This window comes from Reticulibacter mediterranei (assembly GCF_016587455.1).
On sequence record NZ_BNJK01000001.1, the window covers coordinates 3,860,004 to 3,917,674 of the forward strand.

General features: G+C 53.0%; 52 protein-coding genes and 1 pseudogene (2 of these 53 cut by a window edge). 20 read left to right on the forward strand and 33 right to left on the reverse strand.

The features are described 5' to 3' along the window. Positions 1-44 carry the 3' end of a hypothetical protein gene (locus K3T83_RS16640; RefSeq protein ID WP_220204079.1) on the forward strand. It extends 280 nt beyond the left edge of the window, so only the last 44 of its 324 coding nucleotides appear in the window; its start codon lies beyond the left edge, outside the window; it ends in the stop codon at positions 42-44. A gap of 101 nt (positions 45-145) precedes the next feature. Here the strand turns inward: K3T83_RS16640 and K3T83_RS16645 are convergent, their stop codons facing one another. Beyond that, the gene (locus K3T83_RS16645) at positions 146-2,590 is read right to left on the reverse strand and encodes a transglycosylase domain-containing protein (protein ID WP_220204080.1); all 2,445 of its coding nucleotides are present in this window, start codon (positions 2,588-2,590) and stop codon (positions 146-148) included. After that, complete coding sequence (locus tag K3T83_RS16650; RefSeq protein ID WP_220204081.1) at positions 2,590-3,432, reverse strand: MerR family transcriptional regulator; 843 nt, start codon at positions 3,430-3,432, stop codon at positions 2,590-2,592. The genes K3T83_RS16645 and K3T83_RS16650 overlap by 1 nt, the downstream gene beginning before the upstream one ends. Before the next feature lie 500 nt (positions 3,433-3,932). Here K3T83_RS16650 and K3T83_RS16655 point away from each other — a divergent pair, with 500 nt between their 5' ends. From K3T83_RS16655 to K3T83_RS16670, 5 genes are all read left to right on the forward strand, one after another. Then, the gene (locus tag K3T83_RS16655) at positions 3,933-4,643 is read left to right on the forward strand and encodes a DUF4388 domain-containing protein (RefSeq protein WP_220204082.1); all 711 of its coding nucleotides are present in this window, start codon (positions 3,933-3,935) and stop codon (positions 4,641-4,643) included. Between the two features lie 125 nt (positions 4,644-4,768). Beyond that, positions 4,769-5,410, forward strand: a complete 642-nt coding sequence (locus K3T83_RS16660) for a hypothetical protein (protein ID WP_220204083.1) — start codon at positions 4,769-4,771, stop codon at positions 5,408-5,410. A 90-nt stretch (positions 5,411-5,500) separates the two neighbouring features. Further along, the gene (locus K3T83_RS57235) at positions 5,501-5,635 is read left to right on the forward strand and encodes a hypothetical protein (protein ID WP_268963466.1); all 135 of its coding nucleotides are present in this window, start codon (positions 5,501-5,503) and stop codon (positions 5,633-5,635) included. Between the two features lie 217 nt (positions 5,636-5,852). Next, the gene (locus K3T83_RS16665; protein WP_220204084.1) at positions 5,853-5,999 is read left to right on the forward strand and encodes a hypothetical protein; all 147 of its coding nucleotides are present in this window, start codon (positions 5,853-5,855) and stop codon (positions 5,997-5,999) included. Between the two features lie 48 nt (positions 6,000-6,047). After that, complete coding sequence (locus K3T83_RS16670) at positions 6,048-6,863, forward strand: TrmH family RNA methyltransferase (protein WP_220204085.1); 816 nt, start codon at positions 6,048-6,050, stop codon at positions 6,861-6,863. Between the two features lie 155 nt (positions 6,864-7,018). Here K3T83_RS16670 and K3T83_RS57900 read toward each other — a convergent pair. Both K3T83_RS57900 and K3T83_RS16675 read right to left on the reverse strand, forming a co-directional pair. Continuing rightward, positions 7,019-7,236: pseudogene (locus tag K3T83_RS57900) on the reverse strand (type II toxin-antitoxin system HicB family antitoxin). Then, complete coding sequence (locus K3T83_RS16675) at positions 7,233-8,147, reverse strand: efflux RND transporter periplasmic adaptor subunit (protein WP_220204086.1); 915 nt, start codon at positions 8,145-8,147, stop codon at positions 7,233-7,235. Before K3T83_RS16675 ends, K3T83_RS57900 begins: the two are co-directional and overlap by 4 nt. Before the next feature lie 444 nt (positions 8,148-8,591). Between K3T83_RS16675 and K3T83_RS16680 the strand changes: the two genes are divergently transcribed. Then, positions 8,592-9,860 carry a lactate racemase domain-containing protein gene (locus K3T83_RS16680; protein ID WP_220204087.1) on the forward strand — a complete coding sequence of 423 codons (1,269 nt, stop codon included), beginning with the start codon at positions 8,592-8,594 and terminating at the stop codon, positions 9,858-9,860. Between the two features lie 52 nt (positions 9,861-9,912). Here the strand turns inward: K3T83_RS16680 and K3T83_RS16685 are convergent, their stop codons facing one another. Continuing rightward, positions 9,913-10,767, reverse strand: coding sequence for a hypothetical protein (locus tag K3T83_RS16685; protein WP_220204088.1), 855 nt, complete (start codon positions 10,765-10,767; stop codon positions 9,913-9,915). 482 nt (positions 10,768-11,249) lie between these two features. On the opposite strand from K3T83_RS16685, the gene K3T83_RS16690 reads away from it, so the two are divergent. After that, positions 11,250-13,835, forward strand: a complete 2,586-nt coding sequence (locus tag K3T83_RS16690; RefSeq protein ID WP_220204089.1) for a metallophosphoesterase family protein — start codon at positions 11,250-11,252, stop codon at positions 13,833-13,835. A gap of 74 nt (positions 13,836-13,909) precedes the next feature. Then, positions 13,910-14,302 carry a calcium-binding protein gene (locus K3T83_RS16695; RefSeq protein WP_220204090.1) on the forward strand — a complete coding sequence of 131 codons (393 nt, stop codon included), beginning with the start codon at positions 13,910-13,912 and terminating at the stop codon, positions 14,300-14,302. 317 nt (positions 14,303-14,619) lie between these two features. Here K3T83_RS16695 and gyrB read toward each other — a convergent pair whose 3' ends face one another. The 3 genes from gyrB to K3T83_RS16710 all read right to left on the reverse strand — a co-directional run bounded on the left by gyrB (position 14,620) and on the right by K3T83_RS16710 (position 21,249). After that, a complete protein-coding gene (gyrB, locus tag K3T83_RS16700) occupies positions 14,620-16,635 on the reverse strand; it encodes a DNA topoisomerase (ATP-hydrolyzing) subunit B (protein ID WP_236064916.1) in 2,016 nt (671 codons plus the stop codon). Positions 16,636-17,204: 569 nt separating this feature from the next. After that, complete coding sequence (locus tag K3T83_RS16705; protein WP_220204091.1) at positions 17,205-17,798, reverse strand: zinc ribbon domain-containing protein; 594 nt, start codon at positions 17,796-17,798, stop codon at positions 17,205-17,207. A gap of 370 nt (positions 17,799-18,168) precedes the next feature. After that, the gene (locus K3T83_RS16710; RefSeq protein ID WP_220204092.1) at positions 18,169-21,249 is read right to left on the reverse strand and encodes an alpha-mannosidase; all 3,081 of its coding nucleotides are present in this window, start codon (positions 21,247-21,249) and stop codon (positions 18,169-18,171) included. Positions 21,250-21,588: 339 nt separating this feature from the next. Between K3T83_RS16710 and K3T83_RS16715 the strand changes: the two genes are divergently transcribed. After that, positions 21,589-22,632, forward strand: coding sequence for a glucosaminidase domain-containing protein (locus K3T83_RS16715; RefSeq protein WP_220204093.1), 1,044 nt, complete (start codon positions 21,589-21,591; stop codon positions 22,630-22,632). 78 nt (positions 22,633-22,710) lie between these two features. Here the strand turns inward: K3T83_RS16715 and K3T83_RS16720 are convergent, their stop codons facing one another. From K3T83_RS16720 to K3T83_RS16735, 4 genes are all read right to left on the reverse strand, one after another. Further along, positions 22,711-24,090, reverse strand: coding sequence for a helix-turn-helix transcriptional regulator (locus K3T83_RS16720; RefSeq protein WP_220204094.1), 1,380 nt, complete (start codon positions 24,088-24,090; stop codon positions 22,711-22,713). A gap of 25 nt (positions 24,091-24,115) precedes the next feature. Further along, positions 24,116-26,725, reverse strand: coding sequence for an ATP-dependent chaperone ClpB (gene clpB / locus K3T83_RS16725; RefSeq protein WP_220204095.1), 2,610 nt, complete (start codon positions 26,723-26,725; stop codon positions 24,116-24,118). A gap of 262 nt (positions 26,726-26,987) precedes the next feature. Continuing rightward, positions 26,988-27,173: a dihydrofolate reductase family protein gene (locus K3T83_RS57905; RefSeq protein WP_220204096.1), complete on the reverse strand. Its 186-nt coding sequence runs from the start codon at positions 27,171-27,173 to the stop codon at positions 26,988-26,990. Continuing rightward, a complete protein-coding gene (locus tag K3T83_RS16735; protein WP_220204097.1) occupies positions 27,170-28,033 on the reverse strand; it encodes an LLM class flavin-dependent oxidoreductase in 864 nt (287 codons plus the stop codon). Before K3T83_RS16735 ends, K3T83_RS57905 begins: the two co-directional genes overlap by 4 nt. Before the next feature lie 179 nt (positions 28,034-28,212). On the opposite strand from K3T83_RS16735, the gene K3T83_RS16740 reads away from it, so the two are divergent. After that, complete coding sequence (locus K3T83_RS16740; RefSeq protein WP_220204098.1) at positions 28,213-28,554, forward strand: ester cyclase; 342 nt, start codon at positions 28,213-28,215, stop codon at positions 28,552-28,554. A 37-nt stretch (positions 28,555-28,591) separates the two neighbouring features. On the opposite strand, the gene K3T83_RS16745 is transcribed toward K3T83_RS16740, so the two are convergent. From K3T83_RS16745 to K3T83_RS16765, 5 genes are all read right to left on the reverse strand, one after another. Further along, positions 28,592-28,834 carry a hypothetical protein gene (locus tag K3T83_RS16745; protein WP_220204099.1) on the reverse strand — a complete coding sequence of 81 codons (243 nt, stop codon included), beginning with the start codon at positions 28,832-28,834 and terminating at the stop codon, positions 28,592-28,594. A gap of 5 nt (positions 28,835-28,839) precedes the next feature. Continuing rightward, positions 28,840-29,121 carry a carboxymuconolactone decarboxylase family protein gene (locus K3T83_RS16750; protein WP_220204100.1) on the reverse strand — a complete coding sequence of 94 codons (282 nt, stop codon included), beginning with the start codon at positions 29,119-29,121 and terminating at the stop codon, positions 28,840-28,842. 18 nt (positions 29,122-29,139) lie between these two features. Then, positions 29,140-29,361 carry a carboxymuconolactone decarboxylase family protein gene (locus K3T83_RS16755; protein ID WP_220204101.1) on the reverse strand — a complete coding sequence of 74 codons (222 nt, stop codon included), beginning with the start codon at positions 29,359-29,361 and terminating at the stop codon, positions 29,140-29,142. 217 nt (positions 29,362-29,578) lie between these two features. Beyond that, positions 29,579-30,334 carry a DUF899 family protein gene (locus K3T83_RS16760; protein WP_220204102.1) on the reverse strand — a complete coding sequence of 252 codons (756 nt, stop codon included), beginning with the start codon at positions 30,332-30,334 and terminating at the stop codon, positions 29,579-29,581. Between the two features lie 129 nt (positions 30,335-30,463). Further along, positions 30,464-31,330, reverse strand: coding sequence for an EamA family transporter (locus tag K3T83_RS16765; protein ID WP_220204103.1), 867 nt, complete (start codon positions 31,328-31,330; stop codon positions 30,464-30,466). Between the two features lie 127 nt (positions 31,331-31,457). On the opposite strand from K3T83_RS16765, the gene K3T83_RS16770 reads away from it, so the two are divergent. After that, the gene (locus K3T83_RS16770; protein ID WP_220204104.1) at positions 31,458-32,501 is read left to right on the forward strand and encodes a MurR/RpiR family transcriptional regulator; all 1,044 of its coding nucleotides are present in this window, start codon (positions 31,458-31,460) and stop codon (positions 32,499-32,501) included. A gap of 4 nt (positions 32,502-32,505) precedes the next feature. Here K3T83_RS16770 and K3T83_RS16775 read toward each other — a convergent pair whose 3' ends face one another. Continuing rightward, complete coding sequence (locus tag K3T83_RS16775; RefSeq protein WP_220204105.1) at positions 32,506-33,060, reverse strand: dihydrofolate reductase family protein; 555 nt, start codon at positions 33,058-33,060, stop codon at positions 32,506-32,508. Between the two features lie 265 nt (positions 33,061-33,325). Between K3T83_RS16775 and K3T83_RS16780 the strand changes: the two genes are divergently transcribed. The 5 genes from K3T83_RS16780 to queA all read left to right on the forward strand — a co-directional run bounded on the left by K3T83_RS16780 (position 33,326) and on the right by queA (position 37,818). Next, positions 33,326-33,673 carry a DUF1801 domain-containing protein gene (locus tag K3T83_RS16780; RefSeq protein ID WP_220204106.1) on the forward strand — a complete coding sequence of 116 codons (348 nt, stop codon included), beginning with the start codon at positions 33,326-33,328 and terminating at the stop codon, positions 33,671-33,673. A 98-nt stretch (positions 33,674-33,771) separates the two neighbouring features. Continuing rightward, positions 33,772-34,935, forward strand: coding sequence for a 5-(carboxyamino)imidazole ribonucleotide synthase (gene purK / locus K3T83_RS16785; RefSeq protein WP_220204107.1), 1,164 nt, complete (start codon positions 33,772-33,774; stop codon positions 34,933-34,935). A gap of 6 nt (positions 34,936-34,941) precedes the next feature. Beyond that, complete coding sequence (locus K3T83_RS16790; RefSeq protein ID WP_220204108.1) at positions 34,942-35,547, forward strand: 5-(carboxyamino)imidazole ribonucleotide mutase; 606 nt, start codon at positions 34,942-34,944, stop codon at positions 35,545-35,547. Positions 35,548-35,683: 136 nt separating this feature from the next. Then, the gene (ruvB, locus tag K3T83_RS16795) at positions 35,684-36,715 is read left to right on the forward strand and encodes a Holliday junction branch migration DNA helicase RuvB (RefSeq protein WP_220204109.1); all 1,032 of its coding nucleotides are present in this window, start codon (positions 35,684-35,686) and stop codon (positions 36,713-36,715) included. Continuing rightward, entirely contained in the window at positions 36,700-37,818 is a 1,119-nt protein-coding gene (queA, locus tag K3T83_RS16800; RefSeq protein ID WP_236064918.1) for a tRNA preQ1(34) S-adenosylmethionine ribosyltransferase-isomerase QueA, read from the forward strand. Before ruvB ends, queA begins: the two co-directional genes overlap by 16 nt. A gap of 205 nt (positions 37,819-38,023) precedes the next feature. On the opposite strand, the gene K3T83_RS16805 is transcribed toward queA, so the two are convergent. Continuing rightward, a complete protein-coding gene (locus K3T83_RS16805; protein WP_220204110.1) occupies positions 38,024-38,476 on the reverse strand; it encodes a DUF3995 domain-containing protein in 453 nt (150 codons plus the stop codon). A 98-nt stretch (positions 38,477-38,574) separates the two neighbouring features. Further along, positions 38,575-39,207 (reverse strand): TetR/AcrR family transcriptional regulator, encoded by a 633-nt coding sequence (locus tag K3T83_RS16810; protein WP_220204111.1) that lies wholly within the window; start codon positions 39,205-39,207, stop codon positions 38,575-38,577. A gap of 202 nt (positions 39,208-39,409) precedes the next feature. On the opposite strand from K3T83_RS16810, the gene K3T83_RS16815 reads away from it, so the two are divergent. Further along, complete coding sequence (locus K3T83_RS16815) at positions 39,410-39,934, forward strand: hypothetical protein (protein ID WP_220204112.1); 525 nt, start codon at positions 39,410-39,412, stop codon at positions 39,932-39,934. Between the two features lie 40 nt (positions 39,935-39,974). On the opposite strand, the gene lon is transcribed toward K3T83_RS16815, so the two are convergent. The 3 genes from lon to K3T83_RS16830 form a co-directional block, all read right to left on the reverse strand. Continuing rightward, the gene (lon, locus tag K3T83_RS16820; protein ID WP_220208246.1) at positions 39,975-42,539 is read right to left on the reverse strand and encodes an endopeptidase La; all 2,565 of its coding nucleotides are present in this window, start codon (positions 42,537-42,539) and stop codon (positions 39,975-39,977) included. 288 nt (positions 42,540-42,827) lie between these two features. Beyond that, positions 42,828-43,295, reverse strand: a complete 468-nt coding sequence (locus K3T83_RS16825; RefSeq protein ID WP_220204113.1) for an Hsp20/alpha crystallin family protein — start codon at positions 43,293-43,295, stop codon at positions 42,828-42,830. 204 nt (positions 43,296-43,499) lie between these two features. Then, positions 43,500-43,709 carry a hypothetical protein gene (locus K3T83_RS16830; protein ID WP_220204114.1) on the reverse strand — a complete coding sequence of 70 codons (210 nt, stop codon included), beginning with the start codon at positions 43,707-43,709 and terminating at the stop codon, positions 43,500-43,502. A 325-nt stretch (positions 43,710-44,034) separates the two neighbouring features. On the opposite strand from K3T83_RS16830, the gene K3T83_RS16835 reads away from it, so the two are divergent. Further along, positions 44,035-44,472 (forward strand): hypothetical protein, encoded by a 438-nt coding sequence (locus tag K3T83_RS16835; RefSeq protein ID WP_220204115.1) that lies wholly within the window; start codon positions 44,035-44,037, stop codon positions 44,470-44,472. Between the two features lie 129 nt (positions 44,473-44,601). Here K3T83_RS16835 and K3T83_RS16840 read toward each other — a convergent pair whose 3' ends face one another. From K3T83_RS16840 to K3T83_RS16860, 5 genes are all read right to left on the reverse strand, one after another. Continuing rightward, complete coding sequence (locus K3T83_RS16840; protein WP_220204116.1) at positions 44,602-45,720, reverse strand: hypothetical protein; 1,119 nt, start codon at positions 45,718-45,720, stop codon at positions 44,602-44,604. Between the two features lie 365 nt (positions 45,721-46,085). After that, positions 46,086-46,535 (reverse strand): hypothetical protein, encoded by a 450-nt coding sequence (locus K3T83_RS16845; RefSeq protein ID WP_220204117.1) that lies wholly within the window; start codon positions 46,533-46,535, stop codon positions 46,086-46,088. A gap of 312 nt (positions 46,536-46,847) precedes the next feature. Continuing rightward, a complete protein-coding gene (locus K3T83_RS16850; RefSeq protein WP_220204118.1) occupies positions 46,848-48,047 on the reverse strand; it encodes a prenyltransferase in 1,200 nt (399 codons plus the stop codon). A gap of 220 nt (positions 48,048-48,267) precedes the next feature. Continuing rightward, positions 48,268-48,924 (reverse strand): translin family protein, encoded by a 657-nt coding sequence (locus tag K3T83_RS16855; protein ID WP_220204119.1) that lies wholly within the window; start codon positions 48,922-48,924, stop codon positions 48,268-48,270. A gap of 107 nt (positions 48,925-49,031) precedes the next feature. Next, positions 49,032-49,496: a hypothetical protein gene (locus tag K3T83_RS16860; RefSeq protein ID WP_220204120.1), complete on the reverse strand. Its 465-nt coding sequence runs from the start codon at positions 49,494-49,496 to the stop codon at positions 49,032-49,034. A 188-nt stretch (positions 49,497-49,684) separates the two neighbouring features. Between K3T83_RS16860 and K3T83_RS16865 the strand changes: the two genes are divergently transcribed. Continuing rightward, a complete protein-coding gene (locus K3T83_RS16865) occupies positions 49,685-51,667 on the forward strand; it encodes a patatin-like phospholipase family protein (protein ID WP_220204121.1) in 1,983 nt (660 codons plus the stop codon). 4 nt (positions 51,668-51,671) lie between these two features. On the opposite strand, the gene K3T83_RS16870 is transcribed toward K3T83_RS16865, so the two are convergent. The 5 genes from K3T83_RS16870 to K3T83_RS16890 form a co-directional block, all read right to left on the reverse strand. Next, a complete protein-coding gene (locus K3T83_RS16870; protein ID WP_220204122.1) occupies positions 51,672-52,469 on the reverse strand; it encodes an alpha/beta hydrolase in 798 nt (265 codons plus the stop codon). 235 nt (positions 52,470-52,704) lie between these two features. Continuing rightward, positions 52,705-53,724: a zinc-dependent alcohol dehydrogenase family protein gene (locus tag K3T83_RS16875; RefSeq protein WP_220204123.1), complete on the reverse strand. Its 1,020-nt coding sequence runs from the start codon at positions 53,722-53,724 to the stop codon at positions 52,705-52,707. A 16-nt stretch (positions 53,725-53,740) separates the two neighbouring features. Beyond that, positions 53,741-54,535, reverse strand: a complete 795-nt coding sequence (locus K3T83_RS16880) for an alpha/beta fold hydrolase (protein ID WP_220204124.1) — start codon at positions 54,533-54,535, stop codon at positions 53,741-53,743. Between the two features lie 381 nt (positions 54,536-54,916). Continuing rightward, positions 54,917-57,544: a winged helix-turn-helix domain-containing protein gene (locus K3T83_RS16885; protein ID WP_220204125.1), complete on the reverse strand. Its 2,628-nt coding sequence runs from the start codon at positions 57,542-57,544 to the stop codon at positions 54,917-54,919. Positions 57,545-57,582: 38 nt separating this feature from the next. Continuing rightward, on the reverse strand, positions 57,583-57,671 hold the end of the coding sequence (locus K3T83_RS16890; protein WP_220204126.1) for an SUI1 family translation initiation factor. The gene runs 271 nt beyond the window's last position; 89 of the gene's 360 nt are visible here — the last part of the coding sequence; its start codon lies beyond the right edge, outside the window — the gene reads right to left on this strand; its stop codon occupies positions 57,583-57,585.

The window sequence follows — 57,671 nt, forward strand, 5'->3', positions numbered from 1 at the left end:
ACAAGAAGACAACTTCCAAGCATGATTCCGACAAGCAAGAGTAAGAATAAACGATTATAGATATATCAACTAGCCAACAGGGGCAGTAAATAATTACTGCCCCTTTTTTGAAAAGGGGCAGAGCAGGAGCCGATGGTAGTAATAACTACCACCAGCCCGGATCTGAGAAGAACGGATTATTATTCCCATGAGACGAGGATGATGGTGGGGAAAACGCGAAACTGTAATTGTTGGGGCAATATGCATGGGCAGCGGAATGATTATCTTTGTTGTCATTATGCCCGGGTGAAGAATGTACGCTAGTTGGCGTTGGCTCAAGGCCTGGTATCGTGAAACCGCCCGGGGTGGGGGTGGACTGGATAAACGTAGGGGCCGTACCAGGCAGAAACCAATCGGTTGACTTCACGCCATCAGGATACGTCACCGTTTGCCGCTCCAGACCACCAGGATTGCTGAAATCATGCACGGGATGTCCCTGCTCGGCTACCAGCATCGAGTCGTGCCAGATTGGAGCAGCGCCCTGAACACCAGTCACATCGAACATGGGCGTGTTATTATCATTGCCAGCCCAGACGCCCATCACATAATCCGTTGTATAGCCAACCGTCCAGTTATCGCGGAAATCATTGGTTGTTCCCGTCTTGGCTGCGGCTGGGCGAACAGTCCCGCGATTGCCATCCCAGCAATCCGCCTGTGAGTTGGAGTACAGTTGCAGTGGGTTGCAGTCAAAGAATTCCGGGATGCGCGATTGATTGTCGCTCAATACATCGGTCATCATATACGCCAGTTGCGGATTGATCGCCTGCGTTCCCGGATTGCTCTGATGCTGAATTGTCTGGTTCGTACGGCTGATGACGACTTTTTCAACACCATAATACGGTACATGCACGCCACCATTGGCGAAGGTGCCATACGCAGAGGTGTGATCGATCAGTCGCACACCAATGCCACCCAGCACAAGCGAATAACCCGCATAGCCCTCGTAGCTGGCGATGCCCATTGTTTGTGCCATACTCATGGCGCTATCAATCCCGACATGCTGCAACACCTTCACAGCAGGAATATTGAGCGAATTTTGCAGAGCGCAACGCAGCGTCATATGCCCATGATACTTGTTATCGTAGTTTTTCGGGCTGAACGTTGGCGGATTGCCCCCGGGCAGTTTGATCGTCAGGGGTGCATCATCTATGGCCTGCGCAGGTGATATTCCCTGCTGGAAGGCGTCCACATAGACATATGGTTTAAAAGACGAGCCGGGCTGACGATAGCTTTGTGTCGCGACATCAAACTGACCATCGATGCTTTTATCGTTATAATCGATGCTTCCCAGTAGCGAGATAATCGCGCCGCTGTGATAGTCGATCAGCACTTCGGCTGCGTTGGTGACATGATGTGTATACTTCAGTTCCGCGATATGTGCCTGCGCGATCTTCTGAATCTTGTCCTGCAAAGCGATATCTAGCGTCGTATAGACCTTCATATCGGAGCGAGACAATTGATTGCGCTTCAGGTGAAATTGCTGTTCAAGCTCACCCAGCACAAAGTTGAAGAAATGGGGAGCACGATTCACCATGCTGGGGCGTTTGAAGAAATTGGGATGATGGGCCTCGCGCTCAGCATCAAGCGCCTGGACTCTCGTAATATAGCCCTGGCTGACCATACCATCTAGCACCGTCTGAAAGCGCTGCAAGGCCGCCTCTGGATGCTGAAAGGGATCATAGCCATAGGGATATTGTGGCAGACCGGCCAGCATCGCGGATTGTGCTATGCTCAGTTGTTTGGCTGCTGGTTTGCCTGGTTTATCCTGCAAGCCGAAATAGGCCGTAGCCGCGGCATCGATGCCGTACGCCTGCTGCCCATAATAGATGCTATTGAGGTACATTTCGAGGATATCGCTCTTGCTGTAGCGACGATTGAGTTCGGGGGTCAGCATTGCCTCAGACAACTTGCGCTCGATACTCGTCTGTTTGCCAACCACGAGATTTTTAATCAATTGTTGAGAGATCGTGCTACCACCCTCCACGACCCGTCCGCTGCGCAGATCATTGAGGGCGGCCTGAATGATGCGCGGGATATCAACGCCGGGATTGGTCCAGAAATTTTTATCTTCCGTCGCGATGGTCGCATTGATCAGGGCAGGGGCCACATCATCGAGGGACACAGCCGTATGTAGTCCCTGATCCGTTAATTGTCCAAGCAGGACGCCGTGACGATCATACATTTTGAGGTTATCAAGAGGCATCAGATCGTGCAGGGTCACAACGCGAGGAATATATTTCGTCTGTGTGTCCTGATAGAAGCGCAGGGCGGTATACGCGCCGGTTCCAGTGACGGAGAAAAAGACGAAGAATAAGGCGAAGAAAGTGCTGGCAATGGTCATCCAGAAGCGTTGCGAGACCATCCGATCGTGGGCACGAGCCTGACGAAGATTTCTACGCACGTGATGATAGAAGAGTATCTTTCGATAGTGACGACGCTGTAATGTACGCCTGACTGCATCAGTAGATGTGTAAGGAACCACTGCCTTTTCTTGCTGGGCAGGCGGCACCTGTCGTGATGGCAAGGGATGATGAGTATCCTCTTTTGGCATTATCGCCTCCTCCCCCCTTCGTTTCTAGCAGGTAGAAATCTTTTGAATGATATGACATCATAGGTGACTACATGGAGGATGGGTACACACTGACTCCATCCACACGAGCAATCATAACCTTCTACTATTATAAGACATGCTACTAGAAAACGTTTTACAGAATAAATTGTTTCAAGATCGTTGAGGGGGACGGAAGCTTCTTGCTCATGAGGAAAGCTATGGGCAGCTTCAATCAGAGCGGGTAAGATTTCGTTAGTGATGGCCTGGACTTGATAGAGGCTTTCGACCCAGGGGATATCCTGTTCGCGAGCGCCGCGCACCTCGGCAAGCTGCAAAATCCCTTCATCTACGAGAGTATGGAAGTAGAGAAAGGCACGCACAGCATCGGCGACCGAGACGTGTGAACGGCTGGTAATCGTGCCATATTCGGTGCCCAGTTCCATTGCTTCGCGCTGCAACGTCTCTTTATCGGTCTCGTTACTGAGGGCACGGCGTAAGAGATCGAGCAGGCGGCGTCCCAGGTGGCGATAGGCATCGCGAACGGTCTCATCGAAGTGTTGATACCAGGGCAAGGTACTGAGGGTGCCGTCAGTAAAAGCCAGGCGGACCCGTCCCAGCAAGCTCTGGATCAATACTTGAGCGGCTGGATCGGGTTTTGGTTCGGCCTCCTGTCGTAGACGAGCCTCTATATCAGCGCGACGGAAACGACGATGACCTCCGCTGGTGCGGCGCGATGGTAGCTCATGACGATCTGCCCACAAACGTACGGTTGCCGGGTGCATGCCCAACAGTTCTGCCGCCTCGCGTAAGCTTAACCACTCTTCCCCTGCCTGTGAAGACAATAGCACACCTCCTGAGAATTGTGGACCTGTCTGTTCATGTAACATAACAGGTTCAATGTGTAGTTGAACTGTATAGAATTCATAATAATTCAGTAAAGCAGACAAGTCAACTATCTCAACACATGAAACGAGCTTTCTGACCTCACCTATGCAGGAGATAGCATATTGTTATTATATCCAACATCAAGACAATTCTGGCCCTTATTGTATATCGATTATCCACGCTTGCTCCCTGTTTATGGGTCCGATACGATCTTAATAATACATGTTTACTCTTCTCGATTGTAGTAAAGCAGACAAAAGAGGAATAAGCTTGACAAAATGGTGGATATTCCTTATTCTTACCACTGACCTGATGCAGTTCTATACTCATTTGTGCCCATCTTTTACTGCACCTTCCAATACTTATTTTCAGGCACAACGAAAACATCATGCAACAGGTTCGATCTATGGCGCGCGCCAGACGATTAGCCCTGATATTAAAAGGTGGATGTTCACACATGCCAGAACCACGAGAAGCAACGACGGAACAGCTATCTTATGTGATTCACTCAATGTTACTGGCACATCAGACGGGAATACTCAAGGTAGAGCGCAGCTTCGGCAACATTATTGAAGAGGGAACTATCATCTTCATCAACGGGCAAGTTGTCCAGGCAGCAGCCAGCCAGTATCGGGGAGCGGAGGCAAGCATCGATCAACTTCGGGGCGTGGAGGCATTGAACCGGCTCAGCGAATGGGGATTTTGCCGCTTCATCTTTTTCCAGACTTCAGTCGAGGAGCTATCGCAGATCAGCCAGCGTTTACTTGCCAGTCCCCACACATCTCCTACCCCACCACCACAGCTATCACCAACACCCACACCGCACACTCCGCCTCCAAACTTCCGTCCCGGCAACGAGCGTAGAGCGGATACTCGACCACTCTCTTCCGTCACCCGACCGATCCCGATAGTAACGGGGCAGATGCCAGTAGTCAATACTCCTGCCCCGATGGGAATACCGTATCGGTTACAGGAAGGTCCGGCAGCGCTCCAGTACATTGAGCAAATGAAGCTCTCGCGCACCCATCGCCGCCTCTTTCTCCTTATCGATGGGAAACGCCCGGCCCCGGATCTGGCCCACCTCATGGGCAAAGCACCCGAAGAGGTCTACCGGTTGCTCTACGAGCTGGAGCGGGCAGGATTGATTAAACGAACGGAAACACGTTAAGGCATAACACGTTTACCTCTCCTTGTTGAGTCTCCTATCATACCAGCAAAGACGTGTTCTTTATGTCGGATAGCGATGGAGAGAAAGAAAAAGTAGTCCGTCAACAAGGAAGGGTTGGATGATATATGTCTGAAAAATCAAAGCACGAACGCTCAGAGCAGGAAGATCTAATGGCACGCGGTCCCGTGAGTCGTGGCGCTGAAAATGAAAGCGTGCCGATGAATGAGGATACGCTCGATCAGCAAGCAAAGGGGGGCCACGTTACAGATAGCACCGGCTCCGATCCGAAACATCCAGATTATAATAAGATGGTGCCTGAGCATCCAACGCAAACCGCCGTTGGTAGTGGCGGCCCGGACCCGAAGCGCGATCTAGGCACCGTTGGTGGAGGCACAATTCCCAGCAGCAGCAGCAAGCGGGAAAGCGGCAGAAATACAAGCAATAGCACGGTCGCGGCTGGTGGCACCTCGTCGAAACAGACGGTTGGTGGTGGTCTCCCTACTGATCGCGGCGGCCTCACCGATACTGGTGCAGCAGGACAATCCACCAATGATGTCGATCGCATAGATCGCCATGCACAGAGCAATATCGGCGGGCGCAATCCTGGTCAGCCGCAGACAGCAATGGGAGATCGGGATACAAAGCAAGACAATCGTGGCGGCAAAGGGACCAATGAGGATATCATCGATCCCATGACCTCGCGTATGCCTGAGAAGATGCAGCAACAAGATGATGTGAAACAGGACGATCAGAAAAAGCAATCATGACGCTTGACAGCACCTTCTCGTTCATGTTACTCTAATCGAGATGCTACTGAATAAGCATCATATCGATATGCAAAGCTCAAGGAAAAGAACATGTCTTTTAGTACGGCGCTGACAACCAGAAAGTCTCTCTTTCTGACCAGTCTCCGCAGTGGGCGGAAGCTTGGCGGGGCGCGTCCTGTCGCCCAATGCCGTACTATGCCCTTTTTCGGAGACAAAGGTTCTTGAGCTAAACGAGCCGCTCAAAACATTCTTCACAAGACAACAGCCGTTGGGCATCAGGATGGCTAATGCTCACGGCTTTTTTGTTTCCCCTGCATTCCAGCGTTTCTAGCACATCACTTTCTATAAAGCTGTAAAGGCCGTGCGGCATGGCGACATACCTGTGCCACACGGCCTTTACAGCTTTCTCACAGCACTCAGATTAACCCAAAGGAGGACAACGATGGCTCATTGTATTACTGGCAGAACGTTAAAAACTCATTTTGGAGCGCGTCCACCAACCACATATAAAGCTTTTATCATTTTCTACTTCAAAGATGGCACGAAAAACTACTGGATGTATGGACGCTGGTTATCCAATTCAAGTTGATTAGCGGTGTGCTCGCCTGTATGAGACGAGCGAGAAATAGAGGTTGTTATGCTGGACGTTTCCAATCTGACCCCTGCCGGATTGCACAATACCAGGGTGAAGCAGTACCTTGCGATAAAAAATAACACAAAATCCTATCCTGAGAAGCTGGTCTGTCTGGAGGGCATGCGAGCGCTATCGCTGGCGCTCAAGGCCAACTTACAGGTATGTGCGTTTTTCATCTGTCCCGAGCTACTACGGGGCGATACAGCCAAAGACATTGCCCAACAGATTATCGCCGATGGCACTTCTTCCTATCAGGTGAGCGAAAGAGTGCTGGGTCATATGACCAGTTGGAATGGACCCGATGGCCTGGCTGCTATTGTGCAACTGCCCGACTATAGCTGGCAACATCTTCAGCTTAGCGCATGTAATACGCTGCTGGTGTTAGATGGCTTACAAATACCGGGCAATATTGGCACCATTATTCGCTGTTCAGACGGAGCTGGAGCCGATGGGATTATCATCACCAATAGTAAGCAACGGCTCTCGCATCCCAAGCTGGTACGCGCCAGTATGGGATCGTTATTCGGCCACCCCGTCATCGAATGCGAAGTACAGGAGGCGGCCTTCTGGCTGCACAAACATGGTTTTCAAATCATTACTGCCAGCCCGGACGCCGCGCTTAGCTACCGACAGATCAGCTATGCTGCTCGCGTGGCTATCGTTGTTGGCAATGAGCAGAACGGTATCTCTCCTGAGTGGTACGCGCTACACGATGTCAGCGTTTCCATTCCTATGAACGGTCGAGCTGATTCGCTCAATGTCGCTAACGCCGCCGTTTTATTGTTGTACGAAGCTATTTACCAGCAAAAGTTGATATAAGGTTTGTAACTGGCTTTTACAAATCAATCCAAGAATATAGGGTTGTAGTCGAGCGATTTATCGCGGTGGGTGAATCATATCTTGCCTCTCTACCGCGATAAATCGCTCGACTACAACCTGCATGGCGTGTTGCTGGTTTCATTGGTCAAACGCCATTAAGGTGTAGTCCGATATAGCTCTGGCTTATAGCGAGGAGGTGGAACGGGCTTTCCTTCCGCATATGCAGCTTCAAGCCATGCAGCCAATCCGCACATCTTTATAAAGCTTCTTCTGGCGTTTCGCCGAAAGCGGAGCAATATTGAAGATCAGGGATATCTGCAATATACCCATCATCTTCCTCGCTATAAAAAATGTTAATATGATAATCTTTCATACCTCACCTCCCAGATGGAACCGTATGATGGATTGCGCCACTGCAATCCGCACAGACACCTTCATGCCTGGAAGAAGCGCCTCCTTTTGATTATCGATACGCACCCAGGCTTCAAAGGTGTCTGTCTGGGTATCAGCCTGGGGGATCACAGTGCTGACGGTTCCCTCAAATGTATGCCCAGGAAGTGCGGAACTGCTCACGTCCGCAGCCAGGCCCGGCGAGATGTGCCCAAACATCGCCAGTGGCAGCTTCGTATGCACGATTGCCGCTGTTTCATCCATAATCGTTAAGAGTTGCATATTCGCCGGGAACATTTCGTTGGGATTGATATTGATCGCCGTCACTATCCCGCGCATGGGAGAGGCCAGCAGGCCATGATGAGCTAAACGCACGAGCGCCTGATCTGGCTTGACCTCATCACCGACTTTTACCAGTATCTCCAATACCTGTTCATTTGTAGGATAGGAGAGATCAAAACGTTGGAGAGGAAAAACAATGCCGTTGCCAGCAGCGACCGGCGTTGTATGCGGCGGATTTACCTGAAAAAACATCACATCAGCCACAGCTTTTGTGTCGATCCAGGTGACACCAACCATCACCCCTAATATGGCCACAATGCTCGTCATCGTCCAGAGCAACCTGGATTTCGTTGGAGAGCGTCGCACCGGTTTGCGCGTGGTCTGCAAACCGGAGCGAGGACGCAGCGAAGATGGTGAGCGCTTCCTCGCCGGTGCATCAGGCATAATCAATACTGGTGGCTTGATTGGTCCAGGTCCAAGCGGCCAATGTGCTATCGTTGGTGGCTGCGTGTGTGGCAGATTACTATCGTCGGAGGAGAAAGCGGTTGTTGGTGCCGTTGTTGGCATGGTGCCCGATTGAAACTGGTGATGATTTTTTTGATGACCCTCCATATGAAACCCCCTTCCTAACAGAACCCCCTGTTACCTCTACACAACAAACTACATATCCCACAGTAGCACGACATCGCTCGTTTCAACAAAGGGCAGATGATACAAATACAACTTCCTTGCCTGCAATGCTGCTACTGCGGCCTCCAATGACTTTCACCACAAACACATATCAAGTATTTTGTGATGATCTATCTATATAACGCTGTATTTGATAAGCAGTAACTTCTTTTTCTCTTTTTTCATAGAATATTTATCCAATAAATTTTCATTTTATGTTGTGTAATGATAAAAAGTTCTCAAAGTTTCTACATCAAGTACACAAGATGATGAATATGGCAGGCAATCGGTGAGGATAGTGCCGCTGAATGCTCCCTTTGAATGGTACAATAGGACGGTAATTGTTTACTTGCGAGCAATCCATACCATTCAGAGAAGAGTACAATCATGATACAGGGAAAAGGATTCACAACTCAGACGTTGGCAGACGAGGATGTACGCAACCTACTGGAAGCAGCCTGCAATGATCTTGCGCTCGATGGCAAGCGCGTCCTGGTCATTATTCCTGATGGAACGCGTACGGCCCCTATACCATTGATGTTTCGCCTCTTGTATGAGCAGTTGGGAGGGCGCGTGGCTCACCTCGATTATCTGATCGCGCTAGGAACACATCAGCCTATGTCGGAAGAGGCGATCAGCAAGCTAGTGGGAGCATCCAGCGAGGAGCGGGCGCAGAACTATCCCAATGTGCAGGTCTTCAATCACCGCTGGGCCGATCCTGGCACCCTCAAAACAATCGGGGTCATTTCGCGTCAGGAGGCGGTTGATCTGACGAATGGGACGCTAGAACAAGAAGTACTGGTGACGCTTAACGGAATGATATTTGAGTACGATTTCTTGATGATCTGCGGCCCGGTCTTTCCGCACGAGGTCGTTGGTTTTTCCGGCGGAGCCAAGTATCTTTTCCCTGGCATCGCTGGCCCGGACATCATCAACTTCACCCACTGGCTGGGGGCGCGTCTCACCAGCATGCACACGATTGGAGTGAAAGATACACTCGTCCGGCGCGTGATTCATCGGGCCGCCGAATTTGTGCCGCTCCCGATTCTGTGCCTGGCGATGGTGATGCAGGGGCAAGGTCTGCACGGTCTTTATATTGGCTCGTATAGAGATGCTTTTGAACAGGCGGCCGATCTTTCTGCTCAGCTTAACCTCATTACGGTGCAGCGACCGTTCCGACGCGTATTATCCGCGCCATCCACGATGTATGATGATCTGTGGACGGCGGCCAAAGCGATGTATAAGACTGAGCCGGCAATCGAGGATGGCGGTGAGGTGATTATCTACGCCCCTCATATCAGCGAGATATCCTATACGCACGGCAGGCTCATCGACGAGGTAGGCTATCATGTGCAGGAGTACTTCCTCAAGCAGTGGGAGCGCTTCAAGGATGTTCCAGGAACTATTCTGGCTCATAGTACGCATGTCAAAGGGGCCGGCACCTATGATCCCGCAACGAGCATCGAAACGCCACGTATCCAGGTAACGCTGGCCACAAGCATCCCCGAGGAGCGCTGTCGGCTGGTAAATCTGGGCTATCTCGATTACCGCACCATTAATCCTGAGGAGTGGCAGAATCGTGAAGCGGAGGGTATTCTGTATGTGCCACATGCAGGCGAAATGCTCTATCGTTCTCCAGAGGTCGTTTCACGTTAATAAAGAGCAGGACGAACTATCATACATTCGTCCCGCCAAAGCTGTCTTCGTATTAGCGGCGACAACTCCAGGTTAATATGTTGATCGGCCTCGACACCTGTGGGGTGCCAGTGGCGTAGAAGAAAATCGTAGCTGTTTTGCAGCCCCAGGAGGCGGGAATAGTAATCCTGACGAACTGTGATCTATCGATCAATGTCCTGCCACGCCTTTCAAGTGAGACAGTCCCGGTGGTGGGGAAGAGCTTGATGGCTGCGGCAGCGGCCCGAGAATTGATCACGCTGGCGCTCCACTGCACAGGCTCAGTATTTTTCGGATCTGCCGAAACCTTCACCATGCAGGTCCAGTTGCCGCGCCGGTCTCTGGTACAGCTCTTGCTGCTAAACGAGTTCTTGTTCGGCGTGACGACTATATCGTTACAGATGACTGGCACCCTCACGACATTATGCGGCCCTGTAAATGTAATCGTGGAGCTGTCAGGACAGGCAAGCCCATTTTCACGAAACATTACATTCACGCTGGCATTGGGGGCCAATCTGCCGGACCTTGTCAAGAGTTGAAAGCGCGGATTGCTGCTCGATGCCGTCCATCTCACAGTTTCGCGGGTGGAAGTATTTTTCAATGTAATCGTGCAATTGACATAGGGCACCCCACCATGTGTATCGGAGCGACAGGAACGATTCTTCCCAAGATTGTCCAGTGTGGTTGGATTGGTACTGAGCCAGCCGAGATTGCGTGGAGGAGCAGCAGAGGCCGATGTGATGGGAACCAGTAGCGTAAAAAGACCCACAGCCAGCGCAGTGAGCAGTGAGCAGATACCCAGCTGAAATGCCTTTTTCGGAAAAAGCTTTGATGCGTTCGTATGGTGGACATCCTGTCCATTCGTGATTTCGTCATATCTGTTTGGCATGTATTTGTTTTCCTTTATCATGTACTGAAAGTAGCCTGTAAACATTACATATTTACATCATGACAACAGCTAAGAAGTGGAAAAATGCTAATTAATGTAAATCAGTGTAAAATTTACATTCTAAGAAGAAGAGAAATTTAACCTCCTTTCCATTGATACTGCCAGTCAGGAGATCTTTGTAACAAAGATAGTATAGCAGATAAATTTAGTAAATGATCGCTTTGATACCTAAGTAGTGAATTTTATGTACGAAAGGGTAATAGCAGTTACCCTATTGTACCCCTGTTTCAGCCTGGGCCATTGCAACCTGTCACACAGATATTGTATGCTAATGGAGTGTAGAATGAAGACAGCGAGAACAAAGCAGATAATCATGACGCGTCCCCATAAATTGAGCGAGAGATGCATTTTCAGCGGATAAAGCACATCCATTATATAACATGATGAAACACAAATAAATACGCTATGGAGCAAGCTTTTGTATGTCGTGGACACCTCTAGTTGATCGTATTGCACATTTGCCCCTGATCCTCTCCGGGCCTGTTGTACGGCGTGTTGAGCCAGCTGCGGCGACAATCTGGTTAGCGTTGAAAGAGCCGCGCCGTGTCACGTTGCATGTCTATATACAAGATCAGAGTGGTGCGCTTCGGCTATGTATTGAGGGTACAGGCGCAACGGTGCGACTTGGAGACTCCCTCCACATCGTCGCCGTGACCGCTCGCGCCAGTGATAAAGAGCAAGAACTGGCCTGGGGCAACCTCTACTACTACGACCTGTTCTTTCAACCTGTTGATAGCAATGAGAACAGTGTGAGTGAAGCAACCGCTCACCTCAGCACGCCAGGTATTATAACATCCGACGTGGCTCAGGATACAGCCTTACAAATGCTGACATACGAGGGGCACCCGCTGCCGGGCTTTGTGGTCCCGCCCGCAGACATCAACCAGCTCAGCATTGTGCATGGCTCGTGTCGCAAGATGCACGGCGACGGGACAGAGATGCTCTCCACCCTGGATACGCTGCTCGCCAATGCCGCCCACGACCTCTCGCGGCGACCCCAACAATTGTATATGACGGGGGATCAGATCTACGCCGACGATGTGGCGGCCCCGCTGCTGTTTGCCTTGATGGATAGCGGAAGGTGCTTATGTGCAGGCAACACAGAAGAAATTTTGCCGATAGTACATGCTCCCGCCTGGGCATTTGGGCCTGGGAGTCGGCGCGATATCGTGCATAACGAGGCGCTGCTGACCACAACCACGCCGCACAATCACCTCCTATCGCTCTCGGAGTATGCGAGTATGTATCTCTACGCCTGGTCGGATGTATTGTGGCCGGAGCAACTGCCGGATGTAGCCACCGTCTGGCAGGCGTACCCAGAGCTGCGTCCATCCAGCGACGAAGATCAGATCAAAGTGAAGGCGCAATACGAACAACAGAACCGGCAATTGCAGCAGATGCGCGAGGAACTGCCGCAGGTACGGCGCGCACTGGCAAACATTGCGACCTATATGATTTGCGACGACCATGAGATTACCGACGATTGGTATCTCGATGGAGCCTGGTGCCAGCAAGTCTTATCGAATCCGTTGGGACGTCATATCCTGCGCAACGCCATTCTGACCTACGCGCTCTTTCAAGCCTGGGGCAACACCCCAGATCAGTTTGCTGATCTCAATGGCAGCACACTTCTGGCTGCGATAGATACATGGAGAGGGCAAGAGACAGATAAACAAGTTGCACTGATCGAGGAAATTATTGGCCTGCCAGCTGCTTTCGATGGTAGCGGAACATTGCAGTATTCCCGGCGAACTTTACACTGGCATTACACGTATAATGGTGCACACCATCGAGTTATCGTCATGGATACGCGCACGCGCCGCTATTATCGCTCGCCAGAGGAGTTTCCGGGCCTGCTCTCACACGAAGCGATGCATACCCAGATTCGCAACGAAGAGTGGCCTGTGACCATCCTTATTTCAGCAACTCCCGTGATGGGGGTGGACTTCATCGAATCGATTCAATTCTGGAGTCGCTGGCGTGTGCGCGACAATTACGCTTATGATCGTGAGGCATGGGCGCTGGAATGGGGCACCTTCCAGCACTTCCTCAAGACGGTCAGCCGGTTGAAGCGCGTCGTTATTCTTTCGGGCGACGTACATTATGCCTTTGGCTCAAGCATGGAGTATTGGGATTATCATACTGGCGCAACGGCGAAGTTAGTAAACTATACCTCCAGTTCGCTGTATAACGAGGGTTCTGGATCGCATATGGCGGTGCTGGCCGTTGGCTATCCCCGCCTGCTCCATATGCTGCGGCGTCAACAGCAGCCGACGCTGGATTTCTTCGCCTGGGACATCAATGATTCCAACCATCATTTTCTCGATTACATGCTCACCATCATTCACAAGCGGATCTACCGTGTCTGGTGGTCATTGCCGAGGCTGATAGCAGCGCGTCGTTCCCCTAACGAGATCGTGCTACCAGCGCAGGGATGGCTCAAGGGAACGTTTGATGCATTTCAGCCAGATCGCAGCTATCGTCTGCGCTACCTATCGAATACGCTCGCTCGTGCCGGCGGGAAACGTGGCACCCATCTGCAAGTAACGCTCTCTCGTTTGGGGCTGCAACCTGTGCGTCTGGCGCTAGGCATCATCACCTTTCTAGAGGGCATTTTGCGCCGCTTGCGCAGTAGTCTTGCACGTAAGACCGGGGAACTTGAGCAAGCGCCAGAACTCTTGCAGTCACCTTCGCAAACGCTGGTCCATCAGACAGTGCATGGCACTGAGGCTATCGAGCACCAGTTGGAGAAGCGTCGCAACCGTCTGGTGGAAACGATCTTCCACTATGGGCGCTGGCTGAATCGCTGGAAGGCAGGCGAACTGATCGTTGGATATAACAATATCGGCGAGATCCGTTTCCACTGGAACGAGGTACAGCCAGAGGTCATCCAACGGCTCTGGTGGTATCGTCCAGGTGACGACGACGATAAAGGTCTATTGCAAACAGCTGACTACTGCGATACGCTGGCTCTGCCGACACACGATATGGAGCCACCGCTACCATGATATGAAATGGGTCTGATTTGTTGTATTCTATATAAAAACCCGATTGCTCTCGAAATGGGAAGGGGGATATACAGATGAAGCATCATTACACAGAGGAAGAACGTAGTGAGCGTGACGAGCGCATCGCGATGGAAATTGTTGTGGATTCGTATGACGAAGAAGAGCAGATGCTAGGTTGGCAGGCATATCTTTCGCAGAAGTTACACTTCCCATTTACCGCCCGCTGTATCGAACAACGGGCAATCTCGCCGCTGAAGGTAGGAGATGAGGTTGAGGCTGTGGGAATGCCATTGGACGAAGAATGTGTATCTGGCATGTTCGTGCTGATCAAGTGGCAGGGAATTCAGTTCGGCGTGCCCTTGATCCAATTAGAGGGGGTCAAGGTCGATAAAAAAACGCAGCAAGCAATCGAGGATTGGCACTACTGGGTGAATCAGGATGATGATGAGGAAGAAGAAGAATTCTAGCATGTAGGTGCCTGCAAAAGTCGTAGTCCTCTGTCAAACCTCATTCGTTGATGCACCCAGAACATCCTCTGGGGGGTGATCGGATATGGCAGGGGCGATGGCTTGTCCTCGCCCCCGTTGTTGTCCCATCATTGCGCCTGGGGAGGGCGAGGACAAGCCATCGCCCCTGCCATATCCTACTGTCTTTCCAATGTTTTGATTGAAGTTTGACAGAGTCGTAGTCGAGCGATTTATCGCGCATTCTCGTACATGCGCGATAAATCGCTCGACTACGACTTTTGCAGGCACTATGCCCAGAAATTACGCCATCTTCCTTATTATATATCCAGATTGGCGCTCTTGGCGTGGCTTTCGATGAAGCGTTTGCGTGGGGTTACGTCGTCGCCCATGAGCATGCTAAAGACCTTATCGGCTTCGATGGCCTCTTCAATCGAGACCTTGAGGATGGTCCGTTTGGCGGGGTCCATTGTGGTGTCCCAGAGCGTGCCGGGGTTCATCTCACCCAGACCTTTGTAACGCCCAACCTCTGGTTCCTTGCCGTTATGGGTGGACTTATACTCCTCCACCAGCGCATCCCGCTCCTCATCGGTATAGACGTAATGCACCTGCTTGCCAAACTTGACGTGGAACAGTGGTGGCTGCGCAATATACAAATGTCCATCGGTAATCAATTGCGGCATATGGCGGAAGAAGAAGGTCAGCAACAGCGTGCGAATATGCGCCCCGTCAACGTCAGCATCGGACATAATCACAATACGGCCATAGCGCAACTTCGCCATATTGAAATGCTCGTCGATGCCCACACCGATAGCGGTAATGATGTTCTTGACCTCTTCATTTTTGAGGATCTTATCCAGGCCCACGCGCTCGACATTCAGAATTTTACCGCGCAATGGCAATATTGCCTGAAAATGCCGATCACGCCCTTGTTTTGCTGAGCCACCGGCGCTATCACCCTCGACGAGGTACAGTTCGCAGCGGTCAGAGCGGCGCTCACTACAGTCGGCCAGTTTGCCAGGGAGAGTGGTGTCGAGAACGTTTTTGCGCTGCACCAGATCGCGGGCGGCACGAGCTGCCTCACGCGCGCGTGCGGAGGTCAGACACTTCTCAATAATCGCTTTGGACTCGCTGGGCGTTACCTCAAGGTACTGCGTGAGCATCTCCGAGGTGATGTTCTCAACGATGGGACGCACCTCTGCATTGTTCAGCTTGTTTTTGGTTTGCGACTCAAATTGTGGATTGGGAATCTTGACGCTGACGACAGCCACCAATCCCTGGCGGATATCGTCGCCAGTCAGATTGCCATCCTTCTCTTTGAGCAGATTGACCTTACGCGCGTAGTCGTTGAGCGAACGCGTGAGGGCACTGCGGAAGCCGGTAATGTGCATGCCTCCGTCTATCGTGTTGATACCATTGGCGAAGGAGAACTCGGTGGTAGACCAGCTATCATTGTACTGAAGGGCAATCTCAACCTTCACATCATCTACTTCGCGCACAATGCTTACCGGACGATTCTGGAGTGTGTTGCGGTTCTTATTTAAGTAACGTACGAACGAGACCAGGCCACCCTCAAAGTAGAAGGTCGCTTCACGATCGGTGCGCTCGTCTACCAGCGAGATCGTCATGCCACGATTGAGATAGGCCATCTCGCGGAAACGTTGGGCCAGAATGTCAAAGCTATAATCACGGGTCTCCATGACGGTGAGATCGGGCAAGAAAGAGGTGATCGTTCCCTGGCCCTCGGCGGGGCCGATATCCTGCAATTTCGTAATGGGAATACCCCTTTCGTAGCGCTGTCGATAGAGGCGACCATCTTTTTTGACATCGACCTGACACCACTCCGAAAGAGCATTGACTACTGAGACACCGACACCGTGCAGGCCGCTACTGACCTGATAGCCGCCACCGCCGAACTTCCCACCAGCATGCAGAATCGTCATTACCACTTCAAGCGTTGACATGCCCGGTCGCTGGGGATGCTCATCGATCGGGATACCACGTCCATTATCCTCGCTGGTCACTGAACCATCGGCATGCAGGGTTACTTTGACAGTATCGGCGAAACCAGCCATGACTTCATCAACGCTGTTATCTACGACCTCAGTGATCAGGTGATGTAGACCGCGTTGGTCGGTTGCACCGATATACATACCAGGACGCACGCGGACGGCCTCTAAGCCCTCTAAGATCTGAATATTTTGTCCACTGTAGCCATTACCGTTACCGTTCACTTTTCCAACTCCATCCCCACCAGGATTATTTGTAGAATTAAGTAGAGCCTCGTGATCATCAGGGAGTTGCTCTGTCATTAGTGATTCTCTCGTCTTCGCCATAAGAACCTGTACATTCCTTTTGCTCAGTAGCCACAAAACATGCGGCGAGGGCCGTTCGTTGACCTGTTCAACAACGGGGAAATGCCGCCGGGCAAGAACCACCAGGTTGGTCTCGCCCCTACCATCTATCACTGTAAATGATTATGGTAGTAAGTAAAATCGGCCTTCGTTTTGTCCGTTCTATCCTCCCCGTAGGAGTGAGATAGGAGCCTTGCATACGACATCACACTTACAAGAAGTACATGACCATACACAGACAATGCCTGCATAGAAAAAACAAACAGGAGGTGAGTTGTTGCGGAAGGCTAATCTACACCCATAACCAATTATTCTTAGAGAATATGGAAAAAGTGGCAATGGAAGCCACATTTCGCTACATCATTATAGCACATTCTCCCATTTTACACAATGCAGATAGGTTGAACGGACAACCGAAAATTGGGCTTTTTCTTTAGAGAAAGAAACAGTGAAATTTTGTGGGAGGCGCAGCCAGTCAATTGGCCTCACAAGCCATCTCACTGGCTATTGTGAGCGGGCCGCACCTCCAAAGAACCGTTGTGGGCAAGATGTCAATAGCGGTTGCCAGTGACAGGTCCACCCATAGGCATGCCACTTGGTGGCTGCATAGAGGGAACGCCAGGCATGTTTTGCATAGGAGGAGCGCCTCCAGTAAGATGGGTCGCGCAGTATGGGCAGAAGGTCCAGCGTAGCTCCAACAGACGCTCGCACTTGGGACAAGGACGTTTGAGCTTCTGGCCGCAGGAGGGGCAGACCTGGAAATCGCCCTCAATGCGTGCATGACAGTTGGTGCAGGTCTGGCGCTCGGTCATCTCAGCGAGCAGGGACTCTTCTTCTAACTGACGTTCATAGATCTCCGCCAGCGTTTGACGGGGACGCAAAATCATATAAATAAACAGGCCACCTACGTTAAAGACAGCAACCAGCACAGTTGCCAGGATCTGGGTGAGAAAGTCCTGTGTCCGGGAGCGAATATCACGAAAGGTCCAGATCACAATACTCAAAGAGAAGATGACAAAGAAGGCAATGGAACATCCAATTAACGGCCCCACCAATCCTTGCAAAGTAGTTAAGAGGTTATTTGAAGAACCCCCTGCCGGGTCTGCCGCCAACACCAGGGTCGGCATTATAGTAGTAGCATTCACAGGACAAACGCCCCTTTCAATCAATAAGTAGAAAATCTCATGCTGCATACAAGCGCAGTGTATTATGCTTACTTAGTTACGAATTTTTGATGATTACACGATTTATAACGTTTCGTTCTATGCTCTGATGACATCATAGGACTATGTGTTACAGGCAAGGACAGCCTTACCCCTCTCTTCATATTCGTAGTCGCGCGATTTATCGCGCCTGGATTGTATCACCTGCCTTCATGTTCTATGCGCGATAAATCGCGCGACTACGAATATGGGGAAGGACAGCCCCTATCGTTGTTTCAACTCATCATCACACGACTCCACATACGGGAGCATTACCTGATGAAATTGTTCAACTCTATATCTATTCTATACCCTACGAGAATATAAGAGTCGTTATGCTTCCTCCACCAACCTGGACATAAACCGCCTGATCCGCTGCATCGGCTACGATGGATAGCGCCTCCTGACGCTCTTCCAGCAAATTTGCCCGATACGCCTGAGCAAAAGAAAAGCCTGGACAGATGACGGCTTCAACGGGACGGGACAGCGGATTGTAAACTCGTACGACGACACCTTGCCCATCGTTGCTGCGCTTGATGGCACTGATCACCAGTTCGCGCGGCGAAACCTCCAGCAGAGCTGCAGTTGAGGGGAGTTGCCCTGGATGCATCTCTGCCACGACAACGCGCGTTGCAATAGGCAAATTAAATGCCTGTGCCTCGCGCAGCACCAGAGCCTCTTCCGCCTCCCAGTCCCCTTGATGGGGAACCAGGGCATAGTCGAATTCATGGTGCCCCAGACATTGCGCGTCGGGCGTATGTTCCATCGGCCCGGCGTGACCATGACGAGTCGCCAGATCGCCGCGCGACAACCACTCAACGCAACGCAACAACGTGATGGCGACCGCCGACGCTCCGGGGCCATACTGCACCACCTCATATTCGGGCAGGCCGCGATTGAGAATACCTGAACTGATACCTCCATTCTCAGTGCCGCTGACATCGACAAAACGCTTCTGTGGAAAGACGTTGACCGGCTCTTCGGCCCATTCCGCGACGTTAGCGGGGCGAGGCTGAACAGATGGCCGCGTGCGCACCTCAAACGTACCTTCAGCAGCAGCATGTTCTACTGTATATGATACAGGAAAGAGTACACGCAACCGATGATCTTTGACTCTATTTTCTATACGAGTGTGAATATCAATACGATGCACTCCTGGGACCAGAGAAATTTCGCTAACAATCGAGCAGTTGGTCAGGCGTGTACTACGCTCGGTGCGATGAGCGACACATGCGCCAGGCAGGGCAAAGCGTCCACTCACGCGCAACATCGCCCGTACAGGGCCACTATGCACAAGCTCTATCTCCGGTGGCTCGGCTGGCCGGTCGATCAGCGTATCATGCTCAGGTGGACAATAGGTGTAGAGATCGCCAACATCGCCACCATCGACAAAACGGTTCTGCCCACGCAAGACCGCTCCGCTCTGCTTATCCGTGACAATCAGCGTGCCGTCCTGTGCATCGACCTCAACGCGATAATACTCGTTTTCGATACTCCGTGCATCGGCAACAAGCGAACTGCTGATTTTTGGCAAATCTTTGAGGCCGCGCGGATAGAGCCAGAAGGTTTTGAGGCCATACGCAGGGAGATCGGTCGCCACAAAATCGAGCGTCTCCCGCGCCTGATCGATCAGCGTAACCTCCAGCGTGTGGACATCTTCGCGCTCCAGCAGAGCCAGCACGCGCTCTCCAGCAACGTTCAATTCATGCTCGTTGACCTCGATACGTCCCGCCGGGGCAATCATAACCTCGATAGCGACCACGCCCGGCTGGAGAGCGTGATGGGTTGCGCCATGTGCGGAATCGTCGATAGAAACTCGCGAGATGACGTGACTACCAGCATCTCCACCAGGAGTTTCCGCCAGCGCGCTCATCACCAGACCGTGCGCCATCTCGATCAGTTGAGCAGGAGTCGTCACGCCAGCAAGAGCGGTCGCGCTGGCAAACATCTCACGCGCAATCGGCATAGTGCCAATCTCCTGTCGCCAGCGATTGACGACGCGATACGGCATCGTCTTGCCATTAGCATCGACGATTACGGCATTATGCAGGGAGCCGGGAAGCTGCACCGTCACCTGCACCTGCTCCGTACGTGGTCCCGGCCCTGGATTGAAGACGACGAGCGGGAGAGGAGCATGGCTGGGATGGGCGACTGGGAATGGTGCCTGCGTATCAACGGCATCAACAACCTGTTGCATCGCCTGACCGACAATGTTCTCGGCGATCTGCTGACTTTGCGCAAAGCGGACGCTATTTTCGCGATGCACCTGATCGATGCTACAACCACAGATGCTATCGTGGGGATGGTTTTGCAAGAGATATTTCCAGGCCAGGGAGACAAAGCCGCCTGGATACGCCGAACCAAGCTGCTCGGCCCACGCGGTCAACGGCTCAACCCAGTATTGCAACAGATGCTCGGTTGCGTTGTTTTGTTGCTTGATCCACATGCGCGTAGAAAGAACAGAGGGCAAAAGATGGGCATACTGGCTACTGCGCATCTCTCCTTGCAGCGTCTCCAGATGTCCCGCGTGCTGCCCTATCTCCGCGATATATTGCGGCAGCGTGCCAATCTGAAGATGAATCGCATCGTAGTGTTTGCGCAAGTCGCTCCCGTCATGGCTGCGATTGAGCAGGCGTTGACGTTCGGGATCAAGCCGTGCAAGCAGACTGTTGGCGGCCTCGATTACGGCTGGCAGGCCATCCTGAGGCTCCAGATGATCGGAACCGTTCATAAAGAGCAGCGTATCAGTAGTAGCTTTAGGCAAGATGTTGGAGGTGAGCAGTTCGACACGGGTAACAAATTCGGCAGGTTGCAGGGGAAGCTGGCGAGCGTTGGAGTAGCCGATGGGATCGGCAAGATGGATGGTGAGGACACGGGAACCATCGGGAGCTTCCCAATAAAACTCGCTCTGACGTGCCTCTTCACCGACGCCACGCCAGAAAACGGCGTTATCGATACCTACGCCCTGCAATATCTGCGGCAATTGCGCAATATGGCCGAAGCAATCGGGAACATAGCCAACACGCATACCACCGCCGAATTCAGCCGCTCGTCGCAAACCGATCTGCAAGTTACGGATCAACGCCTCGCCACTAACCAGGAATTCGTCGGGTTGTAGATACCAGGGGCCGACCAGAATGCGCCCGGAACGAATGTAATGCTTGAGTCGCTCCTCCTGCTCAGGTCGCACCTCTAAATAGTCGTCGAGCACAATAGTCTGACCATCGAGCATAAAGAAACGAAATTGAGGGTCGTGATCGTTATCGTTATTTAAAATAGCGAGCAACTTATCAACTGTCCTGACAAGGCGAATACGAAATTGCTGGAACGTCTGATACCATTCGCGATCCCAATGGGTATGAGGGACAATCAAAATAGTGAGTTGCTCAGCCATACTTCTCCCTTACACAATTACGTACAAAATGTTTGTATTCTTCTGAATATCGTAGGAGTATCACCCATTATATACTATTGGGGCCACCCAACCCTACAATTGTCCCTATCTCACCTAAAAGTCTTATCAAATTCTAACCAACATCGATTAAACAGGACTTTTTTCTTATGCTTTAGAGGCCGGACAGGTGGTATGATATTTTGTAGCTAGTTGTCTTTTTCTGTTTCAAGGAGTTGCAAGCCATCGAAACGAATCACCTATTCGCCTTCCTATGGGGGAGTAAGGTGCATTGCCATACTCTACCAGGACATATGTTCTTTATTGTGAAGGAGGACGCACATGGCGAGTGGTAACTACGCGCGAAGGACTGCTACGCGAGTGCCCACAGAACCACAAACCGTTATTCCCCCAAGAGCTACACGCGATTTGCAAACAACTGTTGTTGAAGAAGAGGACCACTCTGATAGTATTAGCGTCACAACGCGCCCGGTGACGTTACGTGGCAAAACGAAGGCGCTGGAAGAGGTGCAACTGGCCGAGAAATATACCGAACCGGTGCGCCCATCAACCCGCAACACCACGACGTATCGTAATACGACGTATCGCACGACCAACCGCACGAGGGATCTGTACGAAGATCGGCGTCCGCGCCATGTCGTCATTGATGCCGTCGCCCCCGATCCAATTGAGCACCATCGACCCTGGATCAAGATATTTATTGGTAGCGTAGTAGCGGCTGTCATTTTTGCCGTTGTGCTTATTTCGGCAGGCATGTCGCAAAGGCCGGGCCTTCCTCAGTTAATTACCAGCACAGGGGGAGGTGTTTATAGCATTCAGGTAGGAGGGGCGGACGCAAAGAGCTGGCAGGAAAAAGAGCCAATGCCTGCTAAAACCCCAATTCCAACGAAAACTGGCCCCTATGGAGTTCTGGGCAAACCCACTATTTCGGTCAATTTTATCAATCAGGTGCTGGCAAGTTACCATTCGCCCGCTGCCGGAAAGGGTCAGGCACTTTATGATCTGGGCGTGAAGTATGGCATCGATCCCGCCTTCGCGCTGGCCTTCTTTCAGCACGAAAGCACATTTGGGACAGCGGGAGAGGCGCGCACCACCATGTCGCTTGGCAATTTGCGCTGTATTCCCGACCGTCCATGCGTTGATCAGGATCGCGGAGGCTACGCACAGATGCAAAGTTGGGAGGATGGCTTCGAGATCTGGTATCAATTAATTCGCAACTATTACATTGCTCGTCGCGGCCTGGTGACGGTTGAGCAGATCATTCCCGTCTATGCACCTGCCGCCGATAGCAACAACGAACAAGCCTATATCTCTTCCCTCAAACACTCCATCGACACCTGGCATGCAGGAAATCTCAGACCATGATTTGCAGAGAACTTGAAAAGTCGTAGTTGAGCGATAAATCGCTCAACTACGACTTTTCAAGTTTTACAAGAGCTGCCCTTACGCTTTGACCAACCCCTGAGCAATGGCCTTGCTCAAAGCTTCTGTACGCCCCGAGACGTTGAGCTTCTGGTAGATGTTGGCGAGATGAAAGTTGACCGTCCGCTCGCTGACGTAGAGGCGGGCGGCAATCTCTTTGTTGCGCATGCCGCGTGCCAACAGTTGCAACACCTCCAATTCTCGTGCCGTCAAAACCTCTGAGCCGGGCTGTGTCCTGCCAATGCGCGAGAGAAGCTTTCCGGCAAGCTGCGGCTGAATATGGACCTCACCACTGGCTACCGTTCGTATCGCCTGAGCCAACTCTTCAGCAGTGCTCTCTTTCCAGATGTAGCCATCAGCACCGGCCCGCAAAGTCTCGTAGAGATATTCTTCGCGATCCTGCGTCGTCAACAACAGAACGCGCGTCATGAGGTTCAACTGCTTGATTTGCCGCAATGCTTCCAGGCTTTGCCCATTCGGCAACTGAGCGTCGAGCAGGAGTACCTGTGGCCCCAGTTCTAACGCTTCGCTCACCGCCTGGACGCCATCGGCTGCCTCACCCACAACCTGGATATCTGAAACGGCTTCGAGCAGATGATGCAGACCCGCGCGAATAACAGCCTGAGCATCGACGATCAATACATGTATCTGTTGCGACGTCGCCGAAGCAGAAGGTGTCACAGGCTCAGCAGATTCGGGAGCAGGTAGACGTATCGGAGGAATATATGGGATATGGACGGCAAAGCGCGTCCCTCGCTCCTCCAACTGCTGGACATCAAAAAAGCCGCCAAGTTGTTCGATGCGATAGCGCAGATCGGCCATTACCGCTGTATCGCATGGGTCGGTCCGTTGCATGATGGGATCATTAGCGGCAAAGGGTGGGGCCGCGCTCTGAGTGCCCTCTTCAGCATCGCCGCTGGGCAGACCATCATCTTCCAGGCTCAAATAGACCTCGCCTGACCCGTAGTTGAGAGTCAGGCGGAGTTTTCGCGTCTCGCGATGCTGCTCAATCTGATAGAGCGCCTCACGCGCAAAGAGATAGAGCAGACGCTCGGCAGTATGGGTAAGAGTATGCTCTTCCGGGCGACCCTGCTCGTCAATGCCGGAGAAAGAGATGCGGCTGGAGAGACCAAACTGTTCGGCGGCATCCTCTACCAGCAGAGACAGGGCATCAGGCAGCGTACGCCCCTCCAGTTCTGGTAAGAGCTGCTCGTCGGTGAGGGAGCGCACCACAGTCAGCATCTCCTGCGTCATCTGTTCCAGCATCGTCAGCCCGGAGTCAATGACCTGCGCATCCGCCAGGGAGCGGCTCTGAGCCTGCAACGCATGGATTTGCAACTGCATCGCGCTGAGCGTTTGCAGCAGATGTTCATATGGATCAGGTGGTGGAATAGCATTCATTTACATCTATTTCCCCGTCTATAGCTTACTCCGAGCCAGCTGTCGCATAATCATGCGGTACGGCTGTGAGCTTCAGCTTGCCATCCTGTGCGTCGATTTTGACCTGATCGCCATCGCGAATTGTGCCAGCAAGGATAGCACGAGCAATCTGGTTCTCAACAGTGCGCTGCACAACCCGCTTGAGCGGTCGCGCGCCAAATTGCGGATCGTAGCCCTCGTTCGCGAGCAGTTCTTTGGCCTCATCGCTCAATTCGAGCGTGATATGGCGATCTGCGAGCCGTGCGCGCAGACGATTGACCTGGATCTCGACGATCTGCATGATCTGGTCACGGCTCAATTGGTGGAAGATGATCACCTCGTCGATACGGTTGATAAACTCCGGTCGGAAGCCCTCTTCACGCAAACGCTGACGGACTTTCCGCTGAATCTCTTCCTCATCCATGCCGTCGTACTCGGCCAGCCAGCGATTGCCAACGTTGCTGGTCATGATAATGACGGTGTTTTTGAAATCGACTGTGCGACCCTGACCATCAGTTAAACGCCCATCGTCTAGCAATTGTAGCAGGATATTGAAGACCTCCGGGGCAGCTTTCTCGATCTCGTCGAGCAACACCACACAATAGGGATGACGACGCACCGCTTCGGTCAACTGGCCTCCCTCTTCATAACCGACATATCCCGGAGGCGCTCCTATCAGACGCGAGACGGAATGCTTCTCCATGTACTCTGACATGTCGATGCGCACCAACGCCTGTTCGTTATCAAAGAGAAACTCGGCAAGCGCGCGGGCAACTTCAGTCTTGCCAACGCCAGTCGGCCCCATAAAGAGGAAGCTTGCCAGCGGGCGGTTCGGATCTTGCAGCCCGGCTCGTGAGCGGCGAATGGCATCGGAAACGACCTCTAACGCCATATCCTGGCCCACGACGCGTTCGCGCAAACGATCCTCCATCGCCAGCAACTTCTGGACCTCAGCCTCCATCAATTTCGAGACGGGGATATGGGTCCATTTCGAGACGACGCCCGCGATATCTTCGGCATCAACCTCTTCCTTCATCATACGCGCGTTTTGCAGCGTCGCCAGCTTCGCCTCTTGCTGTTGAATGCGCTCCTGTAATTCTTTGATGGTGGTATAGCGCAACCGGGCCATCGCCTCGTAGTCATAGGCACGCTCGGCCTGCTCATAGGCGATCTGGGCCTCATCCAGCTCTTTTTTGAGGCCGCGCAGTTCTTCGACTGGCGCGCGCTCACTTTCGAGAGAGAGGCGTAATTCGCGCAGTTGTTCGCTCAAATTCGCGATTTCGCGCTCGACCTTCTCGCGACGTTCGCGGCTGGCAACATCGGTCTCTTTCTTCAACGCCTCCTGCTCCACCTGCAACTGACGAATACGGCGGTCCAGGGCGTCGATCTCGGTCGGCGTGCTATCCAGTTCGACGCGGCGATGGCTGGCGGCTTCGTCCACCAGATCGATTGCTTTGTCGGGCAAGAAGCGGTCAGTGATATAGCGGTTCGAGAGGATCGCGGCGGCAACCAGGGCGCTATCCTGAATGCGTACGCCGTGATGCACCTCGTAGCGAGGCTTGAGGCCGCGCAGAATGCTAATCGTATCCTCCACTGAGGGCTGATCGATCATCACTGGTTGGAAACGGCGCTCCAGGGCCGCATCTTTCTCAATATGCTTACGATACTCATCGAGCGTGGTTGCGCCAATACAATGCAATTCGCCACGTGCGAGCATGGGCTTGAGCATATTGGAGGCGTCCATCGCACCTTCAGCTGCGCCAGCACCAACCAGGGTATGCAATTCGTCAATAAAGAGGATGATCCCGCCTTCTGCACCCGTCACCTCTTTTAGCACGGCTTTCAAGCGCTCTTCAAACTCGCCGCGATACTTGGCACCCGCAACCAGCGCGCCCAGGTCGAGCGTAACGACCTGCTTGTCGGCCAGCGTACGTGGGATGTCGCCACGTACGATGCGCTGGGCCAACCCTTCAACGATGGCCGTTTTACCAACGCCGGGTTCGCCGATCAGCACCGGATTGTTTTTGGTGCGGCGGCTCAAGACCTGGATGACGCGGCGAATCTCTTCATCACGTCCAATCACCGGATCGAGCTTGCCCTGGCGCGCGAGTTCGGTCAGGTTGCGACCATATTTCTCCAACGCCTGATATTTGCCTTCTGGATTCTGGTCCGTGACGCGCTGTGTGCCACGAATGGCGGTCAACGCCTTCAAGACCATATCCCGATTGAGGCCAGCGGCGCGCAATGCCTGTAACGCGCCCCCCTCAACTTTGAACATCGCCAATAGTAAATGTTCGACGCTGAGGTACTCATCTTTAAAGTTGTTCATCTCATTCCAAGCATCCTCCAGCACCTTGCGTAAGCGTTGGGAGATGCTTGGTTCGCTGCCACCATAGACGCGAGGGAGGCGTTCGAGTTCGTTATTGAGGACACGCTGTGTAGTCTGTACGTCGCCTCCTGCCTTTTGAATCACCTGGGGAACAATGCCTCCCTGCTGCTTCAACAGAGCATCTAACAGATGTTCCGGCTCAATCTGGCTGTGATTCAAGCGTTGTGCCAATTCAGACGCTTCGTGAATGCCTTCCCGCGCCTTATCGGTAAATTTCTCTATTTTCATGGAAAAGGCTCCCTATATCGGTAAAAAGATAGGTTTCTCTAGACATACTATACCATGTGAGTGATATTATGTCAAATACTTTGAGTGTTACCTTGTCAAACTTTTACCGAGGGGGGAATTGCCAGATATTTTTTACGATAGAAATTTTAACAATTTATAGTAGTAATATAATCATAAAAAGAAGAACGGGCTACATCCAACGCAACGAATGTAACCCATTCTCTTTGAAGATCTTCACCATATGCTTTTGGTGTGAGAAGCGTTATTGAGGTTTCATGTATTTTAAAACGGCAATTCCGCTGGGATAAGAGATTGCGCTTACAAAGACGAGTTGTAATGGATGTTGAATTGCACTAAATAGAGACAGGCCAGCACCCAGTACGGTTGGATTCACGAGAAGATGCAGCTCATCAACGAGGCTAGATCGGAGCAGACTCCTTCTATTCATAGAGATGGCGGACCTTGCAAGATCGCGGCGCGCACAGCATCGACATCATGCTGAGGTTGGACGTTTTGCAGGCACCAGGTCGCCCCGGCCTCGGCCATCGCTTTCAGTTCTACCTGTGCCTGAGTATCCTGGATGGCTGCGAAGACTGGGCCATTTGCTACGATATCGAACGACGAATGTTGGGAATGGCGCTCATGCATCCAGTGTGCGAGCTGGTCGAAGTCTGAAGGAGTGAGGTGTGTTGGCATGCCAACGTCTGTGAGTTTGACGGGATAGACACCATCGAATCTGACCGCTCGCTCCATCGGACCTTTACGCGGCCAGATTCCCGCAACCCAGATGGGAATTCTGGGAGCTTGAAAGGGCTGCGGTACAAATGTGATTTCCTGAACATGATAATACTCGCCGCTATAGCTGAAAGGTTTCCCACTCCACAAACCCTCAAGGATGGCGAGACTTTCATCAAGCATTGCGGATCGCTTCTTGATATCCATCTCCTCTCCAAAGGCTTCAAATCCACGATCAAAGACGGCCCCATTGCCAACGCCCAGGATGAAACGCCCCTGTGAGAGATGATCCAGCGCCACCGTTTCACGCGCCATCTTCCAGGGGCGGCGACGTGGCACAGCTGCCACCAGCAGCCCAATTTTGATGCGCTCGCTCCGCATAGCCATTGCCGCCAATGAAATCCAGGGATCGCCGGTTGGCCCCGGCTCAGCCCCGGAGTAGCTGCCGAAATGGAGGGTATCAGAAATGAACAATCCATCCCATCCCGCCTTCTCTGCATCGTGCGTAAGATCAGCCAGCAAACGAGCATCACTATAACGCTCAAGAATTGGGAATACCAGACCGTAACGCATATCAATCTCTCCTTTTATCTTCAAGATGCTCAACTCTTTTTCACTTGTTTTTTGCAAGTGATATCAGCCTAGCATCACAATAGCAGTAAAACTTCTCGAATCTTGCCGAAACGTACAGGTCGTGGGAAAATCAAAGAGGCATACCCATCAATATTGTCTTGATAGTGCAAAGGTGAAGCATGGATATTGCAGCGAATAAGGCTCTTGTAAGAGGCTACATCGAGATGTGGAATACTGGCAATACGGCACTAGCTGAAGAAGTGTTGGCAACCGATTGGATGGATCATGCGCATCCAGAAGTGGTTGGGACAGACAGTGTGAAACAGTCGGTCGTGAAGGTTCGAACAGCATTTCCTGATTTCCACATCACAATTGAGCAGGTTGTGGGAGAGGACGATATGGTCGCGATACGTGCCACCATATTGCGAGGAGGAAAAACTTCGCGGGTGATGTGGTTTGTGCGCATTGTTGAAGGAAAGATGAGGGAGATGTGGACCGGGTCTGAAATATCTCCTGCGTAGGGGCATTGCGCCTACGCAGGATACAGAGCGAAACTCCTTAACTCCTATATTGCTTGAGCAGTTTATCAACAAGATTGCCGACCTCGTGCCAGAGATTATGCTGATAATCCAGCATACGGGCCTGATTGAGATCGAATTCGCGGTTGGAGGCATCTTTTTTCGCATTGGCCTCAAACTGATGGGAAAGGGCGAGCGTCTTATCGCCTCGCCCATGTAGATAGCCGGAAAGCTCGTGGAGGTCGCTCAAGAGCGCCTCCAATTTTTCGTCGCTGGTTGGCATGATTTCTATTCCTTACCAGATGGTGGTGGATCAACCTGTAAAGCGTCGGCGAAGCGGTTAAAGAAGTTAAACAGGCCAATAACGGTGGTTATTTCGACCAGTTCCCCGTCGTCAAAGTGGCGCTGTAGCTCGTCCCAGAGATCTTCGCCAACTTCTTGTGCGCTGGTCGTCATAATTTCGGCATAGCGCAACGCCGCCAGTTCACGATCAGTAAACAGGTGGTAGTGACGATCAATGTGATAGAGCGCGTCGAGCAGCTCCTCACTGACACCCAGCTGCTTTGCCAAAGCAGTATGAGCGTTCATTCAGTAGTGGCAATGATTGACCTGCGAGACACGAATCGCCAGTAGCTCTTTCAGCTTCGGCTCAACCGTGCCACCGCGCATGGCAGCCTTCAATAGCTCAACAGCATGGTGCATAATATCTGGACGATGCGCCATGACATGGAAGAGGCGAGACATATTCGCGCTGCCTGAATGCTCATCCAATGGAACTGGTACGTTCGCCTTTGGCGGAATGCGTGACATTCCTCAACAACTCCTAACACTGCTGATATAAAAGCTTCTGGTGATATTCTAGTGGAGTTAGCGCGAACGTGCAAGCGGTCGGTCAATGAGGCGGTAATGTAATTCGTAGTTTCCCGATTTATCGGGAGGAGGCGCCACCAGCCTGGGTTGAAGTGGCACACCTCCTCCCGATAAATCGGGAAACTACGAAACATTGACCGTTTTTGAGTGGAAGGAGCTATGATGTGAGATCATCGGAGCGTCCGGCTGCAAGCCGGGACCATTGAGCAGTGGGCCGTCCACCCGTGCGGAACTGTTCGCCGGTGTTTCCCCACCGTTGCGGCCAACCAGCGGGTGAGTCTTCCCATGTCTCCTGCCGTCCGTACACGGTCACGTCTAATAGCACATAGCTGGGGGCCATCGTCTCCACGCCGCGCCCGGTGGTCCAGTATGTCTCGAACACCTGGTCGCCGTGTCGCAGGTAGCATGCCAACGTACCGAACCCGCGTCCGGCAAGCAGAGCGTCGGCGGAGTCTTGCGCCGAGTACCAAGGGACATCCCACCCCATGAAGTCACGGTAACGGGCGCTCGCCTCGTACGGACCTTCACAGAACGTGGCGTAGGTGACATCGCGGGAATGCAGGTAGGACAGCTCACGAACCTGGCCATTGAAGAAGGTGCAACCTTCGCACTGAGCGTCGGCAGATTGACCGTCATGCCACATGTGATAGTAAACGATCAGAAGCTTGCGACCCTCAAAGACCTCCAGCAACGTGACCGGTCCTTGTGGGCCGATAAGCTGAATGGTGGGGTCTACCTCCACCATCGGTAGACGCCTGCGAGCCGCCGCGATCGCATCTCCCTGGCGAGTATGCGCCTTTTCCCGAACCAACAACTTGTCCAGTTCCGCCTGCCAGGTGGCTCTGTCAACTACCGCTGGCAACGCAGAGGTGTCGCTGTCGGAGGTGAAATGGTGCTGATCACGCGTGTTCATAGTGTTTACTTCTTTCCTTTCCCTCTTACATTCATTCAGAACGACTCACGGGAAGTAGATCTTCTTGCAATTTGCAAGTACCTCTATTCTACAGGCAAGGAAAGAACAAAACTTCTCCAATCTTGCTCTTCATCCAAGCGCCAGTAAAACGATCCCGGCGAGGATTACGCTGGCGGCGCTCAATCTGCGCCATACATGCTTCTCGGCAAGGAAACGCGTTCCCATGATGGTCCCGATCAGGACGCTGCACTCGCGCATGGGCGCAACATAACTCACGGGGCTGGAACTCATGGCAAATAAGATCAGCAAATAGGCCAGGGGCGAGAGGATCGCAACGCCGATAACTTCGCGGCGATAAGTGCGCCACGTCTCTTTCACTTTGTCCCATCTGCCTGTTACTGTGGGGGTTAGCAGGACCGCCCTACCGATGGCGGAACTGCCATCGAGCAAGAGGGGAGAGATCAGCAGGAGGCTGACTGCGTATTTATCCCAGATGGTATAGGCGGCAATAAAGATGCTGGTTAGCAGCGCATAGCCTACGACAACACGTGTTTGCGCTCCCCTTTTCAAGATTTGCCAGGGATTGCCAACCAGAAAGAGGACACCTCCAATGAGCAGCGCAACGCCGATCAACGCAATCAATGATGGTCGCTCTCCCAGCAACACAATAGCTCCCAGCGTCGAGATCAGCGGTCCCATGCCACGTGCGAGAGGATAGGCTAGCGAGAGGTCACCGGCTCCATAGCCACGTTGCAAGAAAAAGAAATAGGCAATATGCAGGCAGGCCGTGCCGAAGATGAACAAAAATTGCAGAGCGTTCAGGTGTGGCCGCTCGATCAAAATGAAAATCAACAGCACCGGCACATAGATAATGGCAGCTAGCGCCGCGCACCACCAGATAAATCCCGGACTATTGCCTGCCCGTTTCGCCAGGAAGTTCCAGCTTGCATGAAAAAATGCCGCGACTAATACCAGAAGGATGGTCAGGTGATTCATCGATTTTCTTCTCTCTATTCCCCAGGGATAAGATTGTGTCAAATGACGCTCTCAAAGAATAGTCATTTTTGAAATAAAATTTCTTATTGAGAGTATAATCAGAAATTTTATTTTTATCAAGAGCAGCTTGCGGGATCGGAACGTTGTCTTCCTGATCGAGCAAACAGGCGAGGACCAGCCATCACCCCTCCCATATACGACACGTCGCGATATCTCAAGCGATAGAGATACATTGTCTTTCCTGATCGAGCGAGCTATACTAATCGCGATAGCAGTACTTCTCAGCGGGAAGGTTCCACGTATGCAACATAATGAGCATCCATTGATAGCAGAAGGCGCGCTGGCCCGTTTGCGGACCATGTATCATGTGCTGACAGAGGCGGAACAGCGGGTGGCCCAGTTTATCGAGCAGCACCCGGAAGAGGTGGTCCATCTCTCGGTGCAGGCTCTTGCCCAGCGCATCCAGGTAAGCGAGGCGACGATTGTGCGCTGTTGCCGCTCGATTGGTTATCGGGGATTGCGCGATCTCAAGCTGGCGCTGGCTGCGGAAAGCGTGACTCCATTACAGGAGATCCACGAGGATATCTTGCCCGGGGATGGAGTGGGAACGATTGCGCGCAAGGTCTTACAATCCGATATTCAGGCCATCGCGGATACGCTAGCGGTACTTGACGAGAAGTTGTTGGAACAGGTGGTAGAGGCGCTATTGAAGGCTGCACGCATCGAATTTTACGGCATTGGCTCGTCGCTGCCTATCGCACTGGATGCCTATTATCGCTTTCTACGAGCTGGCCTGCCGACAACGGTGGTGACTGATCCATTGATGCAGGCCGTCTCTGCTGCGCAACTGCCGCCAAACTCGGTGGCCTTCGCCATCTCGCATTCAGGCCGCACGCGCGAAACGCTCAACGCGCTCCGTTGCGCACGTAACACGGGGGCCTTCTGCATTTTGCTCAGCAGCCACGCCCACGCACCGCTGAGCAAGTATGCAGATGTCTCGCTGATCACCTCTGCTCGTGAGACCGCCTTCCGCAATGCCGCGCTGACCAGCCGTATCGCCCACCTCAGCGTTATCGATGCGCTGTATGTCGCCGTTGCGATGCGCCGCCCCGAATCGTCGCTGGCAGCGCTAGAACGCTCTACAACGGTGATTGCTGATCATTCGTTGTAAACCGTTATTTTTTGTCTGGCTGGTAGATAAGAGCAAGGGTCCCGGAACTGAGCGCCTTGCTTTCGACAAGCCGCAGATTCGTCGGAGGCGTCCCATCTGGGAAGAACCGCCTTCCTCTTCCCATAATGAAGGGTTGAACCAGGAACCGATACTCATCGATCAGATCAGTTCCCATCAGCGATTGGACAAGCGTAGCACTGCCATCGATAATAATGTCTTTGCCTGGCTGCTGCTTCAGTCTGGTGATTTCTTCCACCACATTTTCTTTGATGATGATGGATTCTTTCCAGGGAGCAGTTTCGAGCGTGGTCGAGACGACATATTTTTTCATCCGGTTGAGGATTGGCCCGGGACCATCTCCAGTCGTCTGCGTGGACCAGCCCGGCCAGAGCATTTCATAGGTGGTCCGTCCCAGCAGGTACACATCACCTTGCTCGTACTGCTCCATAATGTACTGCATTCTTTCGGGGTTATTAGTAGAATTCCACCAGTGACCCATCGTGTCCGCATCAAAGACTCCATCGAGGGTCATCCACGCCTTCACCCAGAGCTTTCTCATAGTTGTTCTCCTTCTTCAAGCATCATATGACGAGATACCAACTGGGAGGCTACAACTTTTCTCATATATTTTTCCTCTCTGTTGGCTATCATTTTACTTGCGAATTGCAAGTGATACACTCACCTCTTCCAAAACCACGTTGCAAAGGCGGAAATGTCACCAGACCGATCAGAGCATTTCCGTTTTCGCCTGGCTGCTTGAGAAGAGTAACACAGAGAGAAACTTGCAAATCACAAGTAATAACCTATATAGGGAGAAAAGAGCAATGAATCCGGCAATTACGGAGTATATTGAAAAAATAGATCAGCCCTGGCAGGTTGAGGTGTGTAATCGTCTTCGGCAGATCTTTCTGCAAACAGTTCCAGAGGTCGAAGAGCTGAAACAATATAATCGTCCACACTACAAAAAGAATGGACAATATCTCTGTGTCTTCAATGTTGCTAAGAATTGGGTGAATGTGATGCTCTTTAACGCTCAAGCTCTCACTATTCCTGAAGGATATGGCGAGCTTAGCCCAAATGGGGAACGCATCACGGCGAAAATTCAACAGGGCCAGGATTTTGATTATGATCTTTTTGCCGGACTCCTCAAGGAAGCCGCTGCAAAGCTCTAACCGTATAAGCTGTGCCAGGTCTTTCTGAAAGTGTAGAATTGACACATCTCTCGGCTTCTGAATACAATATGAGAGCGAATAACGAAGGAGCAGCCATTTTGGAACAGAGACTCACCCCACAGGAAGCTGAGATCGTGGCGTCAACCCGCATCGGCATTATTGGTGGTGGACAACTGGGATTGATGACGAGCGAGGCCGCACGCGCGATGGGTTATGCAGCGGTCACGGTTCTCGATCCAACCCCGCATAGCCCGGCCTCGGTTGTGGCCCGGCAAATTGTGGGCAGTTTGCGCGATCCCGCCGCCCTCCATCAACTGGCACAGCAGGCCGACATTCTGACCTACGAAATCGAGCATATCAATACAGAAGCGTTACGTGCATTGCAAGAAGAAGGGCAGAAGATCCATCCTTCGCCCGAAGTTCTGGCAATCATTCAAAATAAATATCAACAAAAAGAATTTCTGGCACAGCACGACATTCCCGTTGCGCCCTATATGCCCATCTCTTCTCCTGCCGATATCGAGCAGGCGGTGGAAAAATGGGGCTATCCGCTGGTGTTGAAGGCCAGGAAGGATGCCTATGACGGTCGTGGCAACGCCCGCATCAATCAGCACGAGGAGATCGCGGCGGCCCTGGAGAAGCTGGGAGATCGCGAACTTTATGTGGAACAGTGCATCGATCTGGACAAAGAGATCGGGCTGATGATCGCACGCAATGAGCGGGGCGATACTGCTACCCATCCCGTCGTCGAGATGATTCACGAGCGCGATATATGTCAGATTGTGCTGGCCCCCGCGCCAATCTCTGGCCCCTTGCAGGCCGAGGCGCAGGATATGGCACGACAGGCCATCGATCACCTGCACGGCGTTGGTATCTTTGGCGTCGAGCTATTTCTCGACAAACAGGGCAAGCTATGGCTGAACGAGATAGCGCCCCGACCACACAACCTGGGCCACTACACCATCGAGGCATGCTATACCTCGCAGTTTGCCCAGCATCTCCGCGCGATTACCAACCTGCCTCTCGGCCCAACGCAGATGCGCTATCCAGCCGCCGTGATGATCAACATTCTGGGAACGCGCAACGGTCCCGCCGATCCTTACTGGCTTGACGAGTACGATTCGGAGCACACTTTTGTCCATCTCTACGGCAAAAGCGAGACCAGAATCGATCGCAAGATGGGACATATCACGGCAGTTGGCGACGATCTTGTCAGCGTTTATGAACAGGCAAAGGAGGCGAGAGCAGCGCTCTCGATATAAATAGCTATGTTGCAAGATGAAGAGGCAGTGCGGACCGCTTTAACGGCAGAGCACGGCGTGCTGGTCTCGCCAGAAGGAGTGGGAGCAGCAGCTAGCGGCCAGCCAAAGGTGCTGGTCACAATGGGTAGCGACTCGGACCTGCCACTGATGATGAAGGCGGTCAATATGCTGCGCAACGAGTTCGGTGTGCCCTGCCTGGTCCAGATCAACTCGGTGCATCGCGATCTGCGCGCCGCCATCTATCATATCGAGCGTCTCCCCGAATCGGTGCAGGTAATTATCGCCTGTGCAGGTGGCGCGGCCCATCTGCCGGGCAATATCGCCGATCTGCGTGCGGATCTGCCCGTTATCGGCGTGCCACGCGACCTGGGGGCGCTCAAAGGAATCGACGCCCTGCTCTCAATGGTGCAGATGCCGGAAGGGGCACCAGTCGCGGTGATGGCAATCGGCGATGCGGGAGCCGTTAACGCCGCCATTCACGCAGCGAAAGAACTGGCGATTGCTGACCCTGCCATTAAAGAGCGCTTGTTGGCATATGCGGAGAAGCGCAAGGGGAAGGTGCAGAAACAGAACGAAGGTTTAGAAAAGAAGGTTCAGGGATTTTTTGGGTGATCGGGCGAGGACAAGCCATCGCCCCTCCCACATTCGGCAAAAATGATCATTTGATCGCATTACTCGACGGATATGTTGCTCTCTGATATAATGAAACCGGCAAGGTTGTAGAACACTAGTTTCAACGGAGTAAGCCATGAAAGATCGCCTCGTTTCGCCCCAGATCAGCGAAGAGGAACAATTTATTGAAACCAGCCTGCGTCCCCGACACCTTGAGGAATATATCGGTCAGGAGAAGATCAAGGGGAACCTGAGCATTTTGTTGGAAGCAGCACGTCGTCGTAATGAGCCGGTCGATCATGTCTTGCTCTATGGTCCTCCGGGGCTGGGCAAGACCACGCTCTGCAATATCATTGCCGCCGAAATGGGCGTGAGCTTGAAAACCACGTCCGGTCCCGCCATCGAGCATGCCGGCGATCTCGCCTCGATCCTCACTGCACTGCAACCGGGCGAGGTGCTGTTTATTGACGAAATTCACCGTCTGGCACGCGCCGTTGAAGAGCGGCTCTATTCGGCAATGGAAGATTTCGCGATAGACGTGATGATTGGCAAAGGGCCGGGCGCTCGTTCGTTGCGGCTCAATCTGCCACCATTCACTGTCGTTGGTGCCACTACACGCGTAGGCTCGCTGACTGCTCCATTGCGCGACCGCTTCGGGGCGATCTATCGTATGGAATATTACGACCATGAATCGCTCAATAAGATCGTTCGGCGCTCGGCAGCTATCCTCAAAGTGCCAGCCGAAGAAGAGGGCATTAAAGAGATCGGCAGCCGCGCTCGTGGCACGCCGCGTATCGTCAACCGTCTGCTCAAGCGTGTGCGCGACTATGCCCAGGTACGCGCGGATGGCGTGATTACAATGGATGTGGCAAAAGAAGCGCTTGACGCGTTAGAGGTAGACGAGCTGGGACTGGATCAGACCGACCGCCACATGTTGGAGACGATCATTAAAAAATTCAATGGTGGTCCAGTAGGTCTGGATACGCTCGCAGCCAGCACCAGCGAAGATTCTGAAACGATTGAAGATGTCTACGAGCCATACCTGCTACAACTTGGCTTCATCGCTCGCACCCCTCGTGGTCGCGTTGCTATGAAAGCAGCCTATGAGCATCTCAAGCTGATACCAACAGATGGAGAGGGCGGACCCAATTTGTGGACAACTCCTTAAACATACCTGACGATTTAAAGATCAGCGATTTTGATTATGACTTGCCGCAAGAACTGATTGCACAGACGCCGATAGAGCCGCGCGATGCTTCCCGCCTGTTGGTGGTGCATCGCGCAAGCGGCAAGCTGGAACATCGCCATTTTCGCGATATCGGCGACTATCTTCAGCCCGGCGACCTCCTGATCGCCAACCAGAGCCGGGTCATCCCCGCACGCTTGCTTGGTCATAGAGCCGAAACGGGCGGAGCGGTCGAGCTGCTGCTGCTCAGCGAGCGCACCGACAAGGGACGCGATTATTGGGAGGCGCTGGTTCGTCCGGGTCGTCGTCTGCGCAAGGGATCGCGCATCGTCTTTGCCGATGAGACACAAACCGTTTGCTTAGAGGCCGAGATCGTAGAGTATACAGAGGCGGGAGGGCGCGTGATTCGCTTCTTCGTGCCGGGTCAGGACACCACCACAAGCGATGATCCATATAGCGTCCTGACCGTGCGCCAGCTGATCGACAGGCTGGGTCGCATGCCGCTGCCGCCCTATATTCATGAGAAGCTGAACGACCCGGAGCGCTACCAGACCGTTTACGCACGCATCACCGGTTCGGCTGCGGCCCCCACTGCTGGCCTCCATTTTACCCCCCATTTGCTCGACCAGTTGCGCGCTAAGGGCGTGCGCGTTGGCTTTGTAACGCTGCATGTGGGACTGGATACGTTCCGTCCCGTCGAGATCGAGAACGTCAGCGAACACAAAATGCACAGCGAAGAGATCTTTCTGGACGCTCCTACTGCCGAACTGATCAACGAGACGCGCAAGGCTGGTGGCCGCGTGATCGCGGTCGGCACCACATCTGTACGCACATTGGAGAGCGTGGCAAGCCTGCACAACGGACAAATCGAACCATATCAGGGAGCAACTCGGCTGTTTGTCACTCCGGGCTATCATTATCAGGCTGTAGATGCCATGATTACCAATTTCCACCTACCGCGTTCCACGCTACTGCTGCTTGTCAGCGCCTTCATGGGCAAACAACTGATGGAAGAGGTCTATCAGGAGGCGATTCGCGAGCGCTATCGCTTCTTCAGCTTTGGCGACGCCATGCTGTTGCTGTAAAAGAGAGTTCTCCTCCACCCGTAGCGACAAGCGCAAGGCTCCCCAACCACCCCTTGTCGCTACGGGTGGCCCCAACATCTTCTACGTCCACAGTCGTTCTCCCCTACAATTACCGGATGCTCCAAGTAATCTCGCAGCTACAATATCACAACAAGCGCCCCGCGATACATCGCTCGACTACGACAGACGATACATCTCGTCAATACTAGAAAAATGCGACGGCCACCGTCGCAGCAAAGAGCAGCAGACACAGGGGCGTATAGACGATGAGATTGAGCTTGTAGAACAGTTCGCTTCTGGATGCCGCCAGACGTAGCACCCACACAATGCCTGCCAGGCCACGCAGCAGGAGTCCTATGGCAATCGCCACGATGCCGAGTTGAAGCAGCGAACCTGGAATGAGCCGCTCAGGCATTCCCAGGGCATGGATCTGGACCAGCACGATCAACGCACCACAAAACAGCAGGCAGGCTAATGGAACCAGGAATGCAGGTCTGAAAGATCGCGTTTTGTTGATATTGAGTACTGCTTGAGCCAGTGAGAGCTTATCTTGTGCAGGCCAGAGACGGCCCGTCGCCCAGTATGCATGCAGCAAGCCATCTGCAATAAGCACAGCTGCCACCAGTATTCCTGCGATTTCTTTTACGTATTGGCTCATTGTTTTCTCTCTCTTTTCCTTGACAAGCATAATTCGCTGAACATATAGCGAATTACACAGACAAAAAAAACTGAATTCACCGATCAGAAAAAGATGAACTAGTCAGTATTGGAATAATTTCCAAGTAATAGATGAACAACATGCTGCTTATAACGTGTGCGGAAGCTGGAATCCTGAATGTTCGCGCCCAATGGCTTGAGGAACGTTTCTGCATGGGCTGTCGGAAACCAGCAAAGAGCAGTGAGATCAATGAGAAATTGCTCTGCATCGCCCTGCCACCCTAAATCGTCCTGCAAAGCCTGGACAGCATCGCGCAAGACTTGCAGTTGAGATGGCAGATTGCCCAGGTAACGCGCTCCATGCAAAGCCTCCCACTCAGTCAGGCGAATAAAGGTCGGGTGAGCCGTCAAGTCATCAAACAGGCGTTCAATGACCACGCGGAGAATCTCCTGTACATTCGCATCGGGCACATGTGCCTGTTCGTGGATAAACGCGATCAGATCTTGCGAACGCATAAATGCTCGATCCAGGACAGCATGGTAGAGCTTCTCCTTCGAGCCAAAGAAGTAGTTGGGCAGGCCACGCGTGACCCCTGCCAGATCGCAAATCTCTTGAAGGCTCGCACCGTCGTATCCCTTTTCAGCAAACACCGTTTCAGCGGCTTCCAGAATAGCCTGTTTGCTGGCTTCAGCTGCCTCCGTCCTGCGGGTACTCTTCTCCCGACTGTTCATAATCTCCTCCACTTTCGCGTGCTATTTCATTCGCTATACGTATAGTTAATATAGCAAAAAACAGAGCAGCTAGTCAAGAGAACTTCCCCTTTTTTACAGGAAGCAAGTGTGGGATGAGCGATGAAAAAGGGTCGGTTCTAACCTGATATGCCTCTATACTATGGCAAGAACGATAAATCTCTATCGAAAGCAGGTAGCATATATGTCAGAAGCAAAATCGCCTCAGGGTATCTCGTATCTCAGTAACTTGGAGCAGGTCGCCTCAGAGTATCGACATCGACCAAAGGTTACGAGGCCAGGCCCAGCGCTCGTCACACCTGCCGTCCATCTCAAGTGGTACGACATCTATTACGAAGAAACGCCCGTTTCGGCTCAGCTTGTCGATCAGGCACGCTCGTTCTTGCTGGCCGAATTGGAAGCGGGAAGATTGCCGTTGAAGAACGAGATCGGATTTGTTGTCCATCACCAGTGTTCCGCCGCGTACATACTGTATATAAGCACCTGGCGCAATGAGAACGAGTTGTGGGAAACGATCTACATCAAAGATCTCGCAGCCAATGGAACGTTCCAACAGCTTGAACGCAGCGCAACGACCCCCACTTATTGCGTCTGGGTGCTTGGCGTCGTTGGGCACGAGCAGCAGGCGTGGACCCGCTATCTCTATTCTCCACGGGACAATGTCGCCAAATATGCGTATGTACAGGATCAGATGACAGGTCCAGTCTAAAGGGATGCCCCGGAAACTACGAATTCCGGGGCATTATTGGCTAGGCTTTGGCAACCGCCTTCTCGCTTTTACGGCGGCGCGGACGCTCGCCGTTCTGCTCTTCGCCCCTGGCCTTCTCTCCCTTTGTGGAGGAAGGTTCAAGGGCGGCGTCAAGCACCTGGCGAATGTCGGTAGCGAAAACGAAGTGCATCTGGTCACGCAGTTCTTTGGGCAGATCTTCCATCAGGTCAGCCTCGTTTTTCTTCGGCAGAATGACGGTGCGAATGCCCGAACGATACGCCGCCAGCACCTTCTCTTTGACACCACCAATCGGCAGTACCTTGCCGCGCAGCGTGATCTCGCCGGTCATCGCCACATCCGAGCGCACCTTGCGCCCACTCGCCAGCGAGACAAGAACGGTGGTCATGGTCACACCCGCTGAGGGGCCATCCTTTGGAATAGCGCCCGCCGGGACATGAATATGGACGTTCTGATTCTCAAAGACGTGTTGTGGCAGGCCCAGCGATGTCGCGTTGGAACGCACATAGCTCAGGGCAGCCGTTGCCGATTCTTTCATCACATCACCCAGTTGGCCCGTCAGGATCAGGCGCTCCTCTTTACCGGGCATGGTAGCCGCCTCGATAAAGATGATCTCGCCTCCAACCGCAGTCCAGACCAGACCGGTTGCAATGCCGGGTCGGTCGATGCGCTCGGCAGCTTCCTCAAAGAAGCGCTGGCGACCCAGGTAGTCGCTTACTGCATCGGCGGTAAGCTGAATCGGAGCTTCTGTGCCTTCTGAAATCTTCTTCGCCGCTTTTCGGCAGAGCGAACCAATTTCGCGCTCCAGATTACGTACACCGGCCTCACGAGTGTAATCGCGGATCACGCGCCGGATCACATCGTCATCCAGTTCCAGCTCTTCCTTGCGCAGTCCATTCGCCTCAAGCTGCTTGGGGAGCAGGTAGTTGCGCGCGATGTGGACCTTCTGCTCTTCGGTATAGCCCGACAGCTCTAGAATTTCCATGCGGTCGCGCAGCGGTGCTGGGATCGGCTCCAGCGCGTTGGCCGTAGCTATAAACATCACTTTTGACAGGTCAAAGGGCAGGTCCAGGTAGTTATCGCGGAAGTTGAAGTTCTGTTCTGGGTCCAGCACTTCCAGCAGGGCCGACGAAGGATCGCCACGCCAATCCGCGCCAACCTTGTCCACCTCGTCCAGCATAATTACCGGATCGTTGGTATCGACGCGGCGCAAGGTTTGAATGATGCGTCCAGGCATTGCGCCGATGTAGGTGCGGCGATGACCGCGAATCTCGGCCTCGTCACGAATGCCACCCAGCGACATACGCGCGAACTTGCGACCGAGCGCACGCGCAATCGACTGGCCCAGCGAGGTTTTACCAACTCCTGGAGGGCCAACGAAACACAGAATCGGCTCACGGTTTACAGCGCGCTTGGCTTCCTGATTTGCCAGCGGTTGCGTTGGAGTGATGTTTTCAACCTCCACGCCCTCCTCGACGCTGCTGATCTCCTGCTCACGCTCGCGTTCCTCAGCCTGCCGCTCCTCTTTCAGATGGCGCACGGCCAGGTATTCCAGCACGCGGTCTTTGATCTTTTCCAGATCGTAGTGATCCTGATCGAGTACCTCGCGCGCGTGTTTGACATCGATCTTCTCGCCGGTGCTGCGGCTCCAGGGCAGGCTGACCAGCAGTTCGACGTAGGTGCGAATGATGCTATACTCTGGCGAGGCGGTCGGCAATTTTTCCAGACGTGAAAGCTCGCGGTTGGCGTCTTTGAGCGCCTCTTCAGGCATTTTCGCCTCGTCGATCTTGCGCCGCAGTTCGTTAATCGTAGCCTGCTCTTCGCTCTCCTCGCCCAGTTCGCGCTGAATTGCCTTGAGTTGTTCGCGCAGCAGATATTCGCGCTGCACTTTGCTCATCTCTTCCTGAGCACTGGTCTGGATCTTCTTGCCCAGTTCGAGGATCTCCAGTTCATGAGCCAGGAAGCTGCTCAATTGCACCAGCTTTTCGCGCACCGAATCCAGTTCGAGCAAGTTCTGGCGCAGTTCCAGCTCCATCTGAACGAAAGTGGCGATAACGTAAACCACCTGACGCGGCTCTTCCAGATTCAGGGTAGCGGCGGCTACCCCTTCGGGCATATTTTGCACCAGGGCGACCAATCGCTGGAAGTAGCTAATGACGTTGCGCTTGAGCGCCTCGGTCTCGTTGCCCTCTTCCTGCACATCGGGCTTGAGGGTGACATGCGCGGCCAGATAGGGCTTCTCCTGTGTGAACTCGCCGATGACGACGCGTTCGAGACCCTGGACCGCGATTTGTAGCGTTCCATCGGGCATACGGAACATGCGACCGACGCGTGCTACGGTCCCGATTTTGAAAATCTCGTCCGGTCCCGCCTGTTCGATATCGGCGGACTTTTGCGCGACCAGCGCGACCAGACGATCCCCGCGCATCACATCGTCGATGAGACGAATAGAGCGCTCCTGTCCGATGCCAAGCGGCTGAACCGAAAATGGATAGACAACCGTATCTTTTAGCGGCAAAACCGGCAGCACATCGGGAATGGTCAACCCCTCCTCCTCGTCCTGACGGCGGCGACTTGACTCCTCCATACGCGCCACTTCTTCTAAGACAGAGGATGGCTCCGACTCATCAATGGGAGGAACCTCTTCTGTCGGGTTGGAGTCTTCACTATCCTCGCGCTTCTCGGCCTCATTCTCCTCTACGCTCGCAGCAGGAGTCTGATCTTGCTCTTCATGGCTATTTGCAGAAGTTTCTGCTTGCTGTTCGTCAGACGCGGCATCAGATTCGGGACTACCAATAGTATCTTCTTGTCGTTCAAGTTCTAAATCTGTATGTTCTTTTTCCATATAACCTTCTCTACATAGCGCAAGGTAGTATTACGCTTCAGGATCACTTCGTTGAATATAGACACGCTCAGGCTTGCTCTCTGGTAACTTTGGCAGGTCTACCCATAGGAAACCATTCTCATAACGAGCCATGACGCTCTCCCGATCAATGGGGGAAGAGATAAAAACCTCCAGGCGGAACGGGCCATAACGAATTTGAGCTTCATGATAGAGGTTTTCCTGAGTTGCATGATGATCATGTCGCTCACCGCTGACAACCAGGGCATCTTCGTAGAGCGTTACCTCTATCTCTTCCTCTTTCATCCCGGCCAGTTCGACCTTGATAGTCAGCATCTCGGCCGATTCTAATATGTCGGCCATAGGTCGCCACGTGCTGGAAAAATGGACCATTGATTGTTGACTCTGGCGCAACGCATCGTTTAAAAGACGCCGATAGTGCTGCTCCAGTTGTTTTTGTGATCCATCTATATAACGATAGGTCACATGCCTATAACGCATTCGCATCCTTGTTACCTCTTGGGAAACGGCTACTTAATTCTTGTTATTTCCCTTTTGTGTTTCCCCTTTGTTGTATATAACCCGAAACAGGGTGCAGGATAATCCGTAATACGATGCGACCTCATGGATTGAAAAAGGCAAAAGTGGAAGGGCCATCTCACTTTTGCCTTTTGCCATGCTTCTGTTTTCAATGAGACGCGCCACCTACGAGAGGGGAAGGTCTTTTTCTCCATCGGCGAGCGCTTTCTGGCAGTCCGGGCAAAGGTATTCATACTCGGATAGGCTGTCAGAGGAAAGCGGATCGCTCTCTATGATTCTGGCATCCCGCAAACGTGTAGGTTTTTCACATCTCGCACAGCTTACATATGGTTCAGAGACAGCGGTGCGTCGTGTTCCTAGAATATCTTCCTGCATAACCGACTCCTTATCTGTTCATGGTCAGTTGGATTATGACTGGTTAGATATGGTAATACACGCATGAGTCAGGCGGCATGATCTCTCTATTGCTGGCAAAAAGATAGCGCCAGTTCGAGCATCAGCCGGGGGGTGTTCCGATTCCTGACCTCCTTGATTATGGCACGCAACCACTGAAAATGCAAGGGCGTTTGACGTGTTCCCGTTGATATGCTACTATGTTTCTATATTCCTCATTGGTGTTTATCTTAGCTCTGAACGCAGAGAGTGCGTGATTGCAGGATAGCCAAACGCTATCTCTACAACTATGAGGGCAAAACGTAATATGATCACGCAAGCGCTTAAACGCTGGTTGCAAAAACTGTTTGCATGGTGGCCCTGGAAAAGTGCCCCGGCAACAGGCTATTCACAGGCCGTGAGAAACACGGGCGCGGCACAGGAGACGGTGTGGCGGACGACGATGGAAGGGCCACTACCGCAGGCAGGGATGATGTCGGTAGCAGTGGAACAGGACGAAGCCGTCCCCGAACAGGGCTGGCTGCTGGCCTCAGCCGAGGATCGCTCCGAACGCCCTGCACAGCCAGTTTCATCAACGGCGGAACATAGCGAATCCACCACCGGCGACCTATCTGCTCCTTCCCCAACGTTTGAACAACAACTGGCATTTCTGCATTATCTGGTGAAGCGTGGCCTCGTCAACGAAGGCTTCACGGAAGGGCAGGTGCCAAAGCAGTACAGACGTAAATATGAGAAGGAGAAGTAACGCCGCTTTCCCATAGAGAGGGAATCAACGAAATGTTGGGGCGCGGCAGAGATGCGCTCGCTTCCGTCACTGACTTCTTTTTTAGCACCTCTGCCACTTCACGAATCTTGGGTTGATTCTCTTTCAATCTTAGCTATTTTTTGCGCCTTCATCGGCAGCCGAGAAGCCCTGCGCTCTTGCCTCTTCCTCCGAACCGAAGTAGACGAGATCCGTTGGACTGCCTGTTACCCCTGGTTGTGGCTGCAACTTGTCCAATGGCGTCTCCACTGGATAATAGCGCCGTGTGCTGACAACGCCAACGAGAGTGGCATCGGCAGGAACGGTCTCCCCAGTTGTCGTCTCACGCTTTTCTGGTGCCACAACACCGTGCTTAGTGCTGATCGGCTCGGTCGTTTGCACAACATTGCCATTCAGTTCGCTAGAGGGCGTTGCCGCCAGAAGTCCGTCGTCGGCTGGCCTCGTCTCGCTGTTCAGATCTTTATAGCCGTTGGGTGACAGCAAGATATGTTGATCCGCCTCTTCTTCCTGACCTCCAAACAAGCGCCTGCGAATAAACACATACACGATGGCAGTGGCTGAGATCAAGCCGACGCCGAAGCCCAGGATAGCCCAGGCCCGTCCATTGCGCTCCACCAGCTCTTGTGTGAACTCCTGGCTACGCCTCAATAGATCTTGCGAGATCTTCTCGCTGCGCCGCGTCAATTCTTCGCTGGCCTGCTGGCTCTGCTTCGTCAGACGGCGAGCTGCTTTCTCGCTCTGCTTGCGCATAGTTTTGGCGGCCTTCTCGCTCTGCTTTCTGAGCTGCTTGATAGCCTTCTCGCTTTGTCTCAGCATCTCTTGCGAAGTCTGACCGCCACGTCCGATCAGGTCGCGGGTCAACTCGCCGCTGCGATCAATCAGATCGTGGGTGACTTTGCTACCGTGCTCTGTCACGCTCTGTGAAAGCCTGTTACCACGTTCACGTAGGTCAGCGGCGAGGTCTTCGCCGCGCCTGACCAGGCTTTGCGTATAGGGCAATTCCAGCAACGACTCGCTAAGAGATGGCTTGACCGTCGCCTCCTGATCTGGCACCACAACGACGGCTTTGGTATCGGGTTCCGCCGCTCCTGCACGGGCCTGCTCGCGCTCCAGTTTTGTTCGCTCTAAGATTGTATTAATAGCGGGTCCAAGTACAGTAACGGCGAGGAACCCCACGCGCAACCAGCTGCCGATGCCCCCACCGGATCGCTGATTATTGTTCGTACTCATTGAAACCTCCTCAAAATGCTCTTTTCCTTCTTCGTACCCACACATCCCTCCATGCCCTGTACACCGCAACTCAGCAATCATTACAGGGCCATCGCAACACGGGGTATAGTATGACAGCTTGTGTCACACGATGTCAAGGAAGATTAAAGAAGATGCACACACTAGATAGTATCCATTTAAATACTATTACGGATGAGGGAAAGAGGAGGGTTTCAACGACCCGATGCCCTGTGCGACGTTGCCAGGGTCAGGTCTCTTGCTCAACGATAGGAACTGATGAAACAGGTGAAATATTACAGATAGCGCTGATTCTTGCTACTGGCTACATCTCCCTCTCTTTGCACAGCTTGTTCTCGCGCCTCATATTAGAAGTCCTCAGAGGCAGATTCGCTCAACTGGAGGACGAGACGACAGAAATGAAGCATGGCGGAGGCAGATTCCAGATAGGCTTCGTCGCTCGCTGCGGCCTGCTGGGTCACTGTGGCCCGACGCCGTAAAGCACGTAAGACGACCATAACATCTTCTTTGAGGGAGGGTTCGAGGGAGCCGCGTTGCATCAGAAGAACAACCTGACTTACAATTGTATCAACTTCGCGACGCATGCTGTTCAAATCTTGCTGCCATACATCGTCATCGTCTCTGTTACTGCCACCACTTTCTGCGCCCCAGGGTTGAGCATCCGCATATGGCTCGCGCCGCCTGGCATCGCTACGCATTGGCTTACGCAGCGGGCGGAGGTGAGCCTCATCTGGTTCTTCTTGTTTTACGCCGAGTTCACGAAGTAGCACGGCCAGTTCTTCTTCCCAGCCAGCCATAGAACACCTCCTTGTGAAACAACCGCAAACAGTGATCTGAGCCTGACTCTCAAGACCGTAAGGCTTTGTTCAGTAGAGGAGACAACATCCCCACCAGAGCAGTCTCATCTGTTCTTGTCCGAAAGCCTATCCGAAGTGTAACACAGTGTATCATCCTTGTAAATGGCCTGAATGGTTATAGTTTGGCCCATTTTATGTAGGACTCGGACCTTGTATAAAAACAATCTCACCCCTCTCTAGGCGAGATTGTTTTCTCAAGCATAATCGGTATATTAGGATTTTAACAATTCTCCCAAGCCGTCGTAGGTCATATCATGCGAGATGGAGTAGATGGAATGGGATGACGGGCAACAGGGGATACAGGGCAGAAGCCAGCAAAGCCGCAGCCAGCAACAATCCAAAAGCAGTTGTCAGCTTCAATAGCTCCTGCATGACGAGATGGAAGCCCGGCGAGGCGTCTGTACGCAGGATGCCGCTCACGATAACGGTCAGACCGGGCAGCGTCCAGAACGTAATCAGGATCAGATGGACGGTGCCATGTGGAATGCCGAGGGCGAGAATGACGATATAGGCAGCCAGCACCAGAGCCAGGAACCAGGCGCGTCCCCAATCTACGCCCAGCAGGGCGGCGATGGTACGCTTGTTGGCCTGAGCATCGCTCTCCAGGTCGCGCATATTGTTGGCATGGATCACGGCAGCTGCCAGCAGCCCCAGCGGAATGCTATAGATCAGGACGTTGCGACCAATGCTCCCAGTCTGCACCATATACGCGCCAAGCGTAATCAAGGGACCATAGATGATAAAGCCGATCAGTTCGCCGAGGGCCAGCGAAGAAAGGGCACGTCTGGGTGCGCTGTAGAAATAGGCGCAGAGCAAACCAATCAGGCCGAATAACAAAACCAGTGGCCCTCCCTGCCAGCCAACAATCAAACCCAGCACGGCTCCAAGCGCAAGCGCAACGGAACTGACAGCCAGCACGCGCGTTGGCTTGACCAACCCCTGCTGAATCAGTCCACCAGGGCCGAGCGGATTACTGGTATCGATGCCATGCACATAATCGTAGTAGTCGTTGAGCAGATTTGCGCCTATTTGCAAGAGTAGCACGGCAAGGATCGTGCCGATAAAAGACGCAAGATGAAACGTCCCAAAGGGATTTCTTGTTGTCATCGTCGGTATCCAGGCGAGAACACCACCGAGCAGTACCGGCATAAGCGGTAGGGATAGATACGCTGGTCGAACGCCCTCTTTCCAGATCTGGAGCCATTCGCCAGGACCGCGATGATATTCTGATGGTTGCACAACTAAAGGCTCAGGCATACTTACTACTGGCGTCGAAGCGACGGAGCGCACGGCAACCTCTGGTTCCAGAGCATTAATTGCCTGCATCGGCCCCAGAGGAAGCGTTGGAACCTCTTCGGCCTGCACGGCATCCGCCATTACAATTTTAGTTGAACTTGTCGTTTTCGGCCCAGAAACGATCTCTTCTTGATTCTCTACTTTTTCGTCTTCCATACGCCCCCCTCCTGGCGCGTTGAAATCGAACAACTATGTTCTTTTTCGTTGTTCTCGCGGGAAATATCGGATATTCGCTTCTTGAAAAACTTGCGGCTATGTTCATATTCTCTTACCACATCGCTCTGCAAGAAAATTCCCCCATTAACCATACGAATAGATACTGTTGATAGTATACAGAGACAGGAAAGCGAGATGACTCACTTTCCATGTTATCATATCACGATTCGGGTGAGATCTGGTGCTTTTTTAGCTCTTGCTGTAAAGCGAGCATGGAGCGCTGCAAGTGTGCCTGGCTAACAGCGGTAGTGAGATCACCGCGCGTCTTCTCAAGGATGCCGCGAGTGGCATCGGTGGTACGGCGCAGCCCGGACGTGATCGCGTCGGGAAAATCGACCGAGATGAGGACGGCGTAGATATCGTCCATATAGTGCAGGAAGGTTTCGCACTCTTCAAAATTGTCGTGACGTAATTGATCTAGCACATAGCGCCTCAATTCGCCCACAGCTTCCCCCAGGCCATTGAGATAGGCGGCCCAGCCAACAGAGAGCGATTCGGCGCTGGGCAAGGCGCGATGGCGGGTCAACGCGGCAAAGGTAACGGCTTCCGTATATTCTTTCTGAGCATCCTGGACAAAACCTGCATAATAGATGTCCTGGTGGTTGCTCAGATCTTCGATCATTTCTGCAATGAGGGCCGCCGCCTGGGTCGTCAATTCTTCAGCAAGTTGAAATTCGTGACGATGGGTGGCGCGAATGCTGTTGGCGCAATGACGTATGGCGGCCCTGGATTTGGGCAGGGCTTTCTCACGAGCGGCATGTTTGAGCGATAGGTGTTGAATCGCATCTCGTGCAATGGCGTCTATGTTTTCTGGCATACCAGTCTTCCTTTCTTTTCTGAAAGATAGTTTACCATAGCCTGCTTTCGGCTTCCATAGAACGCCTTTTTCGACTATATTCCCCATAGATTGAAGACAGTATTTTTTTATTGATGCCTGGTCTGGATTTCGTCCTGCAAGAGCAGAGGGTAAACCTCAATTTCTGATGGAAAACTCATGTATTGCAGATCACCCGACCAGAACAGTTGCTTCATCATTTCAGCAACAGCATAGAGCATGTGTTGCAGGTTAGCTTCGCGTCCATGCTCATAGGCGGCGCTTCCCTCATACAGAGACAGTTCGTTGAAGCAGCTATTGAGTGGAGTACGTGAACTCAGGCGCACCAGGAAAATGTCCATCTTGACGCGGCCCTTATCGACCGGAACCATCACGCGTAGCTCTGGCCTGCGTTCAACGATGTCCAGGCGATAGAAAACGCCGTAATGGTCGCGCGAAGCCTGAAAGATAGAAACTTCGGGGATTGCATCGCTATTCAGTTGTCTGTCTTCGGGACGTTCCATTTCCACTCCTAATCCTGCCAGAAAATCTTCAAATTGCTCGTCGATATTCATATAATCCTCTCCCATTCTCGCAGCGGTAGTAACCTGCCCTTTATCGTGTTATTCCGAACTGCGAAATGAAAAACGGAAATAGCCTGACCTTAAAGAATATGTTTGATATACAAAGAAACATTTTGCATGTTGGTGATATAGTGTGGTCACAATCATTACCAGGGCTGTTATCAGGAGCAAATAATGTCATGTGCACTCTAGAACTCCATAATTTGATAGGAGCCAGTCCGCTCTTTCGCCATATGCAGCCACAGGAAGCGGAAGCTATAGTGGCGCGTTTGCAACCTGTCCAGTTTGCCTGTGAGGAGCGCATCCTGGAACAGGGCGTCTGGCATGGACGGCTCTATGTGGTGCAGTCAGGACAGGTGAGCGTAATTTTACAAGATCAGGATCAGGATGCGCATCACACTGCATATGTTGTGGCAACGTTGGGGCCAGGCGAGTGCTTTGGTGAGATGTCGCTGCTGACCGGAGAGCCACCCAACGCAACCGTGCGCGCCAATTGTGATGTCACGCTCTGGTCGCTCTCTCAGGCAGATTTCATCGCGTTGATGGCAATCTGCCCGACGCTACTCCGCAATATTAATACCATTCTCTCTCAACGCCTGACGAGTGCGAACCAGTATCTCCTCGCGCAACAAACGGCAGAGATCGTCCTGTTAACTCAAATAGAAGCTCCCGAAGCACCCATTGAGCGCAACCTCTCTTACCAGATCGCCGATGCCCTGGCACGCTGCTCTCATCAACGAGTACTCCTGCTGGAGCTTTGCGCGCAAGAGGAGGCGAGCGGCCCACATTTCGCAGTGCAGAGCAGGCAGATTCGTCCCGTTCTGCTGGCATGTCTCGGCGATCGTACGCTGCTGCACGAGCATCGCGCACCCCTCAGCACCAACGACGAACCCAATGTTCCGGCGATTGCCGCTCTTACAAAGACGCGCGAGGAACTGGCAGCGCTCACCGACTTCAATGTGCTACCCATGCTGAATGAGTTAGCCTCATACTACGATCATATGCTGCTGACAATATATCGACAGCCTTCGCCATCCTTACAAGCCATGCTGCAACAACTATCCGCTGGGACGCGGATCAAAAGGAGCATTACGCTGCTCTCCGCTGCGGCTCTGACTGGAGCATTGGAGCAGAAAGGGCAGTTGGATCTATTTATCACGCATGTTACGGAGCGGCCCACGATTGGCTTGCAAGATCATCATGCACAACAGGTCGGGCAAACAATCAAACGCCTGTTGCCAATGGATGATGCGTTGTTGCAAGAAAGCTGGCAACAGCAGCAGGCACTTTCCCAACTGGCTCCGAGAGCAGCTTTAAGCCAGGCCGTTCAGTTTGTGGCGCGGCATATTGCACAGCAGACAGTGGGCATCGCGTTTGGAGGTGGAGGGGCGCGAGGTTTTGCGCATGTTGGAGTGCTGGCAGGGCTGCTAGAACACGGCGTTCCCCTGGATTATATCTCGTCCTGTAGCATCGGCACGCTGGCACCGGGCATGCATTTGATGGGAAAATCGCTCGCGGAGATCGAGCAGGCGTTTCTGCAAATTCAGCAGCACATCGTGCAATGGCGTTTTCCGCGCACCTCGGTTTTCTCCAATCGCGGCATACGGATGATGCTGCGTTCGCTCTGCAGCGATATCCGTTTTGAAGACCTTGAGACGCCATTCGCGGTAGTGGCTGCGGACCTGAGTACACGTTCGGGTGTTGTGATGGAGCGCGGCCCGTTGTGGCTGGCAGGGCTGGCAAGCGTCTCACTGCCGGGCATTTTCCCGCCAGTGATAGTCGGCGACCACATCCTGGTTGATGCAGGGATGCATGATCCGGTTCCGATCCGATTGGTACGACAGATGGGAGCCGACATTCTGCTCGCCTCCGAACTGGGTGAGCAGGAGCCGCCAGCACTCACCAACGCAACGACATGGTTGCAACAAGCAGAAAAGCGGCCACGCGCTCCCCATATCGTCGATACGCTGCTGCGCTCGTACGATCTGGCAATGGCTACCGTTGGCATGCACAGTATTCGCGAAGCAGATGTTGTGATTCGTCCAAAGCTGCATCGCGTCTCGTTGCGCCAGTTTTCGGAGGGGCGCAAGTTTATTCTCGCCGGGCGCGAGGCGGTCGAGCAGGTGTTGCCCGCGCTCCGCCAGCGTTTGCCCTGGCTTTGATCCGCTATTTGCCCTCGCTAAGCCACGCCAGACAGTCGGACCACCAGGGGTTGCGATCATCAAAATCCATATGCCCAAACCCTGCAACGAACTTGACCTGAACATGGTCGCCGTTCTCTGGATAGGCTGCTTGTAACGCAGCCTGGAAACGCAGCGCTCCATCTGGCGGCACATGAGTATCCTTCTCGCCACAGATGAAATGAATAGCCGGGCCATGTGCAAAGGCGCTCAGGCGCGTCAGCGGATTGAGCCGATCGTAGAAATACTGAGCATAGGCATCTGGTGTACCTGTCGGTAAGAGCACACCAGGCTCCGAGATGTTTTGCATGCCTGGACGCAACCAATCAGGCGTTGCAACAATCGCTGCAACTCGCTCGATACGATGGTCGATACCAGCTGCGGCAACGCTGATATCTCCTCCCATTGAAACGCCACCAGTATACACATGCGGCTCAACATTCAGCGTTGCGACGGCCCAATCAATGACTCGCAGCATATCCAGCGCACTCTGCCCCAGTATGGGCCACATATTGCGTCGAAAGTTGCCAAAAACGCGCGCGATTAGCTCCTCTTCAGACTCGTTGCCTCGCTCGCCATGTTGCCAGGGATCAAAGCTGAGCGCAACAAATCCCGCCGCCGCAAGATCCTGCAAATAGGGAAGCATAAGCTCTTTCGTACCGCTGAATGGAGGCACAAAGACTATTAGCTGGCGCGTGGAACGGCGCGTTTGCGGCTCACACCAGAGCGCAGGGATATGATCGATCCAGGCTGAGTTGGTCGAGAATTGCGAAATATTACTCATATGCTCCTCCTGATTGCATGCTATACATGCTACATCCACGCTCTGGGGTGAGGCCGAAAATGACAGGGGCGATGGCTGGTCCTCGCCCGTGGAGACATCACGCCGCCTGGAGAGCCGGGTAAGGACCAACCATCGCCCCTGTCATTTTCGAGTGATCCTTTCTCCATTTCATACCGTAGATGCTACTAATGACGATTATTGAATATATAACGCCATCTGTCGTAAATTGGTCGCTTTAACTATGGTTGATTACCACCTTTCCCAACGGTTGCTGTTCTTCATAGTAACGATACGCAGCCTTTGCATCGGCGAAGGGAAACACGCGGTCGATCACCGGCTTGAGCTGGTGTTGCGCGATGGCCTGATTCATGGCGATAAAGTGGGCGCGGCTACCGGCAAAGATGGGGCGCAGGGTGACGAGGTTGAAGAAAAAAGATCCGATATCAATCTTTGTCACATCGCTAGGAAGCCAGCCAATCAACACAACCTGTCCTGAAATTGCGGTTGCCTTGATCGATTGCTCAAGTGTGGCGGGATTGGTGGACTCAACAACGTGATCGACACCGTGACCATCTGTTATTGCGCGCACCGCTTCATCCCATTTGGGTGTCGTGCGGTAATTGACAATCTCGTCGGCCCCTAGCGCTTTGAGCCGTTGCGCCTTCTCCTCACTCGATGTGGTGGCAATCACGCGCGCACCAAAGAGTTTGGCGAACTGAAGGGCATAAAGGGAAACGCCCCCTGAACCCTGAACGAGGACGGTTTCGCCTACCTTGATTGGACGGCTCCCACCAAACAGCGCGTTCCAAGCAGTGACGCCAGCGGTAGGCAGCGCTGCGGCCTCTTCAAAAGAAAGGTGGTCGGGAATATGGACGATCCATTCTTCATTAAAGACAGCATATTCCGCCAGAAGACCATCCAGCGAGCCGCCAATCTGTGCTGCATAATCCCATCCAGGGAAGGCGAGGTCGTCAATCCACAGTGGCAGAGGAGTTGCCGCAACCCTATCGCCAATTTTGGCACGAGTGACGCCCGCGCCAACGGCCACAATCTCGCCTGCTCCATCTGCCAGCGGGACAACATCAGGCTTGATCGGCAAGGGATAGGTTCCCCACAGGATAGCCAGTTCGCGATAGTTCATTGCGCTGGCTCGCACTCGCACCAGCACCTCATGAGGTCCAGGTACAGGAACGTCGTGTTCCCTCAACGTCAAACTGGCAAGGCCTGCGCCTTTATTGGCATGATAACTTTTCATTTCATTCACTCTTTCTTTACAAAGGATGGCGAGCCAGAAACTCTTTGACAACACGGCTCGACTCTTCACGAAACTCAATCATATAGCTGTGCCGCCCATGCTCAACTATATACTTCTCTGCCCCTGGAATACGCTCTGCAAGTAGTTTGGCATTGGCGGTCGGATTCATCAGATCCTCGCTGCCGTGCATTACCAGCGTGGGAGCTATGATCATGGGCAAGAAATCCCAGGAATCGTGCCCCTCGCTGGCAAGATAGTGCAGCGTGCGTGCGTGCTCGGGGATGGTCGTCTGGAAGAGTGCTTTGACTGTTTCCAGATGGTCCTCAATCCAGGCGGGAGACAGGAACAAGGCTCCCATCGCCTTCAAAGCCTCCTGGGGATCTGCTGGCGGATTGGTCCAGAGTGCGTTGACCTCTGACGGACGAGGCACGCCATGCGCATTGCCCGGCGAGGTCGCACCAAGCACCAGCGCTCCTACGCGCTCTCCATGATCGATAGCCAACCATTGACTGATACGCCCACCCATCGAATGACCATAGACATGTGCATGCGCTATGCCAAGACGATCGAGTAACTCGGCGGCATCTTGAGCAAAGCCGCGCGTTGAATAAGGCGGCGCGGATGGCTTATCGCTGCGACCCGTTCCGCGATGGTCATAGACAATCACGCGATAACGGTCTGCGAAATCGTCGCGCACCTCGTTCCAGAAAGTATGATCTAATCCCTGGCCGCTGACGAGCAAAAGTGGTTCGCCCGCGCCCAACTCTTCATAGTACAGTTGCGTCCCATCCGAGACGGTGACAAATGGCATTGCATGTTGCTCCTTCTGCACAGATAACTGTTTCTGTAGAGCAAACTGTACCAGCTACACCGGAGAGCTGACACCACACTAAAAGGTGGTTTTGGGGATGGTTGATGGTTTATGAAAATTTCCTTGCAAAAGCGGTAAAGTCATTCGTAGTGGTCTGTCAAACTTCATTCGTTGATGCATCCAGAACATCCTCCGAGGTGGGACCGGATATGGCAGGGGCGATGGCTTGTCCTCGCCCTGTGGCCTCATCGCGCCTGGGGAGCCGGGCGAGGACAAGCCTTCGCCCCTGCCATATCCGGTTGTCATTCCAATGTGTTCATTGAAGTTTGACAGAGGAGTAGTGGAGCGATTGACTTTACAGGATTTGTTCGTAAAAACTCATTAAAGCAGGTTCAGTTCTTTTGCTCGTGCGAGGACTTGCGTGCGGCTATTCGCGTTCAGTTTGTTGAAGATCTGTCTTACATGCCACTTGACCGTATTCATGGAGATGATCAACCGGTCCGCGATTTCTTGATTCGACAGGCCGGAGGAGATGAGTTGCAGGATCTCCATTTCGCGACCGCTCAACACAGCGTTGGCAACCGTTTCCTGCTCGACGCTTGCGGCTAACAAAAGGGCGAGATACTCCGGGGCAATTAGCAGCGAGACAGCTTTTGTACGATGCGCCACCTGGACACGTTTAAGCAATCCGATCATCTCCGCACCCTCCTCGGTGAAGCTGCACACGTACCCCTCCGGTTCAGCCAGGGCAAGCGCCTGCATGATTGTACTGATCGCTTGCTCTGTCGCGCCTTGCGCCTGAAAAACGAGCGATTGCAGCGCCATCGCCTTGATTACCGCTCGCATTCGGCCCTCTTCCTGAGCCAGCGCAAGTAGTTGTGCCAGCACAGCTTCCGCCTCTGCGTATTTTCGGGCGGCCATTTGTACGCGGGCCAGAATGCGATACTCGCGCTCGCTACCAGTATTCAGAGGATAAGTTGCTGTTTGCCGCTCAAAATCCTGCATCCAGGGGAGAGCTGCCTCAACATCGCCGTGCCACACCGCAAATAATGCTTGATATGCTCTTGTTACCCCAACCGTCGTTGCCAGTTGTCTCTGCCTCCCCATCAGCTCTTCCCGCCGCAACAACGCGAGGCTTTCATCAGTTCGGCCCTGCGCCTCCGCAATCATGGCTCGGATGACAGTAATATCCAGCAATATAGCAGGCGACCTCACATCCCGGGACATTTGCATAGTCCGACTCATAAAGCTATCGGCCTCGTCCAGCCTGTTCCATTCGCGATGCACTTCCGCCATACCCAGACAGGCCATCCACATAGAGGGGATCTCCTCCGGCAACATCGAGAGCGTTTGTTGATAGATTTCCAGGGCGCGATGCAGTTGTCCCAACTCTTGTAGTTGATAGCCCAGATGTTCCAGGCTTAACACGCTGATATGCGGACTGTTGGCATCGCGAATGGCCTGCTCTAAGGCTCGATGCGCGGCGGTTGTATCTTTAAAGCGCAAAGCAATGCCGAGGCAGAGCGAGATAATACTGCGCATGAAGACGCTGGTTGCAGGTAAATATGCAAGGGCGCTGCGCGAAAGCTCTCTTGCCTGGAGAAAGTTCAAGCGTTGCGTTTCAATAAAGGCACGCACGACCAGCACCTCGCCCTCGATGACCTCACGCGGCAAACTCCATTCATAGTTCAAGATCTCCTCTATACGCTCTTCGGCAGCCTGGAGTTGTCCCAGAAAGGCTAGCACACGGGCATGCATGATGATGAGATCGGGTTTGCTGCGTATCAGTTGAGCGGGTAATGATGAGATCCAGCGATCCAGCATGGTGAAGTCGCCACGCCTCATTACCTCTTCGCCGCTCTGCCCTATCAATTGTGCCGCCTCCGCAAAATCCTGTAGCAGCAGGAAGTGGCTCATCGCCTCCTCGTAGTAGCCATTGTGCTGATACCAGCGTGCAGCCCTTTCATGGAGTTCACGCACATAATCGGGCTGGTGCTGCTGCAAGCGAGTACGCAAGAAGTCGGCAAAGAGTTGATGATAGCGATACCAGGCATGCTCATCATCCAGAGTGACGACAAACAGGTTGGCCTGCTCAAGCTGCGTTAGCATGGCCCGGCTCTCTGCGTCACCTGTTAGATCCTGACAGAGAGCGGCGTTCATACGCTCCAGGATGGAGGTATGCAGCAAGAAACGCTGCACCTGTTGTGGCTGCTTCTGAAGTACCTCTTCGGCCAGATAGTTCACAAGATGGTAATGATTGCCCGTGAAGGATGTGATAAAGGCCGGTATATCGTGCTGTCGTTGCAGAGAGAGGCCAGCGAGTTGCAGCGCGGCAATCCACCCCTCGGTCCGCTTTTCCAGCATAGCAATCTCGTCGGCGGTCAGGCGAAGGCCCATAACGGTATTGAGGAAAAGCGTCGTCTCTTCCTGCGAAAAGCGGAGATCAGCACTACGAATCTCCATCAGTTGATCGCTAATCCGCAAGCGAGCCAGGGGAAGTGGGGGATCGCTGCGGGTCACGATGAAGAGATGCAACCGGGCGGGAAGATGATCGAGCAGAAACGCTACGGACGCATGGATCGCAGGCATGGTAATTTCGTGATAGTCATCAAGGATCAGTGCGATATCCTCTTCAAGATTGAAGAGATCGTTTAAAAGAGCAGTCAGGACATTTTCAATGGGCACAGACTGGCGCGTAACCTCTAGCCGTTCTTGCGCCTTTTTGAACATCCCTGGACGCAGATGATCTAGCGCCGCCAGCACATAAGTCCAGAAGCGTTGCAGATCGTTATCATAGTTATCCAATGCCAACCAGGAGGCAGCAATCCTGCTATCGCGCATCCAGGCGGCCAGGGCCGTGGTCTTGCCCGACCCTGCCTGGGCTGAGATCAATGTCACCGCTCGCCGTGCGCCCTGTTCCAGCAGTTCAACAAGGTGCGGGCGTAGCACCAATGCGGCTCGAAGCTGCGGGGCATGAAATTTGCGTACAAGAAGGTTCTCTTTCAGCATCTCTGCCTTTTCCCCTGTTGCTTGATATCTTCTCTCGATCAGCCTCCGGCGCGTTTGACCTTATAGCCCAGCGAGGTCAGTTTTGCTATGACCTTCTCGCAATGATCGCCCTGGATCTCGATATTGC

Bases quoted from the DNA above. Each gene is read 5' to 3' on its own strand.
- K3T83_RS16645 (WP_220204080.1), bottom strand. From the start codon at position 2,590: ATGCCAAAAGAGGATACTCATCATCCCTTGCCATCACGACAGGTGCCG.
- K3T83_RS16655 (WP_220204082.1), top strand. From the start codon at position 3,933: ATGCCAGAACCACGAGAAGCAACGACGGAACAGCTATCTTATGTGATT.
- K3T83_RS16660 (WP_220204083.1), top strand. From the start codon at position 4,769: ATGTCTGAAAAATCAAAGCACGAACGCTCAGAGCAGGAAGATCTAATG.
- K3T83_RS57235 (WP_268963466.1), top strand. From the start codon at position 5,501: ATGTCTTTTAGTACGGCGCTGACAACCAGAAAGTCTCTCTTTCTGACC.
- K3T83_RS16665 (WP_220204084.1), top strand. From the start codon at position 5,853: ATGGCTCATTGTATTACTGGCAGAACGTTAAAAACTCATTTTGGAGCG.
- K3T83_RS16670 (WP_220204085.1), top strand. From the start codon at position 6,048: ATGCTGGACGTTTCCAATCTGACCCCTGCCGGATTGCACAATACCAGG.
- K3T83_RS16675 (WP_220204086.1), bottom strand. From the start codon at position 8,147: ATGGAGGGTCATCAAAAAAATCATCACCAGTTTCAATCGGGCACCATG.
- K3T83_RS16680 (WP_220204087.1), top strand. From the start codon at position 8,592: ATGATACAGGGAAAAGGATTCACAACTCAGACGTTGGCAGACGAGGAT.
- K3T83_RS16685 (WP_220204088.1), bottom strand. From the start codon at position 10,767: ATGCCAAACAGATATGACGAAATCACGAATGGACAGGATGTCCACCAT.
- K3T83_RS16690 (WP_220204089.1), top strand. From the start codon at position 11,250: ATGTCGTGGACACCTCTAGTTGATCGTATTGCACATTTGCCCCTGATC.
- K3T83_RS16695 (WP_220204090.1), top strand. From the start codon at position 13,910: ATGAAGCATCATTACACAGAGGAAGAACGTAGTGAGCGTGACGAGCGC.
- gyrB (WP_236064916.1), bottom strand. From the start codon at position 16,635: ATGGCGAAGACGAGAGAATCACTAATGACAGAGCAACTCCCTGATGAT.
- K3T83_RS16710 (WP_220204092.1), bottom strand. From the start codon at position 21,249: ATGGCTGAGCAACTCACTATTTTGATTGTCCCTCATACCCATTGGGAT.
- K3T83_RS16715 (WP_220204093.1), top strand. From the start codon at position 21,589: ATGGCGAGTGGTAACTACGCGCGAAGGACTGCTACGCGAGTGCCCACA.
- K3T83_RS16720 (WP_220204094.1), bottom strand. From the start codon at position 24,090: ATGAATGCTATTCCACCACCTGATCCATATGAACATCTGCTGCAAACG.
- clpB (WP_220204095.1), bottom strand. From the start codon at position 26,725: ATGAAAATAGAGAAATTTACCGATAAGGCGCGGGAAGGCATTCACGAA.
- K3T83_RS57905 (WP_220204096.1), bottom strand. From the start codon at position 27,173: ATGAATAGAAGGAGTCTGCTCCGATCTAGCCTCGTTGATGAGCTGCAT.
- K3T83_RS16735 (WP_220204097.1), bottom strand. From the start codon at position 28,033: ATGCGTTACGGTCTGGTATTCCCAATTCTTGAGCGTTATAGTGATGCT.
- K3T83_RS16740 (WP_220204098.1), top strand. From the start codon at position 28,213: ATGGATATTGCAGCGAATAAGGCTCTTGTAAGAGGCTACATCGAGATG.
- K3T83_RS16745 (WP_220204099.1), bottom strand. From the start codon at position 28,834: ATGCCAACCAGCGACGAAAAATTGGAGGCGCTCTTGAGCGACCTCCAC.
- K3T83_RS16755 (WP_220204101.1), bottom strand. From the start codon at position 29,361: ATGTCACGCATTCCGCCAAAGGCGAACGTACCAGTTCCATTGGATGAG.
- K3T83_RS16760 (WP_220204102.1), bottom strand. From the start codon at position 30,334: ATGAACACGCGTGATCAGCACCATTTCACCTCCGACAGCGACACCTCT.
- K3T83_RS16765 (WP_220204103.1), bottom strand. From the start codon at position 31,330: ATGAATCACCTGACCATCCTTCTGGTATTAGTCGCGGCATTTTTTCAT.
- K3T83_RS16775 (WP_220204105.1), bottom strand. From the start codon at position 33,060: ATGAGAAAGCTCTGGGTGAAGGCGTGGATGACCCTCGATGGAGTCTTT.
- K3T83_RS16780 (WP_220204106.1), top strand. From the start codon at position 33,326: ATGAATCCGGCAATTACGGAGTATATTGAAAAAATAGATCAGCCCTGG.
- K3T83_RS16790 (WP_220204108.1), top strand. From the start codon at position 34,942: ATGTTGCAAGATGAAGAGGCAGTGCGGACCGCTTTAACGGCAGAGCAC.
- ruvB (WP_220204109.1), top strand. From the start codon at position 35,684: ATGAAAGATCGCCTCGTTTCGCCCCAGATCAGCGAAGAGGAACAATTT.
- K3T83_RS16805 (WP_220204110.1), bottom strand. From the start codon at position 38,476: ATGAGCCAATACGTAAAAGAAATCGCAGGAATACTGGTGGCAGCTGTG.
- K3T83_RS16810 (WP_220204111.1), bottom strand. From the start codon at position 39,207: ATGAACAGTCGGGAGAAGAGTACCCGCAGGACGGAGGCAGCTGAAGCC.
- K3T83_RS16815 (WP_220204112.1), top strand. From the start codon at position 39,410: ATGTCAGAAGCAAAATCGCCTCAGGGTATCTCGTATCTCAGTAACTTG.
- lon (WP_220208246.1), bottom strand. From the start codon at position 42,539: ATGGAGGAGTCAAGTCGCCGCCGTCAGGACGAGGAGGAGGGGTTGACC.
- K3T83_RS16825 (WP_220204113.1), bottom strand. From the start codon at position 43,295: ATGCGTTATAGGCATGTGACCTATCGTTATATAGATGGATCACAAAAA.
- K3T83_RS16830 (WP_220204114.1), bottom strand. From the start codon at position 43,709: ATGCAGGAAGATATTCTAGGAACACGACGCACCGCTGTCTCTGAACCA.
- K3T83_RS16835 (WP_220204115.1), top strand. From the start codon at position 44,035: ATGATCACGCAAGCGCTTAAACGCTGGTTGCAAAAACTGTTTGCATGG.
- K3T83_RS16840 (WP_220204116.1), bottom strand. From the start codon at position 45,720: ATGAGTACGAACAATAATCAGCGATCCGGTGGGGGCATCGGCAGCTGG.
- K3T83_RS16845 (WP_220204117.1), bottom strand. From the start codon at position 46,535: ATGGCTGGCTGGGAAGAAGAACTGGCCGTGCTACTTCGTGAACTCGGC.
- K3T83_RS16850 (WP_220204118.1), bottom strand. From the start codon at position 48,047: ATGGAAGACGAAAAAGTAGAGAATCAAGAAGAGATCGTTTCTGGGCCG.
- K3T83_RS16855 (WP_220204119.1), bottom strand. From the start codon at position 48,924: ATGCCAGAAAACATAGACGCCATTGCACGAGATGCGATTCAACACCTA.
- K3T83_RS16860 (WP_220204120.1), bottom strand. From the start codon at position 49,496: ATGAATATCGACGAGCAATTTGAAGATTTTCTGGCAGGATTAGGAGTG.
- K3T83_RS16865 (WP_220204121.1), top strand. From the start codon at position 49,685: ATGTGCACTCTAGAACTCCATAATTTGATAGGAGCCAGTCCGCTCTTT.
- K3T83_RS16870 (WP_220204122.1), bottom strand. From the start codon at position 52,469: ATGAGTAATATTTCGCAATTCTCGACCAACTCAGCCTGGATCGATCAT.
- K3T83_RS16875 (WP_220204123.1), bottom strand. From the start codon at position 53,724: ATGAAAAGTTATCATGCCAATAAAGGCGCAGGCCTTGCCAGTTTGACG.
- K3T83_RS16880 (WP_220204124.1), bottom strand. From the start codon at position 54,535: ATGCCATTTGTCACCGTCTCGGATGGGACGCAACTGTACTATGAAGAG.
- K3T83_RS16885 (WP_220204125.1), bottom strand. From the start codon at position 57,544: ATGCTGAAAGAGAACCTTCTTGTACGCAAATTTCATGCCCCGCAGCTT.